This window comes from Marinobacter salinus (assembly GCF_001854125.1).
GTDB classification, from domain to species: Bacteria; Pseudomonadota; Gammaproteobacteria; order Pseudomonadales; family Oleiphilaceae; genus Marinobacter; species Marinobacter salinus.
In genome coordinates this window covers 2,241,492-2,298,744 of sequence record NZ_CP017715.1, presented here as the reverse complement: position 1 = coordinate 2,298,744, position 57,253 = coordinate 2,241,492, and the positions used below count along the sequence as shown (strand labels likewise).

Annotated in this window: 53 protein-coding genes (2 of these 53 only partly in view); 36 read left to right on the top strand and 17 right to left on the bottom strand. The window is 55.8% G+C overall.

Annotated features, from left to right (window positions below):
- Positions 1–876, top strand: the 3' portion of a protein-coding gene (gene dinB / locus BKP64_RS10515; protein ID WP_070969519.1) for a DNA polymerase IV. The gene continues 189 nt to the left of window position 1, outside the view; the window shows 876 of its 1,065 coding nt (coding positions 190–1,065); its start codon lies beyond the left edge, outside the window; the stop codon is at positions 874–876.
- A 3-nt stretch (positions 877–879) separates the two neighbouring features.
- On the opposite strand, the gene BKP64_RS10510 is transcribed toward dinB, so the two are convergent.
- On the bottom strand, positions 880–1,452 hold the full coding sequence (locus tag BKP64_RS10510; RefSeq protein WP_070969516.1) for a phosphatase PAP2 family protein: 573 nt from the start codon (positions 1,450–1,452) through the stop codon (positions 880–882).
- Positions 1,418–2,626, bottom strand: coding sequence for a glycosyltransferase family 4 protein (locus BKP64_RS10505; RefSeq protein ID WP_070973648.1), 1,209 nt, complete (start codon positions 2,624–2,626; stop codon positions 1,418–1,420). The genes BKP64_RS10510 and BKP64_RS10505 overlap by 35 nt, the downstream gene beginning before the upstream one ends.
- A gap of 125 nt (positions 2,627–2,751) precedes the next feature.
- Here BKP64_RS10505 and BKP64_RS10500 point away from each other — a divergent pair, with 125 nt between their 5' ends.
- From BKP64_RS10500 to BKP64_RS10485, 4 genes are all read left to right on the top strand, one after another.
- Entirely contained in the window at positions 2,752–3,789 is a 1,038-nt protein-coding gene (locus BKP64_RS10500) for an NADP(H)-dependent aldo-keto reductase (RefSeq protein ID WP_070969513.1), read from the top strand.
- A gap of 231 nt (positions 3,790–4,020) precedes the next feature.
- Positions 4,021–4,344, top strand: a complete 324-nt coding sequence (locus BKP64_RS10495) for an eIF2A family protein (protein ID WP_070969511.1) — start codon at positions 4,021–4,023, stop codon at positions 4,342–4,344.
- 132 nt (positions 4,345–4,476) lie between these two features.
- Positions 4,477–6,687, top strand: coding sequence for an acetyl-CoA hydrolase/transferase C-terminal domain-containing protein (locus BKP64_RS10490; protein WP_070969507.1), 2,211 nt, complete (start codon positions 4,477–4,479; stop codon positions 6,685–6,687).
- Complete coding sequence (locus tag BKP64_RS10485) at positions 6,687–7,157, top strand: FKBP-type peptidyl-prolyl cis-trans isomerase (protein ID WP_070969504.1); 471 nt, start codon at positions 6,687–6,689, stop codon at positions 7,155–7,157. Before BKP64_RS10490 ends, BKP64_RS10485 begins: the two co-directional genes overlap by 1 nt.
- Here the strand turns inward: BKP64_RS10485 and BKP64_RS10480 are convergent.
- A complete protein-coding gene (locus BKP64_RS10480; RefSeq protein WP_070969501.1) occupies positions 7,117–7,935 on the bottom strand; it encodes a lysophospholipid acyltransferase family protein in 819 nt (272 codons plus the stop codon). The two genes, BKP64_RS10485 and BKP64_RS10480, sit on opposite strands and share 41 nt — an antisense overlap.
- Before the next feature lie 25 nt (positions 7,936–7,960).
- Complete coding sequence (locus BKP64_RS10475; RefSeq protein ID WP_070969498.1) at positions 7,961–8,722, bottom strand: GNAT family N-acetyltransferase; 762 nt, start codon at positions 8,720–8,722, stop codon at positions 7,961–7,963.
- 245 nt (positions 8,723–8,967) lie between these two features.
- Here BKP64_RS10475 and BKP64_RS10470 point away from each other — a divergent pair, with 245 nt between their 5' ends.
- The 3 genes from BKP64_RS10470 to glpK all read left to right on the top strand — a co-directional run bounded on the left by BKP64_RS10470 (position 8,968) and on the right by glpK (position 13,087).
- Positions 8,968–9,705, top strand: coding sequence for a response regulator (locus BKP64_RS10470; protein WP_070969495.1), 738 nt, complete (start codon positions 8,968–8,970; stop codon positions 9,703–9,705).
- Between the two features lie 68 nt (positions 9,706–9,773).
- Entirely contained in the window at positions 9,774–11,348 is a 1,575-nt protein-coding gene (locus tag BKP64_RS10465; protein ID WP_070969493.1) for an ATP-binding protein, read from the top strand.
- Between the two features lie 257 nt (positions 11,349–11,605).
- The gene (gene glpK / locus BKP64_RS10460; protein ID WP_070969490.1) at positions 11,606–13,087 is read left to right on the top strand and encodes a glycerol kinase GlpK; all 1,482 of its coding nucleotides are present in this window, start codon (positions 11,606–11,608) and stop codon (positions 13,085–13,087) included.
- Between the two features lie 7 nt (positions 13,088–13,094).
- Here the strand turns inward: glpK and BKP64_RS10455 are convergent, their stop codons facing one another.
- Positions 13,095–14,168 carry an ABC transporter ATP-binding protein gene (locus BKP64_RS10455; protein ID WP_070969488.1) on the bottom strand — a complete coding sequence of 358 codons (1,074 nt, stop codon included), beginning with the start codon at positions 14,166–14,168 and terminating at the stop codon, positions 13,095–13,097.
- 4 nt (positions 14,169–14,172) lie between these two features.
- Positions 14,173–15,087, bottom strand: coding sequence for an ornithine carbamoyltransferase (gene argF / locus BKP64_RS10450; RefSeq protein ID WP_070969486.1), 915 nt, complete (start codon positions 15,085–15,087; stop codon positions 14,173–14,175).
- 224 nt (positions 15,088–15,311) lie between these two features.
- Here argF and grxD point away from each other — a divergent pair, with 224 nt between their 5' ends.
- Positions 15,312–15,638 carry a Grx4 family monothiol glutaredoxin gene (gene grxD, locus BKP64_RS10445; protein WP_070973647.1) on the top strand — a complete coding sequence of 109 codons (327 nt, stop codon included), beginning with the start codon at positions 15,312–15,314 and terminating at the stop codon, positions 15,636–15,638.
- Between the two features lie 9 nt (positions 15,639–15,647).
- On the opposite strand, the gene BKP64_RS10440 is transcribed toward grxD, so the two are convergent.
- The 5 genes from BKP64_RS10440 to BKP64_RS10420 all read right to left on the bottom strand — a co-directional run bounded on the left by BKP64_RS10440 (position 15,648) and on the right by BKP64_RS10420 (position 21,766).
- Positions 15,648–16,283: an energy transducer TonB family protein gene (locus BKP64_RS10440; RefSeq protein WP_227515367.1), complete on the bottom strand. Its 636-nt coding sequence runs from the start codon at positions 16,281–16,283 to the stop codon at positions 15,648–15,650.
- Between the two features lie 146 nt (positions 16,284–16,429).
- Positions 16,430–18,640: a DUF1631 domain-containing protein gene (locus BKP64_RS10435; protein WP_070969480.1), complete on the bottom strand. Its 2,211-nt coding sequence runs from the start codon at positions 18,638–18,640 to the stop codon at positions 16,430–16,432.
- 196 nt (positions 18,641–18,836) lie between these two features.
- Complete coding sequence (locus tag BKP64_RS10430; RefSeq protein WP_070969478.1) at positions 18,837–19,439, bottom strand: Yip1 family protein; 603 nt, start codon at positions 19,437–19,439, stop codon at positions 18,837–18,839.
- A gap of 152 nt (positions 19,440–19,591) precedes the next feature.
- Positions 19,592–20,875 carry an HlyC/CorC family transporter gene (locus BKP64_RS10425; protein ID WP_070969475.1) on the bottom strand — a complete coding sequence of 428 codons (1,284 nt, stop codon included), beginning with the start codon at positions 20,873–20,875 and terminating at the stop codon, positions 19,592–19,594.
- An 84-nt stretch (positions 20,876–20,959) separates the two neighbouring features.
- Positions 20,960–21,766, bottom strand: a complete 807-nt coding sequence (locus BKP64_RS10420) for a cytochrome C assembly family protein (protein WP_070969473.1) — start codon at positions 21,764–21,766, stop codon at positions 20,960–20,962.
- Between the two features lie 181 nt (positions 21,767–21,947).
- Between BKP64_RS10420 and ffh the strand changes: the two genes are divergently transcribed.
- From ffh to ung, 13 genes are all read left to right on the top strand, one after another.
- Positions 21,948–23,336: a signal recognition particle protein gene (gene ffh / locus BKP64_RS10415; RefSeq protein ID WP_070969469.1), complete on the top strand. Its 1,389-nt coding sequence runs from the start codon at positions 21,948–21,950 to the stop codon at positions 23,334–23,336.
- Positions 23,337–23,498: 162 nt separating this feature from the next.
- On the top strand, positions 23,499–23,738 hold the full coding sequence (gene rpsP, locus BKP64_RS10410) for a 30S ribosomal protein S16 (protein WP_070969466.1): 240 nt from the start codon (positions 23,499–23,501) through the stop codon (positions 23,736–23,738).
- 27 nt (positions 23,739–23,765) lie between these two features.
- Positions 23,766–24,293, top strand: a complete 528-nt coding sequence (gene rimM, locus BKP64_RS10405) for a ribosome maturation factor RimM (protein WP_070969463.1) — start codon at positions 23,766–23,768, stop codon at positions 24,291–24,293.
- 3 nt (positions 24,294–24,296) lie between these two features.
- Positions 24,297–25,055, top strand: coding sequence for a tRNA (guanosine(37)-N1)-methyltransferase TrmD (trmD, locus tag BKP64_RS10400; protein WP_070969460.1), 759 nt, complete (start codon positions 24,297–24,299; stop codon positions 25,053–25,055).
- A 25-nt stretch (positions 25,056–25,080) separates the two neighbouring features.
- The gene (gene rplS, locus BKP64_RS10395; protein WP_070969457.1) at positions 25,081–25,437 is read left to right on the top strand and encodes a 50S ribosomal protein L19; all 357 of its coding nucleotides are present in this window, start codon (positions 25,081–25,083) and stop codon (positions 25,435–25,437) included.
- Between the two features lie 113 nt (positions 25,438–25,550).
- Complete coding sequence (gene xerD / locus BKP64_RS10390; RefSeq protein ID WP_070969454.1) at positions 25,551–26,453, top strand: site-specific tyrosine recombinase XerD; 903 nt, start codon at positions 25,551–25,553, stop codon at positions 26,451–26,453.
- Between the two features lie 142 nt (positions 26,454–26,595).
- Positions 26,596–27,324, top strand: a complete 729-nt coding sequence (locus BKP64_RS10385) for a DsbC family protein (RefSeq protein WP_418287596.1) — start codon at positions 26,596–26,598, stop codon at positions 27,322–27,324.
- Positions 27,325–27,469: 145 nt separating this feature from the next.
- Positions 27,470–28,771, top strand: a complete 1,302-nt coding sequence (locus BKP64_RS10380) for a homoserine dehydrogenase (RefSeq protein ID WP_070969448.1) — start codon at positions 27,470–27,472, stop codon at positions 28,769–28,771.
- 11 nt (positions 28,772–28,782) lie between these two features.
- Positions 28,783–30,183, top strand: a complete 1,401-nt coding sequence (thrC, locus tag BKP64_RS10375; RefSeq protein WP_070969445.1) for a threonine synthase — start codon at positions 28,783–28,785, stop codon at positions 30,181–30,183.
- A gap of 6 nt (positions 30,184–30,189) precedes the next feature.
- Positions 30,190–31,923, top strand: coding sequence for a single-stranded-DNA-specific exonuclease RecJ (gene recJ / locus BKP64_RS10370; protein WP_070969443.1), 1,734 nt, complete (start codon positions 30,190–30,192; stop codon positions 31,921–31,923).
- Between the two features lie 121 nt (positions 31,924–32,044).
- A protein-coding gene (prfB, locus tag BKP64_RS10365) for a peptide chain release factor 2 (protein WP_099092552.1) occupies positions 32,045–33,140 on the top strand; the annotation gives its coding sequence in 2 pieces (ribosomal slippage) (positions 32,045–32,116 and positions 32,118–33,140; 1,095 coding nt in all).
- Between the two features lie 52 nt (positions 33,141–33,192).
- Positions 33,193–34,734, top strand: a complete 1,542-nt coding sequence (lysS, locus tag BKP64_RS10360) for a lysine--tRNA ligase (protein WP_070969441.1) — start codon at positions 33,193–33,195, stop codon at positions 34,732–34,734.
- 3 nt (positions 34,735–34,737) lie between these two features.
- Positions 34,738–35,469: a uracil-DNA glycosylase gene (gene ung, locus BKP64_RS10355; RefSeq protein WP_070969437.1), complete on the top strand. Its 732-nt coding sequence runs from the start codon at positions 34,738–34,740 to the stop codon at positions 35,467–35,469.
- Between the two features lie 3 nt (positions 35,470–35,472).
- On the opposite strand, the gene BKP64_RS10350 is transcribed toward ung, so the two are convergent.
- From BKP64_RS10350 to nadB, 5 genes are all read right to left on the bottom strand, one after another.
- A complete protein-coding gene (locus BKP64_RS10350) occupies positions 35,473–36,306 on the bottom strand; it encodes an HDOD domain-containing protein (RefSeq protein ID WP_070969434.1) in 834 nt (277 codons plus the stop codon).
- A 116-nt stretch (positions 36,307–36,422) separates the two neighbouring features.
- A complete protein-coding gene (gene ygfZ, locus BKP64_RS10345) occupies positions 36,423–37,427 on the bottom strand; it encodes a CAF17-like 4Fe-4S cluster assembly/insertion protein YgfZ (RefSeq protein ID WP_070969431.1) in 1,005 nt (334 codons plus the stop codon).
- A 21-nt stretch (positions 37,428–37,448) separates the two neighbouring features.
- Positions 37,449–37,910: a hypothetical protein gene (locus BKP64_RS10340; protein ID WP_070969428.1), complete on the bottom strand. Its 462-nt coding sequence runs from the start codon at positions 37,908–37,910 to the stop codon at positions 37,449–37,451.
- The gene (locus BKP64_RS10335) at positions 37,894–38,166 is read right to left on the bottom strand and encodes an FAD assembly factor SdhE (RefSeq protein ID WP_070969426.1); all 273 of its coding nucleotides are present in this window, start codon (positions 38,164–38,166) and stop codon (positions 37,894–37,896) included. The genes BKP64_RS10340 and BKP64_RS10335 overlap by 17 nt, the downstream gene beginning before the upstream one ends.
- Positions 38,167–38,215: 49 nt before the next feature.
- Entirely contained in the window at positions 38,216–39,820 is a 1,605-nt protein-coding gene (gene nadB, locus BKP64_RS10330) for an L-aspartate oxidase (RefSeq protein WP_198402607.1), read from the bottom strand.
- Between the two features lie 134 nt (positions 39,821–39,954).
- Here nadB and rpoE point away from each other — a divergent pair, with 134 nt between their 5' ends.
- The 13 genes from rpoE (at position 39,955) to pdxJ (ending at position 53,351) form a co-directional block, all read left to right on the top strand.
- On the top strand, positions 39,955–40,641 hold the full coding sequence (rpoE, locus tag BKP64_RS10325; RefSeq protein WP_070969421.1) for an RNA polymerase sigma factor RpoE: 687 nt from the start codon (positions 39,955–39,957) through the stop codon (positions 40,639–40,641).
- A 15-nt stretch (positions 40,642–40,656) separates the two neighbouring features.
- Positions 40,657–41,217 (top strand): sigma-E factor negative regulatory protein, encoded by a 561-nt coding sequence (locus BKP64_RS10320; RefSeq protein ID WP_070969418.1) that lies wholly within the window; start codon positions 40,657–40,659, stop codon positions 41,215–41,217.
- An 18-nt stretch (positions 41,218–41,235) separates the two neighbouring features.
- Positions 41,236–42,261 carry a MucB/RseB C-terminal domain-containing protein gene (locus BKP64_RS10315; protein WP_227515366.1) on the top strand — a complete coding sequence of 342 codons (1,026 nt, stop codon included), beginning with the start codon at positions 41,236–41,238 and terminating at the stop codon, positions 42,259–42,261.
- Positions 42,258–42,707: a SoxR reducing system RseC family protein gene (locus tag BKP64_RS10310; RefSeq protein WP_070969413.1), complete on the top strand. Its 450-nt coding sequence runs from the start codon at positions 42,258–42,260 to the stop codon at positions 42,705–42,707. The genes BKP64_RS10315 and BKP64_RS10310 overlap by 4 nt, the downstream gene beginning before the upstream one ends.
- A 166-nt stretch (positions 42,708–42,873) precedes the next feature.
- On the top strand, positions 42,874–44,274 hold the full coding sequence (locus tag BKP64_RS10305) for a DegQ family serine endoprotease (RefSeq protein WP_227515582.1): 1,401 nt from the start codon (positions 42,874–42,876) through the stop codon (positions 44,272–44,274).
- Positions 44,275–44,407: 133 nt separating this feature from the next.
- On the top strand, positions 44,408–47,134 hold the full coding sequence (locus BKP64_RS10300; protein ID WP_070969408.1) for a bifunctional diguanylate cyclase/phosphodiesterase: 2,727 nt from the start codon (positions 44,408–44,410) through the stop codon (positions 47,132–47,134).
- A 104-nt stretch (positions 47,135–47,238) separates the two neighbouring features.
- The gene (gene lepA, locus BKP64_RS10295) at positions 47,239–49,041 is read left to right on the top strand and encodes a translation elongation factor 4 (RefSeq protein WP_070973645.1); all 1,803 of its coding nucleotides are present in this window, start codon (positions 47,239–47,241) and stop codon (positions 49,039–49,041) included.
- 11 nt (positions 49,042–49,052) lie between these two features.
- The gene (gene lepB, locus BKP64_RS10290) at positions 49,053–49,865 is read left to right on the top strand and encodes a signal peptidase I (RefSeq protein ID WP_070969405.1); all 813 of its coding nucleotides are present in this window, start codon (positions 49,053–49,055) and stop codon (positions 49,863–49,865) included.
- A gap of 27 nt (positions 49,866–49,892) precedes the next feature.
- A complete protein-coding gene (locus BKP64_RS10285) occupies positions 49,893–50,282 on the top strand; it encodes a DUF4845 domain-containing protein (RefSeq protein ID WP_070969402.1) in 390 nt (129 codons plus the stop codon).
- Positions 50,279–50,968: a ribonuclease III gene (rnc, locus tag BKP64_RS10280; protein ID WP_070969399.1), complete on the top strand. Its 690-nt coding sequence runs from the start codon at positions 50,279–50,281 to the stop codon at positions 50,966–50,968. Before BKP64_RS10285 ends, rnc begins: the two co-directional genes overlap by 4 nt.
- Positions 50,968–51,885, top strand: coding sequence for a GTPase Era (gene era / locus BKP64_RS10275; RefSeq protein WP_070969398.1), 918 nt, complete (start codon positions 50,968–50,970; stop codon positions 51,883–51,885). The genes rnc and era overlap by 1 nt, the downstream gene beginning before the upstream one ends.
- A 7-nt stretch (positions 51,886–51,892) precedes the next feature.
- Complete coding sequence (recO, locus tag BKP64_RS10270) at positions 51,893–52,621, top strand: DNA repair protein RecO (RefSeq protein WP_070969395.1); 729 nt, start codon at positions 51,893–51,895, stop codon at positions 52,619–52,621.
- Complete coding sequence (pdxJ, locus tag BKP64_RS10265; RefSeq protein ID WP_070969392.1) at positions 52,611–53,351, top strand: pyridoxine 5'-phosphate synthase; 741 nt, start codon at positions 52,611–52,613, stop codon at positions 53,349–53,351. Before recO ends, pdxJ begins: the two co-directional genes overlap by 11 nt.
- A gap of 13 nt (positions 53,352–53,364) precedes the next feature.
- On the opposite strand, the gene BKP64_RS10260 is transcribed toward pdxJ, so the two are convergent.
- Complete coding sequence (locus tag BKP64_RS10260) at positions 53,365–56,241, bottom strand: ATP-binding protein (RefSeq protein ID WP_070969389.1); 2,877 nt, start codon at positions 56,239–56,241, stop codon at positions 53,365–53,367.
- A gap of 224 nt (positions 56,242–56,465) precedes the next feature.
- Between BKP64_RS10260 and cysM the strand changes: the two genes are divergently transcribed.
- Positions 56,466–57,253, top strand: the 5' portion of a protein-coding gene (gene cysM, locus BKP64_RS10255) for a cysteine synthase CysM (protein ID WP_070969385.1). It continues 106 nt past the right edge of the window; only the first 788 of its 894 coding nucleotides appear in the window; it begins with the start codon at positions 56,466–56,468; its stop codon lies beyond the right edge, outside the window.

The window sequence follows — 57,253 nt, the reverse complement described above, 5'->3', positions numbered from 1 at the left end:
CGCAGGCTTTGCCCGGGGCTGGTAACGGTGCCGACGGACATGGCTCGTTACCGGACCGCGTCGCAACAGGTTATGACCATATTGCGGGAGCTGACGGATCTCGTGGAGCCGTTATCCCTGGATGAGGCCTTTCTGGACGTTTCTGATATCACCGATCACAAGGGCAGTGCGACGCTCATGGCCCGTTACCTGCGCGAGCGGGTCAAGCGGGAGGTCGGTATCACAATTTCAGCGGGTGTTGCTCCCAACAAGTTCCTTGCAAAGATTGCCAGCGACTGGGAAAAACCGGACGGCCTATTCGTTATCCGGCCGGAAGATGTGAGTGGTTTTATCCGTGGCTTGCCGGTGGAAAAACTGTTCGGGGTAGGACAGGTGACTGCGTCCAGGTTGCACCAGATGGGAGTGGATACCTGTGGGGACCTGCAGGCCGTCGGACCGGAAGTGTTGACGGACCGTTTCGGTAAACAGGGATATCGGCTCCATGAGATGGCCCACGGCCGGGACGAGCGTCCGGTTGTGGTCACCCGGATTGCCAAGTCGGTCAGCGTCGAGCGCACCTTCTCCCAGGACCTGCCTGACCGCTCTGCCTGTGAAACGGTTATGGCCTCGCTTGTGGCTGACCTCAATCTCCGGTTATCCAGAAAGGCTCGCCAGAAACCGATCCACAAACTGTTTATCAAGATCCGTTACAGTGATTTCTCGACCCACACCCTGGAGCGTGTCCGGGAACAGATCAAAGAGCCGGGTCTGGAGGATTATCTGCCGCTGTTCAAGGAGTTGGTCGGGGAGAAAGACCGGCCAGTGCGTCTGCTGGGCATGGGGGTGCGCTTCCGAAATGACGATGCGCCCGTCACTCAGCTGCGTCTTTTTGACTGAGGTCTAAATGGGGAACAGGTCCTTAAAACCACTGAACAGGTACAGGGTTGAAAGGAAACCCATCAGTCCGCCTATTAATGCACCAGCCGCGACGTCCGTCGGGTAGTGGAGGCCGAGCACAACACGGGAGGCGGCGACGCTAAGCGTAAATGGCAGGATCAGCAGTGCAAGGCCGGGCATGGAGATAAACAGCATGATCTGGAAACAGGCCGCGTGCAGGGTGTGTCCCGAGGGAAAGCTATAACGGTCCAGTGGCGGAATACCACAGTTGATTGAGGGAAACGAAATGAACGGTCGCTCCCGGATGAGCCGGCGCTTCAGGGCTTTGTAGGTCAGAGTGCAGGCCAGGCCGGTTAGTGTCATCAACAAGGCCAGCGCGGGGCCCTGTGACGGGTAAATAAAGGGGATGGTAAGGATCAGCGCATACCAGAACCAGCCATCGCCGAGTCGGCTCACCAGCTGAAAATAACCAAGCACGGGGCGAAACCTTGCTGCTCGGTTAACAGACTGGCAGAACGCGAATTCACGTTGGTCTACCAGTTCAAAGAAGCGAGATGCTTTGCTTGTTGATGGCATGGTATCCGGCCTTTGCAGGTTGGTTGAAAACCAGTTGCTCGAATTGTTCGATTTGTGAGTGCCAACTCAGGTCCAGGGCATCCAGTCGCGCCTGGGCGCGAATGCGGTTCAGAAGTGTGGGCTGGTCAGCCAGTCGGAGAGCGTTGTCCACAAACCCTTCGTCAGACTCCATGGCCGCTTTCATGCCATTTTCCTCATGGCGTATATGTTCACTGGCCGCCGCGTCGTTAAAGGCGACGACGGCCAGGCCACTTGCCATGGCCTCAAGGACAACGTTGCCGAAGGTGTCCGTCTTGCTGGGAAACAGGAACAGATCACCGGAGGCATAATGGCGGGCAAGGTCTTCTCCTCGCTGGGTGCCGCAGAAGATGTAGTCCGGATGCCGCTCGGCCAGGTGTTTACGCAGAGGGCCATCGCCGACCAGGATGAATCTGGTCTGCGGGTGCAGGCCCCGAATGCGTTCATAGCAGGCCACGGCCATGCGCAGGTTTTTCTCAGGCGCAAGACGTCCGACATAGAGCACGGCGCGTTCGTTGGCGTTTAGTCCCCACCGCTCTCTGAGCGACTCATCCCGTTTGTGCGGAGTAAAGCGGCTGCAGTCTACGCCGCGGCTCCAGAGGCCAGATGCGGGAATGCCCATCTCTGCGGTGGTCTTCTGCATTTTCCGGGTAGGAACGAGAGTGATGGCCGTGCGATTGTGGAACCACCTGCCATAAGCACACAGGAGCTTTTCCAGGATGCTCACACCGTAATACCGGCTGTATCGGTGAAAGTTGGTGTGGAACCCTGAGCTGACCGGCAGTCCCATCCGGCGGGCCGCCGAAACTGCCGCAAGGCCCAGTGGGCCTTGGGTCGCAACGTAAACGGCGTCCGGCCGGTCCGTCTTCCAAAGCTGTCGGAGTTTGCCGCTACGGGCCAGTCCGAAACGCAGGTCGGCGTAACCGGGCAGGGGTAGGCCGGTAACGACATGTTCCTGTGTAAAGAGCGCATCTCCGGCGCTGGCGACGGCACCTTCTCTCTCATGGCGCTGGCGCGGACGTATAACGGTGACACGGTATCCGCGCTGCATCAGCCCCTGGCATAGGTGCCGCAGGGTGTTTGCCACGCCATTGATTTCCGGCGGAAAAGTCTCGGAAACAATGGTAATGTGTTGGTGGCGCCGGTTGGCCTGCATGGTCTCGGTCACGGTGTTTCCTGTGGTTCCTTTGACATGCCCCTACTATGAAAACGGGTTATGACAGTTATGCGACACATCCGTGACATTCCCTTTACCTGTGCAAAATTTGATACGGAGACAATATGCAAACGCGAAAGCTGGGAAATACCGACATTGATGTCAGTCTGATCTGCCTGGGCACGATGACCTGGGGTGAGCAAAACACCGAGCAGGAAGCTTTTGAGCAACTGGATTATGCAACGTCCCGAGGCGTGAACTTTATTGATGCCGCAGAGATGTATCCGGTACCACCGAAGGCCGAAACCCAGGGACTCACTGAAACCTATCTGGGTAATTGGCTGGCTAATCGTGGCCGGAGGGACGATCTGGTTATCGCCTCCAAGGTGGCAGGGCCGGGCAACGGACTAAGTTACCTCCGCAATGGCCCCCGATTGACACGGTCGCATATTCGCCAGGCTTGTGATGACAGTCTCAAGAGGCTTCAAACCGACTATATCGATCTGTACCAGGTGCATTGGCCGGATCGCAATGCCAACTTTTTTGGCAAGCTTGCGTATGAGCATAATCCGGACGAGGCATTTACGCCGATTGAGGAGACGCTGGCTGCGCTCACTGAACTGGTAAAAGAAGGCAAGGTTCGACATATAGGCCTGTCCAACGAGACGCCCTGGGGAACCATGGAGTATCTGCGGCTGGCCCGCGAAATGGGTTGGTCTCGTGTGGTGAGTGTCCAGAACCCCTATAACCTTCTGAACCGCTCGTTTGAGGTGGGGATGGCGGAGATTGCACATCGCGAGCACGCCGGGCTGCTGGCCTATTCACCACTTGCTTTTGGCATGCTTTCGGGTAAGTACCTGGGCGACAAGTGGCCAGAGAAGGGCCGTTTGACACTGTATGAGCGATTCAGCCGTTATACCAGCGAGCGCGCCGCCGACGCCACCAGGGCCTATGTTGAGTTGGCCCGCAAGCACGAGCTCTCGCCGGTCCAGATGGCGCTGGCATACGTGAACAGTCGCAGCTTTGTGACCAGCAACATTGTTGGTGCAACGACCATGGATCAGCTGCGCGAAAACATGGGCTCGGCGGATCTGGCTTTGAGTGCTGAAGTGGTGGACGCTATCGATGCGATTCATCAGGAGTTCACCTATCCCTGTCCCTGAGGTTTGAGGACTTTACGGCGCACCGCCAGTCGCGAGGGCTGGCGGGTTGTCCTGCCCGCCGGATTACAAACTGAAACGTCCGGGATTATTATTTGACAAAAAGCTGGTCATCCAGCGACAAAAAAACGGCGCATATGTGTGCGGATTCACATCTTTTCCCGCTTTGATCATTAGACTTTAGCCATAGGTATCCGTAAAATCCTGCTCCGGTTAAAGGGTCTTTGAAGTGTCATGATTATTCGCATCTTTGTCGTATTGCTCGCTCTCAACATGGTCGCTTTCGTTGTTCGCGCCGAAGCCGCCGAGCACGTGTTTGCTGGCATGGGCGAAACCATCACGACTGAAGATCTCTACGAACTGCAGGAGCGGATGTCCGGAGACTTCGAAGACGACAGCTCTGACGCTTTCAGTGCAATCGGTTCGCGTCTTCTGACGCTGACTCTGTCCCGTTCGGATAAAGGTGGCAAACATTACGCGTCCGAACCTGCCCAGCCCGATCACGGTATTGCCCTTCTCAACGAAGGCGCCTGTCTCAACCTGAAGTGGAATTTCTGACTCCCTTTCAGTCCTCGTATTTCCTCTCTGTTATAACCTCTCTGATTCATGACATGGCGCATTGCCAGTGCACTTGTGTCGTGTGATCATCGACCGCATTGATAGCCAGAAAGACCAATAAGGAGCTTGGTAATGGCAGTACGAAGTGGTCGTCGGATAAATGATGCGGACGCGTGTGTCGACGAGGTCATTCGTCGCGTTGGAAAGACCATCAGGCTTGGGTTGCCGCTGGGGCTGGGAAAGCCGGTCCGGTTCGTCAACGCCTTATACCAGCGGGCCAAGGATGATCCTGAGATTGAGCTTCACATAGTCACTGCTCTGTCGCTGCTGGCTCCCAAGGGAGGGTCGTCACTTGAAAAGCGTTTCATGGGCCCCTTTGTCGAGCGGCTCTACGGTCGGATTCCTGAGCTGGCTTACGCTCGTGATGTATCGGGCAACCGCCTTCCGAAAAACGTCGTGGTTTCGGAGTTCTTTTTTAAGGCGGGCAGCTATCTGAACAATACGTCACAGCAGCGCCATTACGTGAGCAGCAATTACACGCACGCCGTTCGCGATCTGATGGGGCAGGGGATCAATGTTGTTGCGCAGTTGGTGTCTCCGGGGGATGAGGTCAGCCAGCCCGGCCTGATCAGCCTCAGCTGCAACCCCGATCTTTCCCTGGACTTGTTGCCGCTCATGCGGGAGCGTGAAGCCGAGGGTACACCGGTTGCTCTCGTTGCCGAGCTGAACCGCAATCTGCCCTTCATGGGCCATCACGCTGCAATCGAGGAAAATCGCTTTGATGTGGTGTTTGACCAGTCGGCCACGGATCATCCGCTTTTCTCCGCCCCGCAAATGGCGGTTAGCCCCGAGGACCACCTGATTGGCTTTTATGCCAGCGCCTTGTTAAAGGACGGCGGCACTCTGCAGGTGGGCATCGGCTCGTTGGGTGCGGCGCTGGTCCACAGTGCCATTCTTCGTCACCAGAAAAATGATGCCTGGCGCACGGTTTATGATCACTTGAAGGTTGAGGAGCATTTCCCGCTGGTAAAAACAGAAGGGGGGGCTGGCCCTTTCGAGAAGGGGCTCTATGGTTGCAGTGAGATGATGGTCGATGGTTTTCTTTACCTGATGCAGGAGGGCATTCTGCGCCGGGCAGTGTATGACCATGCAGAGCTCCAGTCACTGATTAACGAAGCAGTGATTGATGAACATGTCTCGCTGGACATGCTGGATGTGTTGCGGAAGGAAAAACTGATAGATTCTCCGCTTCGCGCCCGGGATGTCAGTTGGCTTGCGCGTTTCGGAATTCTAAAGCCGGCGGTCGAGTTCAAAGGTGGTCGATTACGGATCGGCGAGCATTCGTTCGAGGGGGACCTGGACAGTTCGGAGGCAAGAGAGGCGATTGAAACCCTGGCTCTGGGAGACAGGTTAACCGGCGGTATTGTTATGCACGGTGGTTTCTACGTTGGTCCTGAACAGTTCTATCAGGCTCTGCGGGACCTCACAGATGAGCAGCGTGACCAGATCTGCATGACCAGCGTCAATTTCATTAATCAGCTTTACGACCATCCGTTTGGCGACCAGCGCCTGAAAGTATCGCAGCGGGTGCATGGCCGGTTCGTCAACTCGGCAATGATGTACACACTCAATGGTGCTGCGGTATCGGATGGGCTGGACGATGGCCGGGTAGTCAGTGGGGTGGGTGGGCAGTATAACTTTGTTGCCATGGCCCATGAGTTGCCGGGAGCGCGATCCATACTGACCATGCGGGCGACGCACACTTCTGGCGGCAAGACCCTGTCAAATATTGTATTTAATTACGCCCATTGTACGATTCCCCGACACCTGCGCGACATCGTCATTACCGAATACGGCATTGCAGACCTTCGGGGGCAGTGTGATGAACAGGTGTACCTGCGCCTGATCCGTATTGCGGATTCCCGTTTCCAGCAGGAACTGCTCAAACAGGCGCAAAAGGCCGGCAAAGTGGACCCCGCGTTCAGATTACCGGCGGACTGGTGCAATAATAATCCCGAAGCGATTCGCCGGACTGTCTCCGTTACCGGAGACAGTGAGCTGTTTCCGGCATTCCCGTTTGGTCGCGACTTCACTGATGAGGAACTTAAGTTAGGGAAAGCCCTTAAAACCCTTAAGGCCGCAACAGCTACCCGCCGTGGTAAACTGTCGACTTTGTGGCAGGCCGTCCGGGCCCGGGACGATGAAGGCCATTACGGTGCGTTACTCGAACGTATGGGCCTGAGCAATCCCTCGGGGCTTCGGGAGAAGCTGGACCAACGGCTCGTGATTCACGGTCTGCAAATGCTCGATACACCTCCGGATACAGGAAACCCTAAAGCCTGATGGATGCTTCAAAAGCAAAACCTGACGTTTTTACCGTTCATTACGTACTGAAGAACAAGATTGGAGAGCTCGTTGATACCTCAGAGGGTAGCGAGCCGCTGCATTTTGTCTACGGCAGCCCGGAAATCATCGAGGGCATTCAAAAAGCCGTGAAAGACCGGAATGTAGGCGATTGTCTTGAGGTCACTGTGCCTCCGGCCCTGGCCTACGGTGAGCATAACCCGGAACTGATTCGTAAAGTGCCTCGCTCAATGTTTGAGGGTATTGAGAACCTGCAGGTTGGCATGAAGTTCCAGACCAATACCGGCGACGAGGCGCAGGTCGTGCAGGTTGTGGGCATTGATGGCAACCTGGTCAGGGTTGATGCGAATCATCCTCTTGCGGGCTTCACCCTGTATTTTGATCTCGAAATTGTTGGCCGGCGCGAAGCTACCGAGGATGAGGTAGCTCAGGGGCGGCCGCTGTTCTGATCGGAGGAACGTCCGGTTGGTCAAATTCCTGTCCATGAATCCGTGCCAGCCCCTCCGTTACAATGGTCTGCAGTTGCCCGGCGAGCTCTCCGGTGCGGGTGGCTGACGTTACCGGCAGCGGAGGGTGGAAAAGCACGTCTATCCTTGCTGGCGGCTGCTTCAGCATTGCTATCAAGTGAGTGTGGAATTCATCGTTTCTGATAAACGGGCTCAGATGGTCAGGGCACCCGTTTCTGCGGTAACTGATGGTGATCGGCTGAACCGGAAGGCCTGAATCTGCAGCTGCGCCCAGGAGCAACCCGTGGAACGGCAGTACGGTCAAGCCTGCGCTGGTTGTGCCTTCCGGAAAGACAAGTACCGATTCACCGCCTTTCAGTTTTTCCGAGATGTCTTTTCGGATCCGTCTTGCCTGACCTCCTCCACGCTTTATGAACAGGGTTCCGGCCTGTTGGGCCAGCCAGCCTATTACGGGCCACTGACCAACTTCGGCTTTAGACAGGAAACGTATCGGTGTAAGGCTGCCGAGAATGGGAATGTCTGACCAGCTGATGTGGTTGCTCGCATAAAGCACGTTGTGCTCTGGTGGAGCGCCATGAACGTGAATGTCCAGGCCAAGGCAGCGGCAAGCCCAGCGGAAGCAGGCGCGAGCCCAGGGTGTGCGGTCAATCTGCTTGCGAGTCAGAAAATCGGCAATCAGGAGCGTTGCGGCCAACATGACTGTCGCTGCCAGAAACAGCCCAAATGCCGTTAATCTGAATGTCAGTCTGAACCATGCCATAACTGGCCTCCGTGAACCGTTCTCTTCAGGCTACCTTACCCATGAAATGGCGGCTGTAACGGGCGGCCAGCTTGTTCACTTCCAGAAGAACCAGCAAATCTGCACAGCGGAATTCCGGATCCCAACAGGGTTGCCCGCAAACCCTGGCGCCGAGCCGCATGTAAGCTTTGATCAGCGGAGGGACATCCACGGGGCGCTCAGTTTCAGGGATGCGGGTCAGGTGCGGCAGTTCCCGCCGGGGGGTTACGCGGAATTGTTCTTCGGCCAGGTAGTCCCGTTGGAGCTGGTTGGCAATGCGCCATGCCTTGAGGCCGCCATCAGACATACTGATACTCGCACAACCGATCAGGTAGTCCACCTGGTGTTCGACCAGATACTCAGCTACCGCAGACCATAAAAGGCTGATCGTCGCGCCATTCCGGTATTCCGGATGAACGCAGGTCCGCCCGAGCTCGGCTACGGCGCCGGTCACGTTGCCGAAAGCCGTTAGATCAAACTCACCCGCGGAATAGAAGGTGCCATTAGAGCCCAGGTCAGCCTGGTGCAGGATCCGTGTGGTCGCCACCAGTTCGCCGCTGTCGCTGTCGGTAACAACCAGGTGGTCACACACGTTATCAAAGGTGTCTGCATCAATCCCGGGCACTTCTGCCCCGAGATCACTTCCATACTCCTCTGAGAATACCCGGTAGCGCAGACGCTGAGCTTCTTCGATCAGGGATGGGCAGCGGGTGATGTCGGTTTTCAATCGGCGGGCGCTGCGCCGGGCTCTCACAGTTTGTGCGGTCATGGCTTGGTCTCTTTTGTTTCCATTTCCCGACAAGCCTATGAAGCCGGTATGACACAGAAGTGACCGAGTGGTGACGTGTCTGTGACATCGTGCAGCATTTGGGGCCAGTTCCGACGTTTGTCACAGGCTGTAACAGAGAGACGGTTCCATGTATATTTCTGAATAGCATGTATAATTGCTGTTACAGCAGGTTGCCTGTATCGTCAGGAGCAGAGTTACCTCAAACCGGAATAACAAAACCAGAGATGGATGGCGTGGAACAGACAAACGAAAGTTGGCGAATTCTCATTGTCGAGGATGACGAGCGGCTGGCAGAACTGACCCGTGAATACCTGGAAAGCAACGGGCTGCAAGTTTCCCTCGAAACCCATGGTGGTTCCGCAGTTGAACGCATTCGGAACGAGCAGCCGGACCTGGTGGTTCTGGATCTGATGTTGCCAGGCGAAGACGGCTTGTCAATTTGTCGCCGGGTGCGTCCGTTTTATTCCGGTCCCATCATTATGCTGACCGCTCGGACCGATGACCTTGATCAGGTGCTTGGCCTTGAGATGGGGGCGGATGATTACATCGGCAAGCCCGTAAAGCCCAGAGTTCTGCTGGCTCGAATTCGTGCCATGCTCCGCCGCGTTACGGAAGCTGCACAGAGTGGTGGCGAGGAAGTAAATGGTGAAGAGCCTGTTCGATTGCAGTTCAACGACCTGGTTGTGGATCGTTCGATGCGGGAAGCCTGGTTGAGTGATGAAAGCATTGACCTCACCAGTGCAGAGTTTGACTTGCTCTGGTTGCTTGCCAGCAATGCCGGGCGGGTCCTCAGCCGGGAAGAGATTTTCACGGCTCTGCGCGGCATCGAATATGATGGTCAGGACCGCTCGATTGATGTCCGGGTATCGCGGATCCGACCAAAGATTGGCGATGATCCCATTCACCCCCGCCGTATCAAGACGGTTCGTAGCAAGGGCTACCTTTTCGTTAAGGAAGCCTGACGCTTTAGCCTCTGGAGCCGGCGTGATCGACTGATCTTTCGCCGGCATTCTCTGCCAGGGTTTATGACATGCCCCTGAAGTTTTTCCTAAAGCTCTATGCCCGTCTTGCTGGCCTGACTGCGCTGGTCATTCTGCTTTGCGTGCTCCTGTTCGCCGGGGTTAACTCGGTCAGGTCGCAATTCTGGCATGAACGTTTTCCCGAACCTCTGATGCGCTGGCTCGCCGCCGATTCTGCCCCGGTTGAGCATTACCACTGGCTTGCCTCACTTTATGACTTCCGGATTTTGCATGCGGGTGAGCTTGGTCTCTCCCCGGTAATCCTGGAGCGCCTTGGGTATGGTCAGGTGGTCGCCCAGGAGGGCCGGACCGGTTATCGAATGCTGATTGCAAATTATTCCGGCCAGGTGATTCAGCTGCGATTTGACGAACCGTATCGGGATGTCGCGGAGGCTATAGCGCTGATCTTTCGCTGGCACATGGACGCGTCTGCGCCCGAGGAGCGAGACAGAATTGCTTCCCGACTGTCTGACTCTTTCGATCTGACGATTCGACGCATTGATGAGTTATCGGTTCTGCCTGTCAACGAGGTGCTTGATCAAGTTGTTGACCGGGGAGCGGTTTTTTACCGGGATGATGTCGCCGCGGACGGGCATGTTCTGGTGCAACTTGCCGATGGCGAGCTCTACCGGATCGACATGCCGCCGCCCTTTGATTCGTGGTCCTGGCCCGTCATCCTCCTTCTGGTGGTTGTGCTGGGTGGCGTATTGGCAGTAGCCCTGTTTGTCGCGCTTCGGGAGGTGGACAATAACCTTCGCTCAGTGGAATCAGTGGCTGTGCGCATTGCACGGGGGGAAATGGGGGCTCGGGTCGGTGGCGGCACAGGAACCCTGATTTCCCGTCTGGCGGTATCCTTCAATGGCATGGCTGAGCATATCCAGCGGCTGGTCCAGGTGCAGCGGGAAATGATTCACGCGGTTTCCCATGAGTTGCGCACCCCCGTAGCCCGGATTCGCTTTGGTGTACAGATGATTGAGGATTGTCAGGATCAGGCCAGCCTGCAGAAGCAGCTTGACGGTATTGATGGAGATATTCAGGAGCTTGACGAGTTGATCGATGAAATCCTGACTTACGCGAGGCTGGAGCAGGGCGGTCCGGTCTTTTCGTTGAGGGAGGCATCGGTCACCGATCTTGTTCGTCAGGTAGTCTCCGAGCAGCAGATCATTCGCCCGGCATTGAACATTGATGCGGATATTGAGGAAGATTCGGAGCAGTGGGCAATGTCGGACGTGGAGCCTCGATACATTCACCGCGCAATTCAGAACCTGGTGGGTAACGCGGCCAGGTATGCATCGGGCCGGGTAGTGGTGCACTGCCATATTGATGAAGACAACTGCCGCATTGATGTGGAGGATGATGGCCCGGGTATTCCCGAACAGGATTGGGAGAAGGTGTTCACGGCTTTTGCCCGACTGGATGACAGTCGTACCCGCACGTCCGGTGGTTACGGGCTGGGCTTGTCCATCGTTCGACGGATCCTGTACTGGCACGGTGGCCAGGCTTTTGTGGGACGCAGTGATGCGCTTGGTGGCGCCCGGTTCAGTCTGGTATGGCCTCGTAAAAAGCCGGTGGAAGTTATTTTGTGAACTATGCCCGTAAGCCTAACCAGATGTAACAAAGCTGCTACAGAACCGCTACTGAATTCCGGTCCGGGCTTGGCAATAATAGAAAACGTAAGGGATGACTTTTGAGGTTGTAGTTCTTACGAACTTTCCTTGTTTCATTCGTCATTTGAGGGCCGGTTTTCCGGCCCTTTTTTTTGCCTTTCTGCTATTTTTTGCCCTGTTCGCTCTTTCTGCTTTGTTTCTACTGCTAAAATCCGGCAAAACAACCGGAGACCATCATGACCCGCTATCTGCTTGCCATTGATCAGGGGACCACCAGTTCCCGAGCCATTGTTTTTGACGAGTCCGGCAGTAGCATTGCTGTCGACCAACAGGAGTTTCATCAGTATTTCCCGCAGGATGGCTGGGTAGAACACGATGCCCTTGAGATCTGGGATAGCACTTTGTCGGTTTGCCGAAGAGCCCTTGAAAAGGCCGGTATAGAGGCGGTCGAACTTTCCGGTATCGGGATTACCAATCAGCGTGAAACCACGGTGATATGGGAAAGGAGCAGTGGCAAGCCCATTCATCATGCCATCGTCTGGCAAGACAGACGCACGGCTTCGCTGTGTACCAAGCTCAAGGCTGATGGCTATGAAGACTCGGTGGTGGAACGGACCGGGCTGCTGATCGATCCTTACTTTTCAGCGACCAAAATTGCCTGGATACTGGATAATGTTGAGGGTGCCAGGGGGCGGGCCGAGGCCGGTGAGCTCGCTTTTGGTACCGTCGACAGCTGGCTGTTGTGGAACCTTACCGGTGGCGAGTCCCATTACACGGATGCGACCAATGCCTCCCGAACAGCCCTGTTCAATATTCACGAGCAGGATTGGGATGAAACGCTTTTGGCTCTGTTCCGTGTCCCTCGTTCGTTACTGCCAGACGTGCTCGATAGTGCGGCTGATTTTGGTACAACACAGCCGGAATGGCTGGGCGCACCGGTGTTGGTTGCGGGGATTGCAGGTGATCAACATGCCGCTCTGATTGGTCAGGCCTGCTTTAAGCCCGGCATGGCCAAAAGTACATACGGTACCGGGTGCTTCCTGATTCTCAATACCGGCGACCATGCCCTCCGGTCCGAGAACCGACTGCTTACCACGATGGCTTATCGTCTGAATGGCAAGCCCAGTTACGCGATGGAGGGCAGCATTTTTGTCGCCGGCGCCGCCATGCAGTGGCTCAGAGACGGGCTGGGGCTGATTGAGCACGCCAACGAATCATCCGCTCATGCTGAAAGTGTGGGTGTCGACAATCCGGTGTATCTGGTGCCTGCGTTCACCGGTCTGGGCGCCCCCCATTGGGACCCTCATGCCCGTGGCGCCATTATGGGGCTGACACGAGATACCGGGATCGCTGAAATCGTGACCGCAGGCCTGCAATCGGTTTGTTATCAGACCAAGGATCTGGTGCGTGCCATCCAGAATGACGGTGCCCGCCTTGAGTCTTTGCGGGTCGACGGTGGCATGGTTATCAATGACTGGTTGATGCAGTTTCTCGCCGATATTCTCAATGTTACGGTCGACCGCCCCAGAGTGACCGAAACAACTGCACTGGGAGCCGCCTACCTCGCGGGGTTGCAAACGGGTGTCTTTGAGAGCCTTGAGCAGATTTCAAAGCTTTGGGAATGTGAACGACAGTTCCACCCCGCCATGGGTCCCGCACTGAGAGAGTCTCTTTATGCGGGCTGGCTTGATGCAGTGGAGCGCATCTGCAACAACTGACCCGGGATCAGGCAGTGCGCTCGAAAGCAATCAGGTGGTCCGCTTCAACACGCACGGGCACTGTCTCGCCGAGATGGAAGTCCAGATGGCTTCGGAACAGAGCTTCAAACTCGGTCTCTTCTGAGCAGCGAAACCGATAGAGGGTCGAGGTGCCCGCAAACGTTTTCTCAACCACTTTTGGGCGGAGATCGGAGTCCGGATCGTAAATGATGTCATCGGGCCGGATCAGTACATCAACCAATGTTCCGGGTGACCACCTGTAAGCCCGGTTGCCGTGAATGACCCCGAGCTCCGATTCAATCGTGTCAGGGCCCAGGGCCTTGCCCGGTACAAAGCCACCCTGGCCAACAAAGCTTGCAACGAAGCGGTTTGAAGGTTCGTGGTAAAGGTTATAGGGGACATCCCACTGCTGGATCTGTCCATCCTTGAGCACGGCGACCTGGTCGCACATGGCAAAGGCTTCCTGCTGATCGTGGGTTACAAGAATCGCACTGATGCCGAGGGTTTTCAGAATTTCCCGAACATCCAGGCTGAGCCTGCGACGCAGATCGGCATCGAGATTTGAAAAAGGTTCATCCAGCAGGATCAGTGTCGGTTCGGGGGCCAGTGCTCGTGCCAATGCAACCCGTTGCTGCTGGCCACCGGAAAGCTCGTGCGGGTAGTTGTTGGCAAGATCCTGAAGATGTACCACGTTCAGCAGTTCCATTACCTTCTGGTGCTTGTCCGCGCCGGACATCTTTCGAAGCCCGAAACCGACGTTGTCGGCAATAGTCAGATGTGGGAACAGCGCGTAGTCCTGAAAAACCATGCCTATCCGGCGTTTTTCAGGAGCAAGGGTGCGGCCAGGCAAACTGATGGCTTGGGACTGGAGGCAAATCTCGCCACTGTTAAGTGGCAGAAAACCTGCGAGGGCCCGGAGTATGGTGCTCTTGCCGCAGCCGCTGGGGCCGAGCAGGCAGCCGATGTCACCATGGCTGAGTGCGAAACTGACATCCCGAACCACGGAGTCCCCACCATAGCCACAAGACAGGTTGTTGACCTCCAGCAGCCAGTCTGTCGGAGCGATTAGGGGTCTGCTCATGGGCTCAGTCCAGGCGGTTCAGAATCAGGAATTCCAGCAAAGCCTTTTGGGCATGCAGGCGATTTTCCGCTTCGTCCCAGACCACGGACCCCGGGTGCTCCATCATGTCGACGGATATCTCCTCGCCTCGGTGGGCGGGCAGGCAGTGCATGAAAAGGGCGCCCTTGTCTGCGACGGACATTAGCTCCGGGTTAATCTGGTAGCTCCGGAACGCTTGTTCGCGTGCTTTTTGTTCGTCTTCCTGTCCCATGGACGCCCATACATCGGTTACCAGCAGGTTGGCGTTGCGCGCTGCCTCTGACGGGTCGCGGAAAACGGTAACCCGGTCTTCGTGTTCTGAAAGCAGTGACTGGTCGGGTTCGTAGCCTTCGGGACAAGCGATATTAAGGTGGAAATCGAATTGCGTGGCAGCGTTTATGTAAGAGTGGCACATGTTGTTGCCATCGCCGACCCAGGTCACCGTCGCGCCGCGGATGCTGCCGCGATGCTCGCGGTATGTTTGCATATCGGCAAGCAGTTGGCAGGGGTGGAAATCATCGGTCAGGGCGTTGATCACGGGGACCCGGGATGCGCTGGCAAACCGTTCAACAGTTTTGTGGGCAAAAGTTCGTATCATGACCGCATCTACCATGCTTGAGATCACGATAGCTGAGTCTTCCACGGGCTCACCACGGCCAAGCTGCGTATCCCGCGGAGACAGGAACAAGGCCGAGCCCCCCATCTGGGTCATGCCGGCTTCGAACGATACCCGAGTCCGGGTTGACGACTTTTCGAAGATCATTGCCAGCACGCGATTCTTCAGTGAATCCCGCACCTTACCTTGCCGCCATTCGTTGCGGAGCCTGGTTGCATGATCCACCAGGCTCTCAAGCTCCGTGGTTGTCATGTCGTTCAATGTCAGAAAGTGTCTTGCCGCCATGCAGTGGCCCTTATATTAACGAAACCCGGGTGAGCGGGGCTGCCTGAAAATCGCTGGAAAAAACGGGGCATCAAGTCTAGCCCTTCAGAGCAGGGATGACAACGCTGGGGGAGCGGGCTGGCGTGCCCTGAATCTGTTGTTTGGTGCGGTGTTCAAGGGACGTGTACAATAAGGAAAAGTTAAGTGCCCCAGGCAATTTTGTTTTCTATCAGAGGTGAATGTTCATGGACATTAACGAAACCATCAAGAGCCAGCTCAATGATAATCCGGTTATCCTCTACATGAAGGGTAGTCCTCAGGCTCCGCAGTGTGGATTCTCAGCTAAAACCGTTCAGGCGCTGATGGCTTGTGGCGAGCGTTTTGCATTCGTCAATATTCTGGATAATCAGGAGCTGCGCGAAGCGCTTAAGGTCTATTCCAGCTGGCCAACCTACCCACAGCTGTATATCAACGGTGAGCTTGTTGGTGGTTGCGACATCATTCTGGAAATGTCCGAGAGCGGCGAACTGGCTAAAATGGTGAAAGAGGCTGCGAAACAGGCTGAAGCCTGATTTTCAGCGTCAAAGCCGTTTCGGGGAAAACACCAGTTCAACCTCGAAACGGTTTTGGTTTTCCTTGTCGGTGGGAGGCTCTGGATACGGGCTGGCGGCAAGAGAAGCGCGGTATGCTGCATCATCTATCCCCTCAATGCCCGTCGATTTAAGAATTCGAGACCGTGTCAGGGCGCCATTGTCCAGTAGCTGAAGCTGTATCTCCATTCTTGCGGTCTGATCAAGCCGGCTTATTGCGGGCACTCGCAGTTTCTCCAGTTCCCGTCCAAGATGCACCGCCAGTCTAACCAGGTAGGGATCCTGCTCTGTGGGGGATTCTGTGATTTGGGTCAGGGCTTCTTTGGGTTGCACCTCGGCCAACGTATTCTGGCTGCCCGATTTTGACGCAGGTGTATGGGGATTGCTGGCTGTGGGTGTTGTTGGCGACGGCTTCGCTGGAGGCTGTCTTGCGGGTTCAGGGGGGGGTGGCTCTTGTTCAGTGGCACGCATCTCCGAAGAGCCTGCAATAACCTTTGAGCCAGAGGAAGGAGCCCCCGCCGGCGCTATCTCAAACCGGGGATTACGAATTTCGATCTTTTCCGGGGTGGGTGCGGGAGCGATTGTCTGGCTTGCAACGGTTCCGGGAGGAATCAGCTCCAAGCGCATGCTTTGACGGGTCTCCCGGGGTTCCAGGCTTGTTGACGGAAACCCCGAGAGCAGCAGCGTGTGAGCCAGGAATGCTACCGATAATGCGAGAGTGATCCTGTACTTTGCCGAAAGCCCATTACTTATGCCTTGCTCCTGCATCAATATCAGGCTGTCTTGCTCCGCAGCGTTCCCACAACCGCATCCAGGGCCCGATCGATCAAGGCACCCTGTTCAAGCAGTGTCAGGCGCCCACGGCGCATTTCATGGGCCAGCTCAATCCTGTTCTTCTCAATCACCTTCAGTCCCATGCGATTCACAAACACAAAACTGTCGGCCTCATCGATCACCGCCGAAAGCTTGCAGCGGAAGCTCGCGCCGTTGACCAGCCGGAATTCTACCCAGTTTCCGATTTCGATACTGTCAATCTGGGCAACGTACTCGGAAATAGCTGCTTCTTCGGTCTGGTTTTGAGCGAGGCTTTCGGTCTCAGCAGGTTCACTTACATCTGTGTCTTCTTCAGGTGTTTCCCGGATCTCTGCATTTGAGCTGGTCCGGAATGCTTCTGCCAGTTCGTGCTTGAGCTGCCCCATCATTTCATCAAGCTTCGATGAGTTGTACGACACTTCTTCAAGGCCCGCTCGCAGAGATTTGAGGAGGCCCGGAACAACCCGCACCCATTGATCCCGTTCCGTGTCTTCCTGATGCGGGTGAAGGCACCAGATCAAATCATCGACAACCTTGACGCTTTCCTGCCAGCGATGTTCAGTGTCGTCACGGAGGTAGGCCAGGAACATGACTCTACTCCAGCCGTTGATCAGGATGGTTTGAACTGGCTCTGGCAGGCGGTCTCTCCCGACCTTTTTCTTGATGATCTGGTCGACCTTTTCCTGGGCCTTCTGTGATTTGATTCGGCCCCGTTCCGATTCGCGGGTGCGCTGCTCAACCAGGGATGCCTTACGATTCTCCCTCGCCAGAAACTCTTCAAATTCCTCATTCAGTGTCTCGAAGAGAGCCAGGTCACCGTCAAATTCATTAAGAATTCGCTGAACTATACTGTGGATTTTCTCATAGAGCTTGTCCCGGCTCTTTTCGTCGCTGTTACTCCAGCCGATACCGGCTCTGGCCAGAGCGTTCAGCAGCTTTCGCGCCGGGTGGGTTGCTTTACTGAAGAAGCTCTTGTCTTTAATGACGACCTTCAGGATCGGGATCTGGAGGCGGCTGATAAGAACCTGGATGGGAGCAGATAGATTGTAGTCATCAAGAATAAACTCGAACAACATCGAGACGAGATTGATGAGGTCTTCGTCCATTTCCTTGAGCGCGGGCTTCTTCCCGTCTTTCGGGCTCTCCCGGGAAAGTAGCTGCTCAATTACCGACTTCAAATCGATCTGCAGTGGTTCACCGGCACTCAGGTTTTCTCCTGGTTGGACGTGAGTATCCACTGACAAAGAACTTATGAGACCAACCAGCTCATTTGCACCAATCACTCTTATATTCGGGTCATTACTGCGTGGGGGTTGACCCGCATTGGCTCTCTGTAATTCGAGCATGTGATGAATCTGTTCGAAAACCGGGCTTTCAGCGGCAAGAGATTCCCGCGATGATGACTCGGCCCGCGCTTGGGATGCTTCCGGCGTTTTGCCCGCGCGATCTGATTGCTGGCTGTGCTGTTTGCCAGCCTTGCCATGATATCGAAAATTGGGAATGACACCCGCCTGAATGAGAATGCGGTTGGCTTCGTCCAGCAGCATGCCAAGGTTGGAAACGACGTACCGGTCGAATTGCTTGAGCAGAATAAGGCGTTCCCGAATCTGTATTTCTAGCGCTTGAATGGCTTCTGTGAAGGCACTGCAAAGATGCTCGGGTGCCATCGGGTTGACCGGGGATTCGTCTGTCGCTTCAGGATAAACCTGGCTGAAACGGGTCTGGAGCTGAAGTAAAGGGCCCTGGAAGTGTGCTTTTGCCTTGGTGATCATGGCGTTCAGGGCGACCTGTTCTTCCAGGTCCTCGTTGCCTACCAGTGACAGACTGTCGGCCGTAGCCTGTTTGCTTGTTGTATCTTCCTGGATGTGTCCGGTATGCGGCGGGGTGGCAAAAAACTGGGCCACTGCATTCTGAAAATGACGCTCCACGCCCTTGCGCTTGATTCGAATCTCGCGCATGGCTTCAAAATAGCGGTTTTGCTCGTTGTTACTGCGCGCGTTATTCGCCAGCTCGAACAAAGAATCGTCAACGGCGTCGAAAGCGCCTTGCAATAGATCACCCAACCCGGCGACAACAGTGTCCCGGATGCGGGTAACCTCCACTGGAACCGGTTTGCTACTGCCCGCTTCCCTGTGTTCGCGGAGGTAATGTATGCCGGACTGCTTATTCATGGCCGACTCCTGTTTACGCCTCAACCGGATACATGACCGAGCTTGAATCCTTGTATTTTCTTTATCGGGTAAATTTACCGCATTTTTAGCAAACTTAACATGAATAAACGCTAACCTGAGACTGTCTTCAAAAAACGGAGGGTGCCCCGTGGGACACCCTTCGTTAATTCAGAGCCTTACTGCTGACATGTTACTATCAGCTTACGTAAACGGGGCCGACGCCCATGCTCCAGATAACGACGCTCATGGCGAGAAGTGCAACGAACATTACCAGTCCGACTGTTAGCACCGCTGACGCGAACATGAATCCGCGTTCTTCCGGAATCTTCATCAGGATAGGCAGGCCTTCATAGAGAAGATAGACGGCGTATGCGACAGCCGCGAGCCCGGCGAGCATGTTTACCCAAATGTTTGGGTATACCGCGATTACGCCAATCAGGAAAATCGGGGTGGCGGTATACGCAGCTAGCGCAACTCCCCTGGGGGTGCGTTCAACGGCATCGTAGGTCGCGGCAAAAAAATCAATAAATTTACCAAGAATGAATATGCCCACGAGCATCGCGGCGTAGAACAGGGTCGAAAGCTGCAGTGCGCTTCCGGTGGAGAGCTTCGTTATCTGCCCGTCACCGATCTGCCAGCCTACCTGGGATGTTCCGAAAAATCCGGCGGCAGCGGGAATGAGGGCCAAAAGCAAAATGTGGCCGAGATAGAGTTTCGTTACGGACTCAGATTCCCTGCGTATAGCCTCCCACTCCTGGTCAGGGTGAGCAAGCAGGCCAAAGCTGTGTGTCAGACTCATGGATAGATTCCTTATCATTATTTTTGTTTCGCACCACGGTTAGTGTTGGTCGTGGGCAGATAAGGGTCAAGAAAACGGTTAAATTTTGATCTTTCAAGAACCGGGCCCGCTATAACTGAAAGAACTATAGCGGGCGGGAATTGGGCCCGGTGTTATGGTCGGGCCAGCGGGCGCTTTTTGCGTTTGCGAGGGTGTACGATGGCGGCCTTTACAACGTTGTCCTTAATCTGCAGAACTTCCACGCAATGCCCGTCCACCTTGACGCATACGTTTGTATCCGGGATGTTTTCCAGTGTCTCGGTGATCAGGCCGTTGAGCGTTTTGGGACCGTCCGTAGGCATTTTCCAGCCCAGGGTCTTGTTGATGGTTCGCAGGGCCGTTGTCCCGTCAATAATGAAGGTTCCGTCGTCCTGGGGGATGATGTCAGGGCTGGTGGCGGCGTAGTCCGTGGTAAAGTCACCGACGATTTCCTCCAGAATGTCCTCAAGCGTGGCCAGGCCGAGCACATCGCCATATTCGTCAACGACGATACCAAACCGGCGCTTTCCCTTCTGGAAATTGATGAGCTGAGTGTTCAGTGGCGTGCTTTCAGGGACAAAGTAGGGTTCCTGGCAAAGCTGCATGATCATCGCTTTGTTGATTTCTTCCTGCTGAAGCAGCTTGGACGCACTTCTCAGATGCAGAATGCCCTGGATATTGTTGATGTCGCCTTTAAAAACCGGAAGTCGGGTGTGCTGGCTGCTGCGAAGCTGTCGCAGGATGGTGTCGGTATCGTCATCCAGATCAATGCCCACCACCTCGTTTCGGGGGACCATGATGTCGTTCACCGTGACCTTTTCCAGATCCAGGATGCTGACCAACATGTCCTTATGTTTGGCCGGGATCAGCGCGCCTGCCTCATTGACGAGGGTTCTGAGTTCTTCGCGACTGAGATGGTCGCTGGCGGCATCATCGGGAGAGACGCGAAGCAGTTTCAGGATAACACCGGTAAGCAGGTTTACCGCCCAGACGATTGGATAAAGGATCTTCAGTAGCGGTCCCAGCACGTAGCTCGCGGGGAAGGCGATTTTTTCCGGAAAGAGGGCGGCCAGTGTTTTGGGCGTAACTTCGGCAAAAATCAGGATGACGATCGTTAGCAGGAGCGTTGCGTAAGCGATGCCAGCATTACCCCAGAGCTCGATGGCAATAACTGTTGCAATGGATGAGGCAAGAATATTAACGAAGTTGTTGCCGATCAGGATAACCCCAATCAACTGATCTGTTCTCTGGAGAAGGTTTTGAGCTCGCTTTGCGCCCTTGTGACCGGTTTTTGCCAGGTGTTTCAGGCGGTACCGGTTCAGGGACATCATTCCGGTTTCCGAGCTGGAAAAGAAGCCGGACAGAAGAATGAGGCCGACGAGCAGAATAAACAGCGCGGTAAGCGATGTTTCGTTCAAGAGGGGGGTCCTTATATTACCAACAAGTGGGGAAAATAGGGGTAGGCCGAGGCCGGTGTCAAGAGGTTGTGCTCCCGGGGAGGATTAGCCGCCTCTGTTAAATACCAGTTCAAGCACGAATTTGCTGCCGTAAAAAGCCAGCATTAACAGGGCGCAGCCCGCCAGCGTCCAACGACTTGCCGTAATGCCTCTCCAGCCTTTGGTGTAGCGCCCGATCAACAGTGCAACGAACACCATTAACGAAAGTAGTGAAAAAACAGTTTTGTGGGCCAGATCCTGGGCGAAAAGATCTTTCACAAACAGCGCCCCGGTTACGATCGCCAGTACGAGCATCACCACGCCGGCCCAGACCATTTCGAACAATAGTGATTCCATGGTCTGCAGGGGCGGCAGGTTACGCACCAGCAGGCTGTTGTAATTACGTTTAAGTTGGCGGTTCTGGAAATAGAGCAGGATCGCCTGGATGGCTGCCAGCGTGAACAGGCTGTACGCTGTGACTGACAAGGCGATATGTGACAGCATCCCATAGCTCTCGTCTGAGACCAGTCTTGAAGGGGTGTGCGTGATCAAACCCATTATGATGGTCAGGGATGCCAGGGGGTAAACCCCAAGGAACAGGTTCTGCACAGGTTTTCTGAGGTTAAGGCCAAGAAGAAGGAATACGATCAGCCACGAGATGAGGACGGAGCTCTTGAAAAATCCAAAATCGAATCCGCCGTCGTGATGCACTGTTTGAGCAATCAACAGGCCATGGCTAATCAGTGCCAGAGCGCCGACCAGTGTCGTAATGGCAAGGTTACTGTGCACCCGGCCTCTGAAATGGAGCGCCTGCAGCGCGGTACCGACGCTGTATAGAAAAAGAGAGGTGACCGCGAGAATCAGCGTTCCCATGACTTCCTTATTAACCACTAATCTGACTGGGATTCGGTGGTGTGTTTCACCGATTTGACCGGGTTGGTCGTTTCAGGGCGATAGTCTGGTTATAATGTCGCGATTATGCAACTGGAATCAAGGAGCCGAAACGGGCTCTGCGGTCCATGCACTCAATTTATCCGGGGTACGGAAGAGCAACATGTTTGAGAACCTCCAAGACCGACTTTCCGGTAGCCTGCGCAAGATTTCCGGTCAGGCGCGGCTAACCGATGACAATATCAAGGACACGCTGCGTGAAGTCCGGATGGCTCTGCTTGAGGCGGATGTCGCTCTGCCGGTAGTCAAGGATTTCGTGGAAGGTGTCCGCACGCGTGCCATTGGTCAGGAAGTGCAACGCAGCCTGACGCCGGGGCAGGTTTTTGTGAAGGTGGTCCAGCAAGAGCTGGAGCGCGTTATGGGCGAGAGCAATGAGTCGCTCAACCTGTCCGTGCAGCCGCCCGCAGTTATTATGATGGCTGGCCTGCAGGGTGCCGGTAAGACCACGACGGTGGCCAAGCTTTCCCGATTCCTTAAAGAACGTCAGAAGAAGTCGGTCATGGTGGTCAGCGCGGACGTATATCGTCCGGCCGCCATCAAGCAGTTGGAAACACTGGCTGGCGAAGTGGGCGTCGAGTTTTTCCCCAGTACGGCAGACCAGGATCCGGTGGATATCGCCGAGGGCGCTATCTCTGCCGCGCGCAAGAAGCACATTGACGTTGTCATTCTGGATACCGCCGGCCGTCTGCATGTCGATGAGCAGATGATGGGTGAAATCGGGCGCCTCCACAAAGCGGTTAACCCGGTTGAGACCCTGTTTGTGGTCGATGCCATGACCGGCCAGGATGCGGCGAATACCGCCAAGGCGTTTAACGACGCGTTACCGCTGACGGGGGTAGTGCTGACCAAAACCGATGGTGACGCTCGCGGTGGCGCAGCCTTGTCGGTCCGTCATATTACCGGTAAGCCCATTAAATTTCTGGGCGTTGGAGAAAAATCCGATGCGTTGGAGCCTTTTTACCCGGACCGTGTTGCGTCACGCATCCTTGGTATGGGCGATGTTCTCTCACTGATAGAAGAAGCCGAGCGTAAGCTGGACCAGAAGAAGGCCCAGAAGCTCACAAAAAAGATCAAGAAGGGCAAGAGCTTCGACCTGGAAGACTTCCGGGATCAGCTGCAACAGATGAAGAATATGGGTGGTATCGGCGGTTTGCTGGATAAGCTACCGGGTATGGGGCAAATGGCCCAGATGGCGCAGCAGCAGGTTAATGACAAATCCATGGGGCAGATGGAAGCCATCATCTGCTCAATGACGCCGAAGGAGCGCCGTTACCCTGATGTCATTAACAACTCACGCAAGCGCCGCATCGCCACCGGCTCCGGAACCCAGATCCAGGATGTCAATCGCCTGCTCAAGCAACACAAGCAAATGCAGAAAATGATGAAAAAGTTTGGCAAAAAGGGCGGTATGGCGAACATGATGCGCGGCATGGGTGGTATGATGCCGCCCGGCGGCGGCGGTGGTGGAGCGCCTCCCTTCGGCCGTATGTAAAATGCCTTACATGGAAAACGTGGAAACAATGTTTTCCCTGTTTTCTTCGGCGCTTTTTTAGCATAGAATAGCGCCCCTTTCGAGTATGGGTCTTCGCGTCAGCCACTGATTGGCAGGCGTGAAACGTATAAAGTTCGTACAACAGAACAGGATATTGGTTAAATGGTAATAATCCGTTTGGCTCGTGGCGGCTCAAAGAAGCGCCCGTTCTACCATCTGACAGTCACCGACAGCCGTAAATCTCGCGACGGTCGGTTCATTGAGCGCGTTGGATTTTTCAACCCGGTTGCCCGTGGTCAGGAAGAAAGTCTGCGCGTTGACCGTGATCGTGTTGAGTTCTGGCTGGGCCAGGGCGCGCAAACCAGCGATCGTGTTGCCCAGCTGCTGAAGGCTGCTGAGTAATTACGTTTTAGTACCGGGGTTTGTGGCATGACACAGAATTCGCAGGAAACTGTGATCGGCCGGATTACCTCGGTATTTGGGGTCAAGGGATGGCTAAAGGTCTATTCCTTTACGGATCCCAGAGAAGGAATACTGAATTACCGGGACTGGACGTTGGATCTGGACGGAAAGCGTATTCCTGTCAAGCTTGAAGAGGGTCGCCGCCAAGGGCAGGGGATCGTCGTCAGGCTTAAAGGTGTTGATGACCGTGATGTTGCTCTCAAGCTATGCGGCGCCGATGTTAAAGTGGCGACCGAAGAGCTACCTGATCTCCCTGAGGGGGAGTTCTACTGGTTCCAGCTTGAGGGTCTTGACGTTTTTACGGTTGAGGGTGAGTGCCTGGGAACGGTGCACCATCTGATAGAAACAGGTTCCAACGATGTTCTGGTGGTTCACGCTTCGGCAGGTTCCATAGATCAGCGTGAGCGGTTGATTCCTTATCTGCCTGATCAGGTGGTCAGGGAAGTCGACTTGGGCTCTTCGCGCATGGTTGTGGACTGGGATCCGGAGTTCTGACGGGTGTGGATCGGCGCAGTCAGTCTGTTTCCGGAGATGTTCAGTGCGGTAACTGATTACGGGATCACGGGAAGGGCAGTTCGGGACGGTCTTTTGACCTTCAGGAGCTGGAATCCTCGTGAGTTTACCCATGATCGTCACCGCACAGTAGATGACCGTCCTTACGGTGGTGGCCCGGGCATGCTGATGAAAATCCAGCCGCTCCGCGAGGCCATACGTGCTGCACGGGAGTCTGCGCCAGGTCAGGCCTGCGTAGTTTATCTTTCGCCTCAGGGTGAGCCATTGACTCAGGCCGTCGTCGAGTCTCTTGCGGCGGAGGAGCGACTGATTCTGATCGCAGGTCGCTACGAGGGTGTGGATGAGCGCCTGATATCGGCCGAAGTCGATCGGGAAGTGTCACTGGGGGACTTCGTCCTCTCCGGTGGCGAGTTGGCGGCGATGGCCGTCATTGATGCGGTTACACGCCTCATCCCCGGAGCGCTGGGTCATGCGCAGTCGGCAGAGCAGGATTCCTTTGCTGACGGTTTGCTGGATTGTCCGCACTACACTCGGCCCGAGGTTTACGAAGGTCAGGCGGTGCCGGATGTTTTATTGGGCGGTCACCATGATCAGATCCGGCGTTGGCGGCTAAAGCAGTCGCTGAGGCGAACCCGGGAGCGACGCCCCGACCTGCTGGAGAAGCGGGTGTTTACGGATGAAGAGCGTGAGCTGCTGGAAGAGATTTTGAACGAACCGGGTGCCTCTGAATCATCAGGGCATTAAAAGATTGGGTATCAGGAGCATTACGATGAGCGGCAAGAACAACATCATCAGTCAACTTGAAGCGGAACAGATGACCAAGGAAACCCCTGCGTTTGCGCCGGGCGATACCGTGGTCGTTCAGGTTCGCGTAACCGAGGGTAACCGTGAGCGTCTGCAGGCGTTCGAAGGTGTTGTCATCGGTAAGCGTAACCGTGGCATGAACTCATCCTTCACCGTGCGTAAGATTTCTTACGGTGTTGGCGTTGAGCGTACTTTCCAGACCTTCTCCAAGCTGATCGACAGCGTGAGCGTGAAGCGTCGCGGTGACGTGCGTCAGGCCAAGCTTTACTACCTGCGCGACCTGTCCGGTAAGGCAGCTCGCATCAAGGAAAAGCTGGGCTGATCAGTGATTTGCTGAGCAGTACGCTTGTAAAAAAGGCAGCCTGGGGCTGCCTTTTTTGTGTCTGAGGCCTGTGCAATGCTGGCAGGGGCTTGTGGTGGCGTGAGGGGGTTGATGTGAGACAGGAAGATGAGGCGATCATCGTCCGCTTTACCGACGCGATATGGCTGGAAGACGGGCTGGGTGAAAAAACGAGGCAAGCCTATCGAAGCGATCTTACCCGTCTTTCAGCCTGGCTGGAGGAGCAGCCCGGCCGGCCGCCCCTGACGGCTGCCCGCAGAACCGATTTGCTTGCGTGGATGTCCAGAGGCCTGGCGGAAGGAGTGAAAGCGTCAACTGCGGCCCGGCGGCTGTCCGGTATACGGCGGTTTTATCGTTATCTATTGCGTGAAGGTCTGATTGCTGAGGACCCGACCTTGCGCATCGACAGTCCCCGCCTGCCTCGGCGGCTTCCTGATTCCCTGACTGAGGAGGAGGTTGACGACCTGCTGGCAGAGCCGGACCCTTCGGTGCCTATCGAATTACGGGATAAGGCCATGCTGGAGATTCTCTATGGCTGCGGGCTCCGGGTTTCTGAACTCACAGGCTTGCGTGTCGACCAGGTCAATCTTCGCCAGGGTGTGATTCGAATTACCGGCAAGGGTGACAAAGAGCGTCTCGTCCCCCTGGGTGAGGAGGCGGTCGACTGGCTGCTGCGTTATATGAAGGAGGCGCGCCTGGAGCTCTTGAAAGGTCATTCCTGTGATGCACTGTTCCCGGGGAACCGGCCTTCTGCCATGACCCGCCAGACTTTCTGGCACCGGATCAAGCATTATGCTGTCCGGGTGGGCATTCGCAAGCATCTCTCCCCCCACACTCTTCGACATGCCTTTGCAACGCATCTCCTGAATCACGGCGCTGATCTGCGGGTTGTTCAGATGCTGCTGGGGCACTCTGATTTATCAACGACACAGATATATACCCATGTTGCGCGCCAGCGCCTTCAGTCGTTGCACCAGGCCCATCATCCCCGTGGCTGATGTGCGCTTTTTTGGGTAAGGTAGCTGCTTTGAACTTTTTCGGCGCGTCTGTGTCGCAGTAACGGATTCCCGTGGCCTTTCTCGCTTGAGGGGCGGGCTGAATAACATCTGACTGGAAAAACGTATGTCTGCCAGAAAAAGCATGAAGAATGTTGCGAGGGTGTTCGGTCTGACCGTTGGGGTGCTGCTCGCATTCCCAGCTGCAGCTGGTGAAATAGAGGATCGTATTGCCACGCGCCTGGCTGAGGCTGTGCCGGGCCTGAAGGTGACGTCGGTTCGGGAGTCCGAAGCGGAGGGGCTGTATGAGGTATTGAGCAATAATGGCGAGACCATTTACTCCACAGCAGACGGGCAGTATTTGTTGACGGGTGATTTGTTGAAGATTACTGATAACGGTATCGCCAATGTGACCGAGGAAGCGAAAGCCGGTCAGCGTCGCCAGGTTATGGCGGGCTTTGGCGATGACGGTGTCATCAGCTTCCCGGCGAAAGGTGATGAAAAGGCTGTTATTGACGTGTTTACGGATATTGATTGCCCCTACTGCAGGAAACTGCACGCCGAAATTCCGCAGCTCAATGATTACGGTATTACGGTGAACTACTACGCTTTCCCTCGTTCCGGTCCTGGAACGCCGTCGTTCAAAAAATACGTTTCGGTGTGGTGTGCGGACGATCCTCAGGCGGCGATGAATGCGGCCAAAAGCGGGCGGAGCGTGGATTCTGCCACCTGCGAAAACCCGGTTCTTGAACAGTATCAGCTAGGTGGTCGCGTCGGTGTGACCGGCACGCCAGCCATTATCCTGGAAGACGGCAACATGGTGCGGGGGTACGTTCCCGCTGACAATCTCGCCAAGGGCCTGGGGCTGCTTTAAAGTTCTTTCCGGCTGCCTCCGGCGGCCGGACTTTCATGTATTTGACTTGCTTCCGATTCGGGGCTTATTCAGTGGCACCTGAATCGGTATACTATGCCTCCTTATTGTAATTCATCAGCACCCCTTCGGGATCAGAGGTGAGAGTTTGAAAGACGTCAGTGTCGGAATCTGCGGACTGGGTACCGTTGGCGGCGGTACATTCAATGTCTTGACCCGGAACGCACGGCTAATTGCCGGCCGGGCCGGCTGCAATATCCGGATTACCCGTATTGCCAGTCGTCGGCCCCGGAATGATATGGATCTCGGGGATGTGCCTTTTTCTACCGACATTTATGACGTGGTAAACGATCCGGCCATTGATGTCGTCGTCGAGCTTATCGGTGGTTATGATGCCGCAAAAGAGCTTGTGTTGGCTGCGATCAGTAAAGGCAAGCACGTAGTGACCGCGAACAAGGCCTTGATAGCCGTTCACGGTAACGAAATATTTGAAGCCGCGGAAAAAGCCGAGGTCGTGGTTGCTTACGAGGCAGGCGTTGCCGGGGGGATTCCGGTGATGAAAGCGATTCGCGAGGGTATGGCTGCCAACCGAATTGACTGGATCGCCGGTATCATTAACGGGACTGGAAACTACATCCTCACCGAAATGCGTGCCGGTCGCCAGTTTTCTGAGGTATTGAAGGAAGCTCAGGATCTTGGCTATGCCGAAGCCGATCCAACCTTCGATGTCGAAGGCATTGATGCTGCCCACAAGCTGACGATCCTGGCATCTGCGGGCTTTGGTGTGCCCCTTCAGTTTGAGAAAGGCTTCACCGAAGGCATCTCGAAAATCACTCCGTATGACATTGCCCATGCCGAGCTGTTGGGTTATCGCATCAAGCACCTGGGTATTGCGCGTCGTCGTGACGATGGCATTGAGTTGCGGGTTCATCCGACTCTGGTGCCCCAGAGTCACTTGATCGCTCAGGTCGATGGTGTGCTGAACGCGGTCCTTGTGGATGGCGATGCCGTTGGCCAGACCATGTATTACGGACCAGGCGCCGGCGATGAGGCCACCGCCTCCGCTGTTATTGCTGATATCGTGGATGTGGCCCGGGCGGTTGCCAGCGAGAGCAAGCAACGGGTTCCCTATCTCGGATTCGCTCCGGAGGCCATGGAAGACCTTGAAGTGCTCTCCATGGAGGATATCCAGTCAGCCTATTATCTTCGAATCACTGCTCTGGATCGCCCGGGTGTGTTAGCGAAAATTGCCTCGATTCTTAGTGAGCATGGGATCAATATCGAGTCCATCATGCAGAAGGAATCCGAGCTGAAGGACGGCCGCATTCCAGTGATCATTCTGACCCATACGGTCCAGGAGCGGCAGATGAACCGCGCCATTGAAGAGCTTGAAGCACTGACTGACACCGATGGCCAGGTTGTTCGCATCCGCGCTGAAAACTTCAACTGACAGGTACGCATGTGAGATATATCAGTACGCGGGGAGAAGCGCCCGCACTGGGTTTTGAAGATGTTCTGCTGACTGGCCTGGCCACTGACGGTGGTCTGTATGTGCCGGAATCGCTGCCTCACTTCAGTCTTGAGGAAATTCGAAGCTGGCGCGGGCTTTCCTACAGCGAGCTAGCGTTTAACGTGATGCATCCGTTTGTGGACGACGCCATCCCGGCCGACGATTTCCGGACGATGCTGGACGAAACCTACGCGGTGTTCAGCCACAAGGCGGTTGCACCACTGGTGCAACTGGACACCAATGAGTGGGTCATGGAGCTGTTCCATGGCCCGACGCTGGCGTTCAAGGATTTCGCGTTGCAGTTGCTGGGCCGGTTGCTGGATTACGTATTGGAAAAGCGAAAGCAGCACGTGGTCATTATGGGGGCAACCTCCGGAGATACCGGTTCCGCCGCGATCGAAGGCTGTCGCCGTTGCGAGCACGTGGATATCTTCATTCTGCATCCCTATGAGCGGGTATCGGAAGTGCAGCGCCGCCAGATGACCACCGTGAAGGGCGAGAACATCCATAATATCGCGGTTCGTGGTAATTTCGACGATTGTCAGCGCATGGTGAAGGAAAGCTTTGGCAACCAGGGCTTTCTGGGAGGCAAGACCCAGCTGGCAGCGGTGAACTCCATTAACTGGGCCCGGATCATGGCCCAGATTGTTTACTACTTCCAGGCATCTCTGGCGCTGGGCGGTCCGGATCGCAGCATGGCGTTTTCTGTGCCTACCGGGAACTTCGGAGATATCTTTGCCGGCTATCTGGCCCGCAAGATGGGGTTGCCCATCTCGCAGCTGGTGATCGCTACCAACCGCAACGATATCCTTCATCGTTTCATGAGCGGCAACAAATACGAGCAGCACCAACTTGAGCACACTCTGTCGCCGAGCATGGACATCATGGTGTCCAGCAACTTCGAGCGCCTGCTGTTTGATCTGCACGGTCGTGACGGTCAGGCCGTGAAGGAGCTGCTTGAGAATGCGGCTAAAGGCCCGGTGAGCATTGAGGATTATCGCTGGAAACATGCCCGCAAACTGTTTGACAGTGATGCGGTGGATGACAAGACCACGTGCGATGTTATTCGTGAGATCTATGAGCAGAATGAATATCTGCTGGATCCCCATACGGCCATTGGTGTGAAAGCGGCCCGTAACTGTCGCCGTGACAGTTCGGTCCCGATGATCACTCTTGGTACTGCGCACCCGGCCAAGTTTCCGGATGCCATCTCCGAGGCCGGGCTAACAGTGCAGCCCCAGTTGCCCGCCCACATGGCGGACCTGTTCGAGCGCGATGAACACTACACGGTTCTGGACAACAATATTGCCGGTGTTCAGGAGTTTATTGCCGAACACTGGAAAAACACCTGACCCGGTATGACACCGAAAAAGATCCTGCGTCGCCCCCAACCGGAGAACACGCCGGCCTGGGGGCAGAGCCTCCCACCGTTACTTCGTCGCCTCTATGCAGCCAGAGGCGTGACCTCCGATGAGCAGCTGAGTTATACCCTCAAACACCTGGCCTCTCCCATGGAGCTCCGGGGTATTGATCGTGCGGTAACGTTGCTGGCCGAGGCCATAGAACAACAGCAGCGGGTTTTGATTCTGGGTGATTTTGATGCCGATGGCGCCACCAGTACGGCGGTCGCCATGCTGGGATTGTCCATGCTGGGCCTGCAAAGTATTGATTTCCGCGTTCCCAGCCGGTTCTCGGACGGCTATGGCCTGACACCGGGAATCATCGAGCGCCTGAAAGATGAAGGCGAGCTGCCAGACCTGCTGATTACTGTGGACAATGGGATCTCCGCTATAGAGGGTGTGAAAGCAGCCCGCAATATGGGTATGAGCGTGGTTGTGACTGACCATCACCTGGCGGGTGAAACCTTGCCGGATGCCGATGCCATCGTTAATCCCAATCAACCCGGTTGCCCCTTTCTGAGCAAGAATGCCGCTGGGGTTGGCGTCATGTTTTATGTGCTTACAGCCTTGCGCAAGCATCTCCGCGAAACAGATCGCCTGCCTCTGCCGGAGCCGAATCTTGGGTCGCTTCTTGATCTGGTGGCACTGGGAACAGTTGCAGATGTGGTACCCCTGGACCATAACAACCGCATTTTTGTCGAACAGGGCCTGCGCCGTATTCGTCAGGGTGAGGCCCGTCCAGGCATTCTGGCTTTGTTGGAAGTGGCTGGCCGGGACCACACGGCCATCAGCTCAACAGATCTCGGATTCGTTGTCGGCCCCCGCCTGAACGCCGCTGGTCGTCTGGATGACATGAGCATTGGTATTGCCTGCCTTCTGGCAGACAGTCCGGATGAAGCCCGCCGGCTGGCCAGGGAGCTTGACAGCTTTAATCGTGAGCGTCGCACCATTGAGAAGGATATGAAGGCCCAGGCCCAGGAGTTGCTGGCGTCGATGTCGCTTGATCTTGAGGGCTTACCTTGGGGGCTGGCGCTGTTCGATCCGGACTGGCACCAGGGCGTCATTGGGATTCTGGCTGCAAGAATACGTGAACAGACTCATCGGCCGACTATTGCATTCGCCGGTGACGATAACGGCGAGGATATCAAGGGATCGGCACGCTCCATCCCCGGTCTTCATATTCGCGATGTGCTGGCCGCCGTGGATGCCCGCCACCCGGGTATGATGAAAAAATACGGGGGGCATGCGATGGCTGCCGGTATGACCCTCGCCCGTGAAAATCTGGATGCTTTTTCCGACGCTTTTGATAAGGCGGTTCGGGATACCCTGAAAGCTGAGGACCTGGAGGCGGCAATTACGACCGATGGGCCATTGGACCTGAATGAGCTGAGTCTGGACACGGCTGCACTGCTCAAGAATGCGGGGCCCTGGGGGCAGCATTTTCCCGAGCCGGTGTTTGACGGTGAATTCCGGGTGGTCAGTCAGCGTATCGTCGGCGAGAATCACCTCAAGCTGGTGTTGCAGCCAGCTGAAGGTGGCGGAATCATTGATGGCATAGCTTTCAATACCGGGCCGGAAGTGCCTGATTTTACGCGTTCTGGCGCACGGGTGGTTTACAAGCCGGACTCCAATACGTTCCGGGGCCGCACGAGTCTTCAGTTGCTGATCGACTATCTTGAACCCCTTTCCTGATTCAAGGTTACCCGGGGGTAGGGGGTGAAGTTCTGGTTTTCCCCGGCTGATTTACCCGCAGAATTCCGGTAGAATCCCGCCACTGTTTTACTCATCATTTTCCAGAGCGAGTAAGGGTTTCATGGAAATTAATCCCATTGTGACGAAGATTAAAGAGCTTCGTGAGCGCACTGAAGCGCTCAGGGGGTATCTTTGACTACGATCAGCGGAGCGAACGACTGGTCGAAGTAGAGCGGGAGCTGGAATTACCCACCGTTTGGGACGATCCCGAACGTGCGCAGGCGCTGGGTAAAGAGCGCTCCGATCTCGAGTTGATTGTTAAAACCATCGACAACCTCACCACCGGACTGGCGGACTCGGAGAGTTTGCTGGAGATGGCTGCCGAGGAGGAGGACGAAGGTACGGTCGCCGAGATTGAGTCTGACCTTGAAGGTCTGGACAAAGAGCTAGAAAAGCTTGAGTTCCGCCGTATGTTCTCGGGTGAGATGGATGCCAACAATGCTTACCTGGACATCCAGGCCGGTTCCGGTGGCACCGAAGCCCAGGACTGGGCCAACATGCTGCTTCGCATGTACCTGCGCTGGGCGGAGCGTCGCGGCTTCAAGGCCGAGATTGTAGAGCTTCAGGAAGGTGATGTTGCGGGCATCAAGAGCGCCACCATTCATATCCAGGGTGACTATGCCTACGGTTGGTTGCGCACCGAAACCGGAGTTCACCGTCTGGTACGAAAGTCGCCGTTCGATTCCGGCAATCGTCGCCACACCTCCTTTTCCTCCGTATTTGTCTCTCCGGAGGTGGATGACAGTTTTGAAATTGAGATCAACCCGTCGGATCTTCGGGTCGATGTATACCGTGCCTCCGGTGCCGGTGGTCAGCACGTAAACCGGACAGAATCGGCGGTTCGTCTGACTCACAATCCGACGGGCATCGTGGTCGCCTGTCAGGCCGGCCGAAGCCAGCATCAGAACAAAGACCAGGCAATGAAGCAGTTGAAGGCCAAGCTCTTTGAGCGCGAGATGCAGGAGCGCAATGCAGAGAAGCAGAAGGCCGAAGACGCCAAGGCCGACATCGGCTGGGGTAGCCAGATTCGTTCGTATGTGCTTGATGATAGTCGAATCAAAGACTTGCGGACCAAGGTTGAAACCAGCAATACCCAAACGGTGCTCGATGGTGATATCGACAAGTTCATCGAAGCCAGCCTGAAGATGGCGCTGTAACCCACGCCATCAACCGTAAACCCGGATAATTCCCGATCTTTAGTGAGCCAACATGACTGAGCAACCCCACAGCGCTACCCAGCACGAGGATAACAAGCTGATTGCAGAGCGCCGCGCCAAGCTGGCCGAGCTTCGCACGGAAGGCAATCCGTTCCCCAATGACTTTCGACGCGACAGCACCGCTGCTGAACTGCAGGAAAAACACGGTGACAAGAGCAAGGAAGAGCTGGAGAAGCTGGACATCAAGGTGGCCATTGCCGGTCGCATGATGCTGGACCGTAAGGCGTTTAAGGTCGTTCAGGATATGACCGCGCGAATCCAGATATACGCCACCAAGCACGTGCAGAAAGATACCAAACACTGGGATCTGGGTGACATCGTTGGTGTTCGTGGCACTCTGATGAAGTCCGGTAAGGGCGATCTGTATGTCACCATGGACGAGTATGTACTGCTGACAAAGTCGCTGCGTCCGTTGCCAGAGAAGCACAAGGGGCTGACTGACATGGAGGCCCGCTACCGTCACCGTTACGTCGATTTGATGGTGAATGAGGAAACCCGCAAGGTATTCCTGGCTCGAACCCGTCTGATAAACAGTATGCGAAGCTACTTCAATGCCCGTGGTTTCATGGAAGTGGAAACGCCAATGCTGCAAGTGATCCCGGGTGGGGCGACGGCGCGTCCGTTCTCGACACATCACAATGCGCTCGGCATCGACATGTATCTTCGGATTGCGCCTGAGCTGTTCCTGAAGCGTCTCGTGGTTGGTGGTTTTGAGCGGGTGTTCGAGATCAATCGCAACTTCCGCAATGAAGGCCTTTCTACGCGGCACAATCCTGAATTCACCATGGTGGAGTTCTACCAGGCGTATGCCGATTATAACGACCTGATGGATCTGACCGAGGACATGCTGCGCCAGATTACCCGGGAAGTTCTTGATACCACGATCGTGGTCAACACCCGTGAGCTGGCAAATGGCGACGTGGAAACCATCGAATACGACTTCGGTAAGCCTTTCAGGCGGATGACGGTGGTTGAAGCTATCCTCGAGCATAACCCGGATATCCAGGCGGGCCAGCTTGGCGATGAAGCCAGCGCACGCCGGGTGGCCAACAATCTGGGCATTCAGCTTAAAGACACGTGGGGGCTAGGCAAGGTTCAGATTGAAATCTTTGAGGCCACGGCAGAGCACCTGCTGATTCAGCCGACCTTTATAACCGACTACCCCAAAGAAGTGTCCCCGCTGGCTCGCTGCAAGGACAATGATCCGTTCGTGACCGAGCGTTTTGAATTCTTCGTCGGTGGTCGTGAGCTTGCCAACGGGTTCTCGGAGCTGAATGATGCTGAGGATCAGGCTGAGCGCTTCCGTGCCCAGGTGGCGGAAAAGGACGCGGGTGATGACGAAGCCATGTTCTATGATGAGGACTATGTCATGGCGCTTGAGTACGGGTTGCCGCCAACAGCTGGGGAAGGTATCGGTATCGATCGCCTGGCTATGTTGTTGACCAACTCGCCGTCTATTCGTGATGTGATTCTGTTCCCGCACATGCGTCCGGAGCACAAAATCGAGCACCACGCCGACAACGGTGGGCAGTAAACCATGCACCCGGTTGAGGGACTGGCAAGCCAGCTCAGGTCTGACCGGGGCTGGTCCAAACACCTTTCAAATGAATTTCGCCAGCCATACATGCGCGAGCTGGCGGAGTTTCTTGCTTCAGAGGAACAGGCCGGGAAGGTGCTGTTTCCCGCCCGTCAACATTGCTTCAATGCCCTGAACAGCACGCCGCTGGACAAGGTATCTGTGGTTATTCTGGGGCAGGATCCTTATCACGGCCCCGGCCAGGCTCACGGTCTGTGCTTCTCGGTGCGCCCGGAGGTGACTCTCCCGCCATCTCTGGTGAACATCTTCAAAGAGATTCAGAGTGACCTGGGGATTGATCCCCCTGATCACGGTTGTCTTCAACCCTGGGCGGAGCAAGGTGTATTGCTGCTCAACAGCGTGCTTACGGTCGTGCAGGGTCAGGCGGGCGCCCATCAGGGAAAAGGTTGGGAAACCTTCACGGACAAGGTGATAGAAACCATCAACCGTGAGCGGGACGGCGTGGTTTTTCTGCTCTGGGGCAGTTATGCAAAGAAGAAAGGGCAACACATCGATCGTAACCGGCACCTTGTGCTTGATGGCCCTCATCCGTCGCCCCTGAGCGCCTACCGGGGATTCTTTGGCTGCCAGCACTTCTCCCGGGCCAACGACTGGTTACAGCAAAAAGGGCAGCAACCCGTTAACTGGGCGCTGCCCTCCAAAGCCGAGCTGATCGCCCGGTACCGGAAGTAGGTTTTACTGCAGAAGCGCCATGGCGGCTTCCATCTGCGCGTTCAGGTCCTCTTCCTGGCTCATGTCAATGTTCGGATCAAGTCCCAGGCGGGTGAAGGCAGAGATGGTGTTCCAGTCCATTTCGGTCCATGGGTGCTCAGTGCCGGCGACCAGCTGGAGGTTGGCCACCAACACAAGATCCGCATAATCTGCAGAAGGTACTTCACGATGGAAGTTGGCATACTCCAGAGGTACGTTTTGAAGCTCTTTCGGAAAATCCCACTTCTTGAGGATGGTCGCACCCAGGCGCGGGTGCAGTTCATCAATCACGTTATCGAGCATGATACTGCTGATCTGGATGTCCTGATCTTCAACGTAACGCAAAATGGGCAAAACGCCGATAAGGTGCACCAGGCCCGCCAGCGTCGCCTGGTCTGGCTTCAGTTTAGTGTAATGCTGGGCCAGGACATGGCATACGCCGGCGACTTCGGTGCTGGTCTGCCAGGTGGCACGCAGGCGTTTATCGACCATGTCTGAAGTTGCCTGGAACATCTGTTCCATGGCCAGGCCCATGGCCAGGTTGCTGGTGTAGGCCATGCCCAACCGGCTAACGGCCATGTTCAGGTTTTCGATCGCTCGGCTGCCGCGGAACAGGGGGCTGTTGCAGACCCGGATAATACGCGCCGAAAGAGCGGTGTCGTTGCTTATTACCTTGACCAGATCTGCAATGGCTGAGTCCTCGGATTCTGCGATTTCACGAACCTGGAGAGCGACTTCCGGGAGCGTCGGCAGAACCAGTTTGTCATTCTCAATGGCGGCAATCAGATCGGTCTTGATGGTTTCGACAATATTCGACATGGTTATTAATGGTCCGCTTGTCAGAGTTGGATGCTGGCTCAATGGAAAGGCCTCCATCCGGAAAATCAAATATGTAGGCTACTTTATAGCAAATTGCGAGGCGTTTGCCTGTCAACTTATGTATCTGTCTGTGGGGTTTTTTCCCTTTCCGGCACAGGGTAGGGAAGAGGCTGTTGGCTGAGGGGCTCTTCCGTACTGCCCTCGATCGTGAGGGTGGCTTGCGCTGCGTCGTGTCGGATGACTGCCAGCAGTTCACAGGCACCATCCTGAAACTGGATCGAGTTAACTACCGTGCCAACGGAACGATCACCCGCAAGAATGCTGGCGCCGGGGGCCGGAGGGTGACCTGCGTGTTCGAGGCGGAGCCGAAAGAGGCTCTTTTTTAGCTGGCCGAGGAAGTGCATCCTGGCAATAACCTCCTGGCCGGTATAGCACCCTTTCTTAAAGTGCAGGCCGCCGACATGTTGCCAGTTCAGCATCTGCGGAACGAACGCTTCGCGGGTGGCTTCGGTCAGGGACGCGACGCCGGCAGCGATTTCCGCCGCATGCCAGTCAGCCAAAGAAACCTGGTTAATTCCGTCAAGCCGGAGTTCTGCTCCTCCTGTTTGCCAGAATTCGAAACGTAACAGGCCTTCTGCCGTAGGCTCGACGCAGATCAGAAAACCGTCCGCAAGCTTCTGTGTATCCCCCGGTTTTTCCAGTCCCGAAAGAGGCTGCCCGGCGAGGGCTTCTGCGGGACGGCTGCCGAGCAGGCCGAACACCCGAGCATCTGTGAGAGTCTTGGCGGATGTTCCCCGGAACAGCATGAGAAATTTCCGGAGATGGTTGAGTACTGATTCCGCTAGCTCCGAGTCCAGGTCCATCAGAATATCGTCGCCGTCCCGGACCATGCGGGTCAGACAATAAGCACGGCCTTTTGGGGTAGCGGCTGCAGCACGGGGAGAGTAACCGGTAACGACTTCCTCAAGGTGCTGGCTAAACTGTCCCTGCAAGAATTTATCGGTGCCGGGACCGCTGATGCGAACAAGGGTACGATTGGTCAGCGCTGCCCAGGCGCTATCAGGTAAAGGGCTGTGGGCGAGTTTGCTGGCGGCTGAAACAGGTTTGTCCGTGTCAGTCATTGAACACTCCAGGTCATGGCATCACGCAGATGTCGGCTGAGAATTGCCCAGTCGGAGCCAGACCCTCAGTCGACGAAATTCAGCTTCGGGTACATTGCCGTGGGTGCCGTTAGCGTCGGCCAGAAGAATTGTCGAATAAGTTCTTACTCTGGTGCCGACCGGGCAAAGTTTCAAGAGGGTCAGGCGCGAGCCAATTCGGCTGGCAGGGCTGACTGAAACAGGGATAAGTCGCCCGTCCGAAAGTTCCGCATACAGTTGCTCATCGTCCAGTCGCAGTGCGCCAACAGCGAACTTGCCCTGGAGCATGCCGCTGCTCCTGTATTGGCCCAGGGCTCCGGTAAGTGCAATGGGAATGCCGGCAGACAGCCAGATTTTCCCGGTTGCTGCTATGACTGCAAAGCTCAGCAGTACCAGCCACGGAACTGCGGCCAGTACCCCAACAGTAACGGAACGGGAAAGGTTCAGCTCAATCCGGCTGGACACGATTAACAATCATGTCGACGATTCGCTGCAGATCCGGATCCTCCGGACGGCTGCGCTGCATGAACCACTCGAACATGTCAGTGTCTTCGCAGGTGAGCAGTTTCTCGTAGCGGGCCTGGTCCTCGGCGGACAGACCCCGGTACACCTGTTCGATGAACGGGATCAGAAGAACATCAAGCTCAAGCATACCCCGACGGCTGTGCCACCAGAGACGGTTGAACTCTGGGTTATCGGAAGTGGCAGAAGATTCGGACATAGTGGATTCCGTTAGCTTGGTGTGAGTATGTGTTTATTCCGGAGTGAAGTCACGGCGCCAGCGTGCGATAGGTGGTCGGAACCAGCACGGTGTCTTTGGGCTCGCTGACCAATCCAGGATAGTCCAGAGTATAATGCAGGCCCCGGCTTTCTTTGCGTTGCAATGCGGAACAGATGATCAGGTCTGACACAGTCACCAGGTTCCTCAACTCCAGCAGATCGTTTGAAACTCTATAGTTGCTGTAGAACTCGCCAATTTCCTGGGACAGCAGATCGACCCGGTGCTTGGCGCGCTGTAACCGTTTTGTTGTGCGAACGATACCAACATAGTCCCACATGAAATGACGGAGTTCGTCCCAGTTGTGGGAGATGACAACATCTTCGTCAGAATCCCGAACCTGGCTTTCGTCCCAGGCAGGTGCTTCCGGCGGCGGCGGAATGTCTGCCTCCCTGCGGGCAATGTCCTGGGCCGCTGAGCGGCCATAAACCAGGCACTCCAGAAGGGAGTTGCTGGCCATGCGATTGGCACCGTGAAGGCCGGTGAAGCCGGCTTCACCCACCACATAAAGCCCGTTTATGTCCGTGCGGGCGCGTTCATCACTGATAATGCCCCCGCAAGTATAGTGGGCCGCAGGTACTACGGGAATGGGTTCACGGGTGATGTCGATGCCGAATTCAAGGCACTTCTCGTAAATCGTCGGGAAGTGATGCCGGATAAAGTCAGCTGGTTTGTGGCTGATATCAAGATAAACGTGATCTGCACCCAGCCGCTTCATTTCGTGGTCAATGGCCCGGGCGACAATGTCCCGTGGCGCAAGTTCGGCCCGGTCATCGAAGCGGTCCATGAAACGGCTGCCATCAGGCAGTTTCAGCAGGCCGCCTTCGCCGCGCACGGCTTCCGTGATCAGAAAGGACTTCGCGTGCGGGTGATACAGGCACGTCGGATGAAACTGGTTGAATTCCATGTTCGCAACCCGGCAGCCTGCCCGCCACGCCATGGCAATTCCGTCTCCGGAGGCTCCGTCCGGATTGGTGGTGTAACGGTAGGCTTTGGATGCGCCTCCTGCGGCAATCACCGTGAATCGTGCCCGGAAGAGTTCCACATGGTTGTCTTCAAGGTTCAGTATATAGGCGCCGACGCAGCGATTCCCGGGTAGGGAAAGCTTGCGGTTGGTGATCAGGTCCACTGCAACCCGTTTGGTCATAAGCTGGATGTTGGGCCGCGCCTGAGCCTGCTCGGCCAGGGTAGTGGATACCGCATGACCGGTGGCGTCGGCGGCATGGATTATCCGGCGATGACTGTGGCCGCCTTCCCGCGTAAGGTGATAGTGGGCATTTTCGTCCTTGGTGAAATCGACGCCGGAATTGATCAGCCAGTTGATGCTTTCCTTGCCATGCTCCACCGTAAATCGAACGGCGTCTTCATGACACAGTCCCGCACCTGCTGCGAGGGTGTCCTGAATGTGATCCTGAACTGAATCCTGATCATCCAGAACCGCCGCTATGCCACCCTGAGCCCAGAGTGTGGCGCCACTGGAAATGGCAGCTTTGCTGAGGACGCATACCTGAAGGTGCTGCGGCAGATTGAGTGCAACGGTAAGACCGGCAGCACCACTGCCGATGACAAGAACATCGAATTCATAGGACTGTGGCATTGGGTCGGTATCGCAGGCCATAATGGAGATGTCTATTGAACTAAACTTTACGCTTGCTGTCTATTTGGCCTGACAGGAAACGCCGCTTTTCAGGCGGCGCTATCCCTTCATTCAACGGACGCCGGACAGCAAAGATGACGCAGAGTAATCTCGCACAGGCCGCGCAGTTGGCCAACAAGACAGGGAAAGCCGGCACGCCGTCCATGACTCCTGATAAAGATCAGCTACAGGTTGAACATTCTGACAGTCAGACCGATTTGCAGCTTGTGCGCAAGGTGCGGAACGGAGACCGTTCTGCGTTTGATCTTCTGGTGGTCAAGTACCAATCGAGGGTAGCGTCAATCATAAGCCGGTATGTGTACGACAGTCAGGAAGTGATGGATCTGACTCAGGAAACACTCGTCAAAGCTTTTCGGGCGATCGACCGTTTCCGGGGTGATAGCGCCTTTTACACGTGGCTTTACAGGATAGCGGTTAACACTGCCAAGAACTTTCTTGAGTCTCGTTCGCGACGCCCTCAGGGAAGTGCCGATGTCGCCGAGGCCGAGAATTTTGATGATGGTGGCCGGTTGAGGGATGTCGCTTCACCGGAGCGGTTGATGCAGCGTGAAGAGTTGCAGGAGGCGCTGTCCGAGGCGATCGCGAGGCTCCCAGAGGAGTTGCGTTCGGCTTTTCTGCTCCGGGAGTACGACGGTTTGAGTTATGAAGATATTGCCCGGATTCTGGAATGCCCGATAGGTACCGTACGTTCCCGCATTTTCAGAGCCCGTGATGCCGTTGACCGGCACCTGGGGCCTTTGCTTAATCACTCAGTGACGTAATTGAGGTTACATCCCATGGATGATCGTCTCAGAGAAACGCTTTCAGCAATGATGGACGACGAAGCCGACGAGCTTGCTGTTCGTCGTCTGCTATCCCATGACTCCCAGAATGAGGTCCTCGACCAGTGGCAACGATGGCAACAGGTTCGTGATCTTATGCACAATGGCCGCTCACCTGCGGATGGTGTGGATGTCAGTGCAGCGGTCCGCGAGTCACTGGATGGACGTGCAAGGCTAACCGTTCACCGGGAAGAGGTAGAGGTTAAAGCGGGGGGGCGATGGCAATGGCCGGCGGTGGCCATGATTGCTGTGGCCCTCCTGGTCGGGTTCGGGGCCGGAGCGGGCTGGGAGTCCGTCGATGCTCTTAGTGATGCGCCGGTTGCCGCAGCCGAGCCGGTCGATCAGGCTACGACCAAACCCGTTCGTGAGGTAGCACTGCAGGGGCTTGATAAAGAGCAGTGGGAATACATGAGCCGTTATCTTCTGGAACATGCGCAGCATAACAGCGTTGGTGCCGGTCAGGGATCGGTCGGTTATGCCCGGTTGGTAAGCGCGTCCGGAAGCGGCCAGCAATGACTCTGGGCAGGTGTGCGCATGTTTAGATCGGGCTTTGGCGCGTTACGATGCGGGTTGCCCTTGATGCTGGCGGTGGTTGCACTACTGTTTGTGGTTTCGAAGCCCGCAGTCGCCGCTGATGAGGGTCCGGCTGCCGAATGGCTTGAGCGCCTTGGTCCGGCGCTGAACATGACGTCGTACCGTGGCGTGTTTGTCTACGCTCGGGGAGACAGTGTCCATTCGATGCGCATTGCTCACCGTTTTCATCAAGGCATGATTGAAGAGCGACTGGTTCTCCAGGATGGTGGCACGGGCGAGATTGTCCGGAAGGGGATGAACGTGATCTGTGTGCTTCCGGAGCAGGGTCGCATCAAGCTGGACCAGATTATTCCTTCCGGTCCCTTCGCCGATGCATTTTCTGACAAGTTGGTGTCTCTCGGCCGCCTGTACGACTCCGAGCTCGTGGGCGAAGACCGCGTTGCCGGGTATGAGGCAGTGATCATTGCGCTTACCGCCAGAGACGTCTACCGCTACAGCCACAGACTTTGGCTGGAAAAATCTACGGGCCTGCTGGTCAAAAGTACAGTCGGTGACCCGGGGGGGAAAGTGCTTGAGCACTTTCAGTTCACCAGCCTTGAGATTACCGACGATATCCCCGACAGCGAGTTTGAGATACGCACGGAAGGCCGTGAAGTCGCCCGTAGACTCGACGACTCCGTAGAGCAACAGGTGCCCGGTACGCCTCTCACTGAAGGCTGGAAACTTGGCTGGCATCCGCAGGGTTTTGAGCCTGCCGCAGCGCCGAGGTCTGGTAAGGGGCAGGCAGTTGCCTTTTCCGATGGCGTGGCCGCTTTCTCCGTGTTCGTAGAACCGGAGCGCAAGGTCCGGATGCCGGTTGGAGCGTCCCGAATTGGCGCTACCACCGTGTATACCCGGGAGCTTGATGCCGGCGGGGTGAGGTTCATGGTGACGGTCGTTGGAGAAGTCCCGCCGAAGACAGCCCGTCAGGTGGCTGAATCGGTCCGTGTAAGTGACGCTCTCGCACTGAACTCGGATGACTCATGATTACGGAAACGGGAAAGGTCGTCGCGCTCAAGGGCGATTATGCATGGGTGCAAACCATCCGCAACAGTGCCTGTCAAAGCTGCTCTGCAAGGAGTGGCTGCGGTCAGAAAGTTCTGGCAGCAGCGAGCGGAGGGCGCGCTAATCAGGTGTTCGTTGAGAACACTGTTCAGGCTGATGTCGGTGATGAGGTCACCCTGGGCATTGACGAGCGCGCCTTGCTGGGCGCCTCGTTGATCGTCTATGCCTTGCCGCTCATTCTCATGGTTGGTGCCAGCATCGCGGGGCATCGTCTGTCGGGTGGGCAGGATGTGTGGGCGATGGCCGGTGCGCTGGCGGGGCTCGTTTTGGGTTTCCTTTCAAGTCGCACCCTTCAGGGACGGGGGCGCAAGCGTTATGAGCCGCAACTGCTCAGGGTGAATCGGATCCCCTCTGGTACCTGTCAATAAAAACTACTGTAACCCTACCGTTTTGTAAGTTGAAAATCCGCCTGCCGATCTCAACACTAGATGGGCGTACACGAAAAACGAGGGATTCAACATGCCGAGTACAATGATTGAAGATGCCCAGCATTCGCCTGCTTTCCAAATACGGAGAGCATTGGGCGCTCTGTTGATGCTGTCCGTCATGATGACGGTTTTTTGGAGCGAGGGCGCTTCGGCCCGCAGTCTGCCTGACTTCACCGAGCTGGTTGAAGAAAATTCCAGTGCGGTGGTCAATATCAGTACGACGACTGCACCCACAGGTGGCGGTGCCGGCATTCAAGGTCTGCCCTTTAATGAGCGACAGCTCGAGCAGCTTCCCGAATTTTTCCAGGATTTCTTCCGCGGTCAACAGTCTCCATTCGGCGGCCCGGGCAACGCTCAGCCTCGCCGCTCCATGGGCTCGGGTTTTATCGTATCCTCCGATGGCTATGTCCTTACCAACAATCATGTCGTGGAGGGCGCTGACGAGATCATTGTGCGTTTGAACGACCGCAGGGAGCTTCCGGCCAGGTTGGTTGGTACCGATCCCCGGTCTGATATGGCGGTATTGAAGATCGACGATGGGGACGACTTGCCAGTTGTCAAAATTGGTCGTTCCCGTGACCTGAAAGTGGGTGAGTGGGTGTTTGCTATTGGTTCTCCGTTTGGTTTCGACTATACGGTGACGGCAGGTATCGTGAGCGCCCTTGGCCGGTCCCTGCCCTCGGAAAACTATGTGCCGTTCATTCAGACCGATGTGGCCATTAATCCGGGTAATTCCGGCGGTCCACTGTTCAATCTGGATGGGGACGTGGTTGGGATAAACTCCCAGATTTATACGCGTTCCGGCGGGTTCATGGGAGTATCGTTTGCGATTCCGATTGACGATGCCATGAGCGTTTTCCGTCAGCTCCGCGATAAAGGCACAGTTTCCCGTGGCTGGCTCGGCGTGCTGATTCAGGAAGTCAATCGCGACCTCGCCGAGTCCTTCGGCCTCAAGCGCCCCCGTGGTGCACTTGTAGCTGAAGTGATGGAAGGCTCGCCGGCGGAAGCCGCTGGTCTGCAGTCCGGTGACATAGTGCTTGAATACGACGGCGAGGATGTTCAGCTCTCTTCTGACTTGCCTCCGATGGTTGGTCGCACCCCGATCGGAGAAACCGCTCGCCTTACGATTCTTCGTGGTGGTGAGGAAATGACAATCGGTGTTGAAATCGGTCAGCTTCCTGAGCAGGGTGGTGTTCAGCAATCGGCCCCGTCGAGCAATAACGGCGGCACATCTGCAGCGCCTCTGGGCCTGACGGTCAAGTCGTTGCCCGCGGAACTTGCAGAATCTTTGGGTGTTGAGGGAGGCGTCGTCGTCGCTGATGTTGCCCGCGGCCCGGCTCTCGACGCAGGGATTCGTCCCCGAGACGTTATTACCGAGATCAATCGGGAGAAGGTCGCGTCCGTAGATGATTTCAGGGACGTCGTTGCCTCCTTGCCGGATGATCGTGCGGTCTCGGTAAGAGTGGTCAGGCAGGGGCGCGCGATCTACCTGGTGATGAAGCCCTGAACGGCTTGGGTACTGAATAAACCAACACTCTGAAGCCCCCGGTTGTGTCAAAAACGACACGTCCGGGGGCTTTTGTTATACTCGTCTGAATTTATAAAAAATCATGGCCATGGAACGGACCGGATCAGACGCGATGATGAACACGAAGGACCTCCCTCTCCGAAGACTGCTGGAATTCCGGCATGCCTGGGTTGCCTGGCTGGTTTTTGCCGTGGCCATCGGTGTCACTGTGGTGCTCTGGCAGTTTTCTATTCGCCTCGTTGAGGATCGCACCGAAGCCCGTTTTCGAACCCAGTCCCTTCAACTCAAATCGGCTATCGAAGAGCGTCTTTTAAACTATGAGCAGGTACTGGCAGGCAGTGCTGGCCTGTTTTCAGTTTCTGACGGTGTTTCCCGGGGCCAGTGGCGGGAGTACATCGAGAAGGTCGATATCAACCGTTACTATCCGGGAATACAGGGTATTGGCTATGTGAAGCGCATCGGTGTAAGGCAGATGGCGGAGCACATAGCTTCAGTTCGTGCTGAAGGTGTCCACCACTACCTGGTCAGTCCCCTGGGGGCGGGGCCTTATTACTATCCGATGGTTTATCTGGAGCCGGGTACAGAAAGGAATCGCAGGGCTCTCGGGTATGATGCATTCAGTGATCCGGTTCACCGCCGTGCGATGGAAAGGGCGCGGGATGATGCTGTGCCGACAGTAACCGGAAAGGTTGTACTGGTGCAGGAAGAGCTGGGGGAAGATCAGGCCAGTTTCCTGATGTACTTTCCGATATACCAGGGAGGGGATGTCCCGGAAATCCGGGCTGAGCGCAGGATGATGCTGGCAGGATACGTCTTCAGCGCTTTCCGCATGAACAACCTCATTGATGGCATTGTCGGGCTGATATCGCCGTTCCTTGATGTTCGCATCTATGATAATGGCGTGGTGGACAGGGACAACGTCATGTATGGCTCCAACCTCGGTTCGCTGGACAACGAGTTCAATTTCGAGATGAGCCAGACTGTTGCGGCCGGTGGGCGTGACTGGCTGTTGCAAACCCGCTCGACGCCCGCTTTTGACTACCTGGCATCGGATCCCCGGCCGCCCATTGTGCTGAGCAGTGGTATTGCGATCAGTCTGCTGCTTTTCCTGTTTGTGCTGGCGCTCATCCGCTCTCGGTTGATGGCGCAGATCAGTGCCGGGCGTTACCGTGCAATCACCGAGGGCGCCGCGAGTGTAACGCTGGTTATGAACAGCTCAGGTCGGGCAACCTACGCCAGCCCTTCCTGCTTCGACATCCTCGGTTTTGATCCGGAAAAAGTGCGTTTGCTGGAGCTTGAAAAACTTGTGCATGGTGATGACTGGCCTCAGTTGAAGCAGGGGTTCGAGGATGCGGTAAATGCCCCGGGAAAACAGATGCCGGTGATACTGGCACGGATTCGCGATGCCGGTGGCCAGTGGCGGGATATGGAAGGCACATTTACGGCCATGTTGTCTGTGCCCGGTGTGAACGGTGTTGTTCTCAGTCTCCGGGATCTGACCCAGCTTAAAGCGGCACAGTCGGAACTGCATCGTCTGGCGTTTTACGATCCGCTTACCGGTCTGGCAAATCGTCAGCTGTTTCGTGATCGCCTTGAGCACGTGGTGCGCCGCAGCCGTCGAAGTGGAGAGCCGGCAGCACTGATGTTTCTCGATCTTGATGGCTTCAAACGAATAAACGACACCCTTGGGCACGATGCCGGCGATGAGTTGCTTTGTCAGGTTGCCCAATGGCTGGAGGGGTGTGTCCGGGAAGAGGATTCGGTGGCCCGCCTCGGCGGAGACGAGTTTGTTGTTCTTTTGTCCCGCATCAGCGGGCCGGACGCTGCAGGCAAGGTGGCGGATAGCATTCTGCGCCGCCTGTGTCAGCGGATTCGCCTCAATGATCACGAAGTCGGAATCACGGTCAGCATTGGTATTACCATGATTCCGAGCGATAGCGAAGATTCCGGCACACTGATGAAGTACGCGGATCTGGCCATGTACCGGGCCAAGGAAATGGGGCGTAATACCCGCCAGTTTTTTACCCCGGCGATGAATATCAAGGCAGCTCGTCGACTTTTGCAGCAGGAAGAGCTTGCTACGGCGCTTGATGGCGACCGTTTTGCGTTGCACTACCAGCCAAAAGTGGACCTGATCAGTGATCGGGTCGTTGGTGTTGAGGCCTTCCTTCGCTGGCATCATCCGGAAAAGGGGCTGGTCTCGGCCCAGCAGTTTATTGGGCTGGCAGAAGAGACAGGGCTTATTGTGCGCCTGGGTGAAATGGCATTGCGCCAGGCCTGTATCCAGGTTCAGGCGTTGGAGCGCGCCGGCTTTGAATCCCTGAAGATGGCCGTTAACCTGTCGGTGCGCCAGCTTACCGATTCCGGTTTCCTGGATATGGTCCGCCAGGTAATTACCGAGACGGGCGTGTCTCCCGAGCGCCTGGAACTGGAAATGCCGGCAGAGCTTCTGAACGAAGACCCGAGGATGCTTCGGGAGCTGCTGGTGGCGCTACATGATCTCGGCGTGTGTCTGATTCTTGATGATTTTGGCACTGGGTCGTGCTCACTGGTGGCGCTGCAGCAGCTGCCACTGGACGTGGTCAAGATCGATCATCGGTTTATCCGGGATATTCCATACAACGTCAGTGCGACCGACGTAGCGTCGGCTGTCATTGCACTTGCCCGCAAGTTGCACCTTACCGTGGTGGCGGAAGGGGTGGAGACGCCTCAGCAGCTGAGCTTCCTGAAATCGGCCGGTTGCGCCCAGTGCCAGGGCAATCTGTTCAGTTACCCACTGGACGAAGATGCACTGATCGGATTCCTGATTCGGCAATATGAAAGGCCGCTTATTTCCTGATCATGGCAATGCCGGCCGGTAACCGGTAAAATCACGCCGTTCCCGGATCCCGGTAACGGCCCTTCCGGGCTCAATCCTTCGTATTATATGAGTATTCATTGTCTGTGACTGAACTGAGCCGAATTCGTAACTTCTCCATTATCGCCCACATTGACCATGGTAAATCCACGCTGGCTGATCGTTTTATCCAGATTTGCGGTGGCCTGACTGACCGGGAAATGGCCGAGCAGGTCCTGGACTCCATGGATCTGGAGCGCGAGCGGGGTATCACGATCAAGGCCCAGAGTGTCACTCTCAATTACCAGGCCCGTGATGGTCAGGAATATAAGCTTAACTTCATCGACACGCCCGGCCATGTGGATTTCTCCTACGAGGTATCCCGTTCTCTCTATGCCTGTGAAGGGGCATTGCTGGTTGTAGATGCGGGGCAGGGTGTCGAAGCCCAGTCGGTTGCCAATTGTTACACCGCCATTGAGCAGGGGCTGGAAGTGGTTCCGGTCCTCAACAAGATGGACCTGCCGCAGGCGGAACCGGAGCGAGTTGCCGCGGAAATCGAGGACATTATCGGTATTGAGGCCGCGGATGCTGTTCGCTGTAGCGCCAAGAGTGGTGTTGGCGTCGAGGACGTGCTGGAGGACCTCATTCAGAAAATCCCCCCGCCCAAGGGTGATCGTGATGCCCCGCTGCAAGCACTGATTATTGATTCCTGGTTTGATAACTATCTGGGCGTTGTATCTCTGGTCCGGGTAACCGAGGGCACACTGAAGAAAGGTAACAGAATTGTTATCAAATCCACCAAGAAAGCATGGAATGCGGAAAAGGTGGGTATTTTCAACCCCAAACCGAAGGATACCGATATTCTTGAAGCGGGCGATGTCGGGTTTGTTGTTGCCGGTATCAAGGATATCCACGGTGCACCGGTGGGCGATACCATCGTGCATCAGAAGTATGCGGACGAAACACCGATGCTGCCGGGTTTCAAGAAGGTCAAGCCTCAGGTGTACGCAGGCCTGTTTCCGGTCAGTGCCGACGATTACGAAGATTTCCGGGATGCCCTGGAAAAACTGACCCTGAACGATGCCTCCCTGTTTTACGAGCCGGAAAATTCCGACGCGCTTGGTTTTGGCTTTCGTTGTGGCTTCCTCGGCATGCTGCACATGGAGATTATCCAGGAGCGCTTGGAGCGTGAATACGACATTGACCTGATCACCACCGCGCCGACGGTGATCTATGAGGTGGTTACCAAACAGGGTGAGACCCTGTCGGTAGACAACCCGTCACGGCTCCCGGATATTGGGTCCATTGAAGAAATGCGCGAGCCGATCGTGGAGGCAAATATCCTGGTGCCCCAGGAACATCTGGGTAATGTCATTGCCTTGTGTGAAGAAAAGCGTGGCGTCCAGAAGAATATGCACTTCATGTCGACACAGGTTCAGCTCACCTATGAGTTGCCAATGGCGGAAGTGGTCATGGACTTCTTCGATCGCATCAAATCAGCGAGCCGGGGATTTGCGTCGCTCGATTACCACTTTATCCGGTTCCAGCCTGCCAACCTGGTACGTCTGGACGTCCTGATCAACGCTGAGCGCGTTGATGCGCTGGCGCTGATCGTGCATAAGGAACAGGCCCACCGCAAGGGCCGGCAGTTGATCGACAAGATGAAAGAGCTGATACCGAGGCAAATGTTCGACATTGCAATCCAGGCAGCCATCGGTACGCAGGTGGTAGCCCGGGTTACAGTCAAGGCCTTGCGCAAAAATGTAACAGCCAAGTGCTACGGCGGCGACGTCAGCAGGAAGAAGAAGCTGCTCCAGAAGCAGAAAGAGGGTAAGAAGCGTATGAAGCAGCTGGGTAATGTTGAGGTGCCTCAGGAAGCGTTTCTTGCCGTGTTGCAAGTGGATAAATAGAAGGCACCCGGATGGATATCGATTTTCCCCTGGTACTGGTTGTTCTGACCTTCGCGACAGGTCTGATCTGGCTGGCGGACAAACTGTTTTTGCGTGAGCGGCGTCTTGCTTCCGCCCGGGCCAGCGGGAGTTCGTCTGCCACCGAGACGGGTGGCGCTGCAACCGGCGAGGCCGAGGAACCGAAAGAGCCTTACCTCGTCGATCTGAGTCGGTCCTTTTTTCCGGTTCTTGCGATCGTTCTTGTGCTGAGGTCCTTTCTGGTTGAGCCGTTTCAGATTCCCTCTGGTTCAATGCTGCCGACGCTTGAGGTTGGCGACTTCATTCTTGTGAACAAATACGCCTATGGCCTGAGGCTGCCGGTTGCCGGCACCAAAATTCTCAAGGTCGGTGACCCTGAGCGTGGCGACGTTATGGTATTTCGCTACCCGAAAGATGGCGAAACCAACTACATCAAGCGGGTGATCGGTTTGCCCGGTGACAGAATCCGTTACGAAGACAAACAGCTGTTCATTAACGGCGAAGAGATAGATAGCCGGTTTGTGGCTCGCCTGCCGCCAGTGGAGTTGCGCCGGGAAGATCTTGGTGAGGTTGAGCATGACATCTTCCTTACCCTGGGGCGCCCGGGTGCTAGCGGTGAGGGTGAGTGGGTTGTGCCCGAAGGTCACTATTTTATGATGGGTGACAATCGTGATAACAGCAACGACAGCCGGTACTGGGGCATGGTTCCTGACGATATGGTGGTGGGCAAAGCATTCGCCATCTGGATGCACTGGAAATCACTGACCAGTCTGCCATCCTTTGATCGTGTGGGCGGTATTGAGTAATCCTGACTATTCTGGAGCGCAGCAGTAATGAAGAAAAATAACCTCTCCCCTATGGGGCGGCAGGGTGGTGCCTCGGCGTTGACCATGATGGTCATGGTGCTGTTTTTTGGCGGTCTTTTGACTCTGGTGCTTAAGCTGGGGCCGGCCTATCTGGATGACATTACAATTCAGGAAGCGCTTGAGAGTCTGGACGGCACCAAGGGGCTGTCCACCATGGGCCCGGCACAGGTCCGCACCCTTATTAACAAACGCCTCAGCGTGAATAACGTGCGCGGTTTCGAGGCCAAGAATATTTCCGTAGAGAAAGACGGTGAGCTGGTTGTGATCAACGTGGATTACGAGGTTCGCAATAACCTTTTCAGTAACGTGGATACTGTTATCCACTTCCAGCATGAATACGAGATGAAGGGCCAGTGAGTTCGCAACCGGATCTGGATCAGTTACAACGTCGTATCGGCTATACCTTCAAATCGCCTGAGCGGTTGCTGCTGGCACTTACCCATCGCAGTTACGGCAATCAGAACAATGAGCGTCTGGAGTTTCTTGGCGACTCAATCGTGAACATGGTGATTGCGGAGTATCTTTTCCTGCATTTCGAGAAGGCCCGGGAAGGCCAGCTCAGCCGGCTTCGTGCCCGGATGGTGAAAGGCGTAACCCTGGCTGAGATCGGCCGCGAGTTCCAATTGGGAAATTACCTGCGCCTGGGTTCCGGTGAATTGAAAAGTGGTGGTTTTCGGCGTGAATCGATCCTGGCTGATGCGGTGGAATCGATCATCGGTGCGATCTACCTGGATAGCGATTTCCACACTTGCCGTGAAAAGGTTCTGCAATGGTTTGAGCAGCGGCTGGAAAAACTCGATCTTCAGGATACCCAGAAAGATCCGAAAACCCGGTTGCAGGAGTATCTCCAGTCCAGGCAATTCCCGCTGCCCCGTTACGACGTTATTTCCGTGGATGGCGAAGCGCACAATCAGACATTCAATGTATCCTGTGCGCTCCCCTCGCTGGATCGCAAGACGACCGGTACCGGCAGCAGTCGCCGTATAGCCGAGCAGCAGGCAGCCCGTAACGCCCTGAAAGAACTGGGCGTGGAGAATCAGTAATGAACGATATTACCCGTCCAGAAAATCCGGACAGTCGCTGTGGCTTTGTCGCCATTGTTGGCCGCCCAAATGTGGGTAAATCCACATTGCTCAACCATATTCTCGGGCAGAAACTGAGCATTACTTCCCGTAAGCCTCAAACCACTCGTCATCAGGTTTTGGGTATCAAGACCGTTGGACCGGTCCAGGCCGTTTATGTTGATACCCCGGGGATGCATGAGGAAGAGCCAAGAGCGTTGAATCGCTATATGAACAAGGCTGCAACGTCGGCGCTGATTGATGTCGATGTGGTCGTTTTTGTGGTGGACCAGCTGGCCTGGACCACAGCCGACGAGATGGTTCTTGAAAAACTCAGCAAACTGAAGTGTCCGGTTATCCTGGCGGTGAACAAGGTGGACAAAATCGAGAAGCGGGATTCCCTGTTGCCGCACCTTGATATGATCTCCAAAAAGCGTGAATTTGCGGAAATTATTCCGTTGTCGGCACTCAAGGAAACCAACCTTGAACCTCTGGAGGAAGCCGTCGGCCGATATCTCCCGGAAAGCGTCCACTTCTATCCGGATGATCAGGTTACCGACCGTACCGAACGGTTCATGGCGTCTGAAATTGTCCGCGAGAAAATTACCCGACAACTGGGAGCCGAGCTGCCTTATTCTGTCGCCGTAGAAATCGAAGAATTCAAGCGCGAGGGCAAAACCCTGCATATCTCCGCGTTGATCCTCGTTGAGCGTGAAGGTCAGAAAAAGATCATGATTGGCGACAAGGGGGAGCGAATGCGCCGCATCGGTCAGGAGGCTCGTGCTGATATGGAGCGCCTGTTTGACAGTAAGATCATGTTGCGGTTGTGGGTTAAGGTAAAGCGTGGCTGGGCTGACAGCGATCGGGCCCTTAAAAGCCTCGGTATGAACGACCTCTGAGGCGTTTATGAGGGGGCCGGAGCATCAGGAGCCCGCTTATGTGATTCATCGTCGGCCATGGCGGGAAACCAGCCTGATGGTCGATGTGTTCACGCTAAACCGCGGGCGAATGACGGTTATTGCCCGCGGTGCCAATAGTGCCAAGAGCCCCCTGAAGGCCCAGTTGCAGCCGTTTCAGCCGCTGATGTTGGACTGGAGCGGTCGTGGTGACCTTAAAACGCTGACTCATGTTGATGTGCGCAACGGTCCTTCTCTACATCGCACCGCCTCTTTGTACAGTGGCCTGTATCTGAACGAGCTGATACAGCGTGTTCTCCCGGCCGCCGACCCACACCCGACTCTCTTTGCAGCATACATCGATGCCGTCACAGAGCTTGCGGATACGCGAGACGTTGAGCCCGTACTCAGGCGTTTTGAGCGGGCCTTCGCGGCGGCGCTGGGTTATGACTTTGCCTGGGATGTCGCAACGGACACCGGAAAAACCGTCGAGGCCTGGGCACAGTATTGTTACGATCCGGAGCAGGGCATCGTTTCCGTTCCTGCGCAGGGTGTTCGGTTGCAGAGCCTGCACGGTGAGGTGTTGCTTGCTCTGGCGGAGGGAGACCTCGTTAGTGAAGCATGCCGGCGAACCGCCAAGCGTGTTATGCGGGTGCTTACCGATTATCTTATGCAGGGGCGCCCCCTGCACAGTCGCAGTCTATTCAGTCACCTTCGGGGAGAACGGCATGAATCCTAGAGTATTGCTCGGCGTCAATATCGACCATGTGGCCACTTTGCGTCAGGCTCGGGGGACCCGCTATCCGGATCCCGTTCAGGCTGCGCTGTTGGCCGAAGAGGCCGGTGCCGACGGCATTACCATCCACCCTCGCGAGGACCGGCGCCATATTCAGGACCGGGACGTTCTGCTGCTTCGTGAAGTGCTGCAAACCAAGATGAACCTGGAAATGGCTGTCACCGATGCCATGTTGGCGTTCGCAGAACAGGTGCGTCCGGAATGCGTTTGCCTGGTACCCGAAAAGCGCGAGGAGCTGACCACCGAAGGTGGTCTTGATGTGGAAGGTCAGGAAACTCGGGTGGCAAAGGCATGCGAGCGTTTGGCCGCGATCGGCGCAGAAGTGTCCTTGTTTATTGACCCCAATCCGGCACAGATTGATGCTGCGGTCCGTTGTGGGGCACCGGTGGTGGAGCTGCACACTGGCGAATACGCAGAGGCGAAAACGGCTGAAGAGATTGAGGCCGCGTTTAAAACGATTTCGGGCGCGGTTGCCCATGCCCGCAAAAGAGGCCTGATTGTCAATGCCGGCCACGGTCTTCACTACCACAACACCGAGCGGGTAGCCGGGATTGCGGGAATCAATGAGCTCAATATCGGCCACGCCATCATCGCGCGGGCGGTTTTCACCGGTTTGAAAGAGGCGGTGCGTGATATGAAGGCCATTCTCGACCGGGCGCGCGACCGGTCCTGATTCAGCAAAAGGGCTAGTTTGTTTCAACCGACTGGCGCTGCTCACGGAACAGTTTCTGCCAGTCGGTCTGTTCACTCCAGATTTGCAGGCGCTCCATCGCGGAGACTAGCTGATCCTTTTGATGCTCCGTCTCTGGTGCTGAACACTTCAGGGCTGTTTCCAGATAATTGGCGGCTGCACGGAGTTCCGGCACGCCGCAGTACCGGCTTGCCCCGTGGAGTTTGTGCACGCACTCCAGTAAGCCTTTCAAGTCATTGTCTCGCCAGAATGCTTTCACTCGGGCGATATCCGTATGCAGTTGTTCGAGGAGCATGCTGAACAACTCTTCGGCAAGATCGGCTTTGCCTGCAGCCAGTTGAATACTCTCCTCCACGCTCATGCAATCCTGCTGCATCTTGCGCGTTGACGGGCGGAGGGCTCGACGGGTGTCCCGCACTTCCGGCACCCTGATCTGGCCCCCGTGATCCGACTTTTCGCAAACGTACCCTGTATATTCGAAAATGACCTCCCTCAGCTGTGAGCTGCTAATAGGCTTGGCCATATAGCCATCAAACCCCTGCTGAGCGAGGCGCTCCTGCTCATCAGCCAGGGCATGGGCAGTGAGCGCAATGATCGGAGTCCGACGAGCGCTGCTGTCCATATCCCGCAGTCGTGCTGTTGTTTCCACGCCATCCATACCCGGCATCTGTAAGTCCATGAATACCAGATCAAACTGGCTCTGCCTTGCTTTGCTCAGAGCCTCAAAGCCGCTTGAGGCACCTTCGGCGTCAATCCGGCAGTCATTGAGCAGGGTCATGACCAGCTTCAGATTGGCATCGTTGTCATCTACTGCCAGTACTCTGGGCACTTTGTCGGAGGGTAAACGGCTGGCAGGAACACTGTATTCTTTGCCCATAGCCCCCCCCGTATTGATGCCGTGAACCAGCAGCAGGAGTTCGTCGTAGAGTGCACCCCGACAAACCGGCTTGCTGAGATGGCCGCTGGCGAGCTCCGAAAGGGGGGTGTCATGGGTTTCGAGTGTCGGGGTCAGCAGAAGGGTGCGGCAATCCCGTTCAATTTCCAGAGTGCGAATCAGTCCACAGTACTGGCTGGAGTTTAGTAAGTGGCGGGTAATACCGAGAATTGCCACGGCGTAGCCGGCCTGATTTTTCTGCGCTTCCTCGATCTGTTCCTGCATGGCGCCGGGCGATGCGACCCGATCGACCGTCATACCCCAATCTTTTAAAAGGTGCTCGACAGCCAGTCCAGTGGTTTTCTGTTGCTCAAGATAGATGACCCGTTCGCCACGAAGGGCATCCCGGGGTGCAATGGCGTCAACGCTGGCGGAGAGCTCTGAGCTCAGGGTGAACCAGAAGGTGGAGCCTTTGCCTAGCTCACTCTCCAGGCCGATTTTTCCGCCCATTTCCTCCACAAGGCGCTTGGAGATGGCCAGGCCCAGGCCTGTTCCTCCATATTGCCGCGCGGTGGAAGCGTCAGCCTGGCTGAACGCATTGAACAGTGACTGCTGCTGGGCTCGGGAAAGACCAACTCCGGAGTCAGTGATGCTGAGGCGAAGGGTAATGCGATTGCTCTCATTTTCCTCCTCTTCGAGGCTGGCTCGCAGCACAACCTCACCGGTCTGTGTGAACTTGATGGCATTGTTCACCAGGTTGGTAATCACCTGTTTGACCCGGAGTGGGTCGCCCATAATGTTATCCGGCACATCGTTATAGACCAGTGGAACCAGGTCGAGATTCTTGGCGTGGGCCGCCGGAGCCAGCATAACCATGACATCCTCAACGATATCCCGAAGCTGGAAGGGCACCCGGTCGAGAATGAGTTTTCCTGCCTCAATCTTGGAGAAGTCCAGAATGTCGTTAATGATGGTGAGAAGGATTTCCGAGGACTTACGGATAGTACTCAAGTGATCCCGCTGCTGGCGCGGCAGAGGGCTTTTCAGCAGCAGTTCGGTAAAGCCGATAATGCCGTTCAGCGGCGTGCGAATTTCATGGGACATGTTTGCCAGAAATTCGGACTTTATCCGGCTGGCTTCGAGGGCCTCCTTGCGGGCGAAATCCAATTCAATGTTCTGGATCTCAATAGTCTCAAGGGTCTCCCTGAGGTCTTCCGTGGCCTGATCAATGTTTTGCTGCATTTCTGCCTGGGCCTTGCTCAGCTCTCCGGCCATGGCGTTCAGGCCCGATTCCAGTTGCTCAAATTCGGGCCCCGCCCCCGTGTACACGCGGGTGTCCAGTTTGCCTTCCTTGAGCTTGGCAACGGCCTCATTGAGTTCAAAGACCGGATTGGTGAAGGCCCGGCTTAGCCGAAGGGCGATGGCAAGGCTCAGGAGAACTCCGCCGAGCACCAGCAAAAGGGAGATCAGTAGTGCCTTGTAGGTTTCCTTTTCCGTACGCACATGGGACATTTCTACAGCGACCCAGCCCAGCGGTTCGCGCTGGCGTGACGAGGCTTGCCGGGTGTCGGGGTCCAGCATGTCCTGGATCATCAGATCCTGAAGGAAAACCGGGTGGATGAAGCGGGTGCTGTCTTTGCGTGGAATCCTGACTGCTCTTTCGGCGTTCAGTTCGCGTGCATCGATGGCATCGGAGCTGCCGGGGCCAGTATGGAGAAGACGGCTGCTGTCACTGTCAAAAAAAGTGATGGAGCGTACATCCTGTTCCTCCAGCAAAGCGTTGGAAAGGCTGCTGAGCAGGCTGCGGTTGGCCGTGAACAAACCATATTCGGCGCCGGAAGCAAGCTGTCGGGACAGGGATTCTCCCCGGTCCCTAAGCAGGCTCTCAATGTTGTTAACCCAGCTATAGGTGAAGAACATCCCGAGCATGAGAGTTGTCAGCAGGGTGGGGACGAGAGTCACCACCAGTACTTTTTTGCGAATGCCCCAGCGCCGCATACTCTGTTCCTGATTTATTGCCCGAGCCAGCATCACCAGATGCGGGTCACTTCCCTGTCAGAATAGATGATCCTGGCACTGATGACTGTGGTGTCAGTCCCGGCTCCATTCAAAATTTCCTGCAGTTATAGCCACCGGTCATGGATATAGCGAGAAGCTGTATTGGGAGACGGTGGCCATAACGCGTATCATGCGAACGCAAAAGTGTACCACAGGGTAATCATATGAATTTTCCCACCATTGAAGAATATGTCGGGCATACCCCTCTGGTTCGCCTGCAACGGCTCCCCGGTGAGACAAGCAACGTCATTCTTGCCAAGCTGGAAGGCAACAACCCGGCGGGATCCGTCAAGGATCGTCCGGCCCTTGGCATGATTCAGGAGGCTGAACGCCGGGGCGAGATAAAACCCGGTGACACCTTGATTGAGGCAACCAGTGGCAACACGGGCATTGCCCTGGCGATGGCTGCAGCGATCAAGGGGTACCGGATGGTGCTCATCATGCCGGCCAATATGAGTGAAGAAAGGCGAGCCTCCATGCGTGCCTATGGTGCTGAAATTGTGACTGTCAGCAAGGAAGAAGGCATGGAGACTGCGCGGGACCTGGCCTTGCAGATGGAAGCTGAAGGCAAGGGCAAGGTGCTGGACCAGTTCAGCAATCAGGACAACCCCCTGGCACATTACCGCACCACGGGGCCTGAAATCTGGGAGCAAACCCAGGGGCGGGTGACGCACTTTGTCAGTTCCATGGGAACGACCGGCACCATCATGGGGGTGTCCCGTTACCTGAAAGAGCGGAATCCGGACATACGGATCATCGGGTTACAGCCGAAAGAAGGCGCGTCCATACCGGGTATCCGTCGCTGGCCCGAAGAGTATCTGCCAAAAATTTATGACGCGGCCCGCGTCGATCAGGTACTCGATATTGGCCAGGAGGAAGCGGAAACCACCATGCGCGCCCTGGCCTCGAAGGAAGGGATCTTCTGCGGCGTGTCTTCCGGAGGTTCGATTGC

Excerpts from the sequence above, each read along its gene's own strand:
- BKP64_RS10300 (WP_070969408.1), top strand. The coding sequence starts at position 44,408 with ATGATGAACACGAAGGACCTCCCTCTCCGAAGACTGCTGGAATTCCGG.
- rpsP (WP_070969466.1), top strand. The coding sequence starts at position 23,499 with ATGGTAATAATCCGTTTGGCTCGTGGCGGCTCAAAGAAGCGCCCGTTC.
- rpoE (WP_070969421.1), top strand. The coding sequence starts at position 39,955 with ATGACGCAGAGTAATCTCGCACAGGCCGCGCAGTTGGCCAACAAGACA.
- BKP64_RS10285 (WP_070969402.1), top strand. The coding sequence starts at position 49,893 with ATGAAGAAAAATAACCTCTCCCCTATGGGGCGGCAGGGTGGTGCCTCG.
- era (WP_070969398.1), top strand. The coding sequence starts at position 50,968 with ATGAACGATATTACCCGTCCAGAAAATCCGGACAGTCGCTGTGGCTTT.
- BKP64_RS10505 (WP_070973648.1), bottom strand. The coding sequence starts at position 2,626 with ATGCAGGCCAACCGGCGCCACCAACACATTACCATTGTTTCCGAGACT.
- nadB (WP_198402607.1), bottom strand. The coding sequence starts at position 39,820 with ATGCCACAGTCCTATGAATTCGATGTTCTTGTCATCGGCAGTGGTGCT.
- BKP64_RS10500 (WP_070969513.1), top strand. The coding sequence starts at position 2,752 with ATGCAAACGCGAAAGCTGGGAAATACCGACATTGATGTCAGTCTGATC.
- BKP64_RS10490 (WP_070969507.1), top strand. The coding sequence starts at position 4,477 with ATGGCAGTACGAAGTGGTCGTCGGATAAATGATGCGGACGCGTGTGTC.
- BKP64_RS10465 (WP_070969493.1), top strand. The coding sequence starts at position 9,774 with ATGCCCCTGAAGTTTTTCCTAAAGCTCTATGCCCGTCTTGCTGGCCTG.
- ygfZ (WP_070969431.1), bottom strand. The coding sequence starts at position 37,427 with ATGACTGACACGGACAAACCTGTTTCAGCCGCCAGCAAACTCGCCCAC.
- BKP64_RS10510 (WP_070969516.1), bottom strand. The coding sequence starts at position 1,452 with ATGCCATCAACAAGCAAAGCATCTCGCTTCTTTGAACTGGTAGACCAA.
- BKP64_RS10385 (WP_418287596.1), top strand. The coding sequence starts at position 26,596 with ATGAAGAATGTTGCGAGGGTGTTCGGTCTGACCGTTGGGGTGCTGCTC.
- BKP64_RS10335 (WP_070969426.1), bottom strand. The coding sequence starts at position 38,166 with ATGTCCGAATCTTCTGCCACTTCCGATAACCCAGAGTTCAACCGTCTC.
- BKP64_RS10495 (WP_070969511.1), top strand. The coding sequence starts at position 4,021 with ATGATTATTCGCATCTTTGTCGTATTGCTCGCTCTCAACATGGTCGCT.
- lysS (WP_070969441.1), top strand. The coding sequence starts at position 33,193 with ATGACTGAGCAACCCCACAGCGCTACCCAGCACGAGGATAACAAGCTG.
- BKP64_RS10480 (WP_070969501.1), bottom strand. The coding sequence starts at position 7,935 with ATGGCATGGTTCAGACTGACATTCAGATTAACGGCATTTGGGCTGTTT.
- BKP64_RS10430 (WP_070969478.1), bottom strand. The coding sequence starts at position 19,439 with ATGAGTCTGACACACAGCTTTGGCCTGCTTGCTCACCCTGACCAGGAG.
- recJ (WP_070969443.1), top strand. The coding sequence starts at position 30,190 with ATGACACCGAAAAAGATCCTGCGTCGCCCCCAACCGGAGAACACGCCG.
- recO (WP_070969395.1), top strand. The coding sequence starts at position 51,893 with ATGAGGGGGCCGGAGCATCAGGAGCCCGCTTATGTGATTCATCGTCGG.
- BKP64_RS10435 (WP_070969480.1), bottom strand. The coding sequence starts at position 18,640 with ATGAATAAGCAGTCCGGCATACATTACCTCCGCGAACACAGGGAAGCG.
- BKP64_RS10440 (WP_227515367.1), bottom strand. The coding sequence starts at position 16,283 with ATGCGCTTGGAGCTGATTCCTCCCGGAACCGTTGCAAGCCAGACAATC.
- BKP64_RS10485 (WP_070969504.1), top strand. The coding sequence starts at position 6,687 with ATGGATGCTTCAAAAGCAAAACCTGACGTTTTTACCGTTCATTACGTA.
- BKP64_RS10315 (WP_227515366.1), top strand. The coding sequence starts at position 41,236 with ATGTTTAGATCGGGCTTTGGCGCGTTACGATGCGGGTTGCCCTTGATG.
- rimM (WP_070969463.1), top strand. The coding sequence starts at position 23,766 with ATGACACAGAATTCGCAGGAAACTGTGATCGGCCGGATTACCTCGGTA.
- BKP64_RS10420 (WP_070969473.1), bottom strand. The coding sequence starts at position 21,766 with ATGGGAACGCTGATTCTCGCGGTCACCTCTCTTTTTCTATACAGCGTC.
- BKP64_RS10470 (WP_070969495.1), top strand. The coding sequence starts at position 8,968 with ATGGATGGCGTGGAACAGACAAACGAAAGTTGGCGAATTCTCATTGTC.
- grxD (WP_070973647.1), top strand. The coding sequence starts at position 15,312 with ATGGACATTAACGAAACCATCAAGAGCCAGCTCAATGATAATCCGGTT.
- BKP64_RS10320 (WP_070969418.1), top strand. The coding sequence starts at position 40,657 with ATGGATGATCGTCTCAGAGAAACGCTTTCAGCAATGATGGACGACGAA.
- glpK (WP_070969490.1), top strand. The coding sequence starts at position 11,606 with ATGACCCGCTATCTGCTTGCCATTGATCAGGGGACCACCAGTTCCCGA.
- BKP64_RS10260 (WP_070969389.1), bottom strand. The coding sequence starts at position 56,241 with ATGCGGCGCTGGGGCATTCGCAAAAAAGTACTGGTGGTGACTCTCGTC.
- rplS (WP_070969457.1), top strand. The coding sequence starts at position 25,081 with ATGAGCGGCAAGAACAACATCATCAGTCAACTTGAAGCGGAACAGATG.
- BKP64_RS10350 (WP_070969434.1), bottom strand. The coding sequence starts at position 36,306 with ATGTCGAATATTGTCGAAACCATCAAGACCGATCTGATTGCCGCCATT.
- ung (WP_070969437.1), top strand. The coding sequence starts at position 34,738 with ATGCACCCGGTTGAGGGACTGGCAAGCCAGCTCAGGTCTGACCGGGGC.
- ffh (WP_070969469.1), top strand. The coding sequence starts at position 21,948 with ATGTTTGAGAACCTCCAAGACCGACTTTCCGGTAGCCTGCGCAAGATT.
- BKP64_RS10475 (WP_070969498.1), bottom strand. The coding sequence starts at position 8,722 with ATGACCGCACAAACTGTGAGAGCCCGGCGCAGCGCCCGCCGATTGAAA.
- argF (WP_070969486.1), bottom strand. The coding sequence starts at position 15,087 with ATGGCGGCAAGACACTTTCTGACATTGAACGACATGACAACCACGGAG.
- BKP64_RS10310 (WP_070969413.1), top strand. The coding sequence starts at position 42,258 with ATGATTACGGAAACGGGAAAGGTCGTCGCGCTCAAGGGCGATTATGCA.
- lepB (WP_070969405.1), top strand. The coding sequence starts at position 49,053 with ATGGATATCGATTTTCCCCTGGTACTGGTTGTTCTGACCTTCGCGACA.
- pdxJ (WP_070969392.1), top strand. The coding sequence starts at position 52,611 with ATGAATCCTAGAGTATTGCTCGGCGTCAATATCGACCATGTGGCCACT.
- BKP64_RS10455 (WP_070969488.1), bottom strand. The coding sequence starts at position 14,168 with ATGAGCAGACCCCTAATCGCTCCGACAGACTGGCTGCTGGAGGTCAAC.
- BKP64_RS10305 (WP_227515582.1), top strand. The coding sequence starts at position 42,874 with ATGCTGTCCGTCATGATGACGGTTTTTTGGAGCGAGGGCGCTTCGGCC.